Source organism: Fluviicola sp. (assembly GCF_029266855.1).
Taxonomy (GTDB): domain Bacteria; phylum Bacteroidota; class Bacteroidia; order Flavobacteriales_D; family Crocinitomicaceae; genus Fluviicola.
On sequence record NZ_JAQSWB010000008.1, the window covers coordinates 173,014 to 230,684 of the forward strand.

A 57,671-nucleotide genomic window follows, 5' to 3' on the forward strand; every position below is an offset into this window, starting at 1 on the left:
ATCTCTTTACTCAGGTAAGTCGATCCTGCATTCAGTTCGGATGCATAATAGCTGTACTCTATGCGAATCGTTGTGGGTTCGGTGACCAGGATTTCCCAGGAAGAAAGATCCTTTTTCTGAAAAGCGACCGTTTTCCCTTCCAGGTTAAAGACTTTGAATCCCCTTACATTCTTCGCAAAATTGCCCAATTCGTATCTTCCGGGTCTCCATTTCGGTAAATGGATGATCGTATTCGGCTCCACGTTTTCAAAGATTACTTTGAACTGAATGTATTGCTGATTTGCTTGTTCGATCGCTAAATGATACTGGGCCATTGTAAGAGTTTTGTTCAAAATTAGAAATTCCCTAAAGAATACCGTGTATTTAACAGAATAAAGAAATCTCCCGCTGATCTCGCAGATAACGCTGATTTTAATATGTTGCTCTTGAAAAATCAGCACTTTCCTCCCTTTTGCTTGCGCTGAAGCTTTAGCAAAGGCGCAGAGGGAGGATCAAGGTCTGACGAGTATCAGACTCCGTCAGAGAGGGTGGGCTAATGGAACCGTTTGCCACCTCCCTTAATCCCTCCTCCAGGAGGGAGACTTAAGAAATTTTGAATTCAAGTTCATATTCGTTCACAATTCCTGAGAATTGATTAATTTCGTGCCATTACCATTTTATTGAAAAGAGAAATGAATTACGATATCATAGTTATTGGGAGTGGTCCCGGCGGATATGTTGCCGCTATTCGCGCATCACAATTGGGTTTGAAAACAGCAGTTGTAGAGCGTGATTCATTGGGTGGAATCTGTTTAAACTGGGGATGTATTCCAACAAAGGCATTGTTGAAAAGTGCTAACGTGTTCGAATACATTCAACATGCATCTGATTACGGGATTACCGTAAAGGATTCAAAAGCAGATTTCGGTGGAATGGTAGAACGTTCCAGAGGTGTTGCAAACGGAATGAGCCAGGGAATCCAGTTCCTGATGAAGAAAAACAAAATTGATGTCATCAAAGGCACCGGGGTTTTAAAAGCAGGTAAAAAGGTTGCTGTTACAGGAGAAGACGGTAAAGTGACTGAATACACTGCAGATAAAGGACTTATTATTGCAACAGGAGCTCGCTCCCGCCAGTTGCCTAACTTACCGCAGGACGGAACAAAGATCATCGGATACCGTGAAGCAATGAACATGAAAGCACAACCTAAGAAAATGGTTGTTGTCGGTTCAGGTGCAATCGGTGTGGAATTTGCTTATTTCTATAATGCTATCGGAACAGAGGTTACGATTGTGGAATACTTACCGAACGTCGTTCCAATCGAAGACGAAGAGGTATCCAAACAATTGGAAAAATCCTTCAAGAAAGCCGGAATCAATATCATGACAAACGCATCTGTTGAAGCGGTTGATACTTCAGGAAAAGGATGTGTTGTAACAGTTAAAACGGCAAAAGGAGAAGAAAAGATCGAATGTGATGTGGTTCTTTCTGCTGTCGGAATCCAGGCAAACATTGAAAATATCGGATTGGAAGAATTGGGAATCGTTGTTGACAAAGGAAGAATCCTTGTGAATGATTTCTACCAGACAAATATCCCGGGTTACTTTGCAATCGGAGACGTAATTCCTACGGCTGCACTGGCACACGTTGCTTCTGCGGAAGGAATTATCTGTGTTGAGAAAATTGCAGGTCACCACCCGGAACCATTGGATTACGGAAACATCCCTGGATGTACTTACTGTTCTCCTGAAGTTGCATCAGTTGGTATGACTGAAAAAGCAGCAAAGGAAGCTGGTATGGAGATCAAGATCGGGAAATTCCCGTTCTCTGCATCAGGTAAGGCATCTGCTGCCGGAGCGAAAGATGGTTTCGTGAAACTGATCTTCGATGCGAAGTACGGCGAGTTATTGGGTGCTCACATGATTGGGGCAAACGTAACCGAAATGATCGCTGAGATCGTTGCGATCCGTAAACTGGAAGTAACCGGTGAAGAATTGATCAAAACGGTTCACCCGCATCCAACCATGTCTGAAGCAGTAATGGAAGCTGCTGCTGCTGCGTACGGAGAAGTGATTCATTTGTAAATAGATATCAGGACTTTAGGATTTTAAGACATTAGGACTTAAATCCCGTCAGATTGAGAGCCTTCGGAAGAAATTCCGGAGGTTTTTTGTTTTGTGCTTCCCTCTTTGGTATAGACATCAGGACTTTAAGACATCAGGATATTAAGACTTGATATCTCTTATATTAAAACCTTCGGAAGAAATTCCGGAGTTTTTTTTGTTTCGTGCTTCCCTCTTTATGCTTGCGCTGAAGCTCTTAACCTTCGCGTAACCGCTATGGTGGAGCAAGGTCAGCATAGGTGCTGGAGGCGGTAGAGTTCGCAATAGTCCGCCACGGCGGAAAGACTGAGACCCGTCTTTGAAGGCCTTGGTCGATGGTAAAAGAGAGGAAGAATTGGTTGTGTTTTGTTCCATTTGCAAGGCATCACGTTGACACTTGCCGGACTATTTATTCATACTTGGCGGGTTTCTTCGTGCCGCTTACAAGGTTGTACACAGCTAATTGTGAACCTGACTCCTTTCACTTGTATGCTTGTATGTATGCACTTGTGTGGTTATCTCATGTCACTTGCGGACTTGCTCATTAATCCTTAGGGGCTTACTTCTGTTAGTTGTGAGGTCGCTTTCTTTCCTTGTATGATTGTACGGAAGCACTTGTGGGGCATTTCATTGGCACTTGCAGGGATTACATTCGTTTTTTTCACAAACTCACCGGTAATTGCACTCCGCACCAGGGACAATAGTTGATTCTAATATAAGAACTTCCCCCATCGTGAATTGGAATTCCGAATTCCTTTCTTCCATGAGTATGCCTCATTATTGAATCATAATTTATTTCAGAGTTGTTTTTGGAAACTTTGTCTTCGATTAAATAGTATGCCATAGCAATACAGCAATAATTTTTGTAGTTGATTCCCGCTGCTTTAATCCTTCTTTTCAGTTCCCAATCCCTACACTCCTGATTGTTATGAAAAGCATCCACATACTCGTCATATTCTTGTGAAAACAAAACTTCAGCAAATACCGGTTTAACGGTATACTGTTTCGTCAATTGCTTAAATCTTTTTAACTCCATTTGAACCATAATTTTCACCAACCCTTTTCAACTTATAGTCACCGTTGTATTCAAAGTTATTCCACTCATCGACGATGGTATCCTGATCAATATAATGAGGTACAATCAATCTAATCTTTAAAGAATCTTTTTGGAAGCGAACATATCCTCTTAAGTTTGATTGACAAGATGGATAATGGACTTTATATCTCTCATGAGTTAAAATAATACCAGTGTAATTAACCCTGCCTTCTTTTGTATTCAGGTAAAGCCAGTCGGAATCTTCAAAACTGTATTTCGACAAATCCAGCTGATGCATATTCCCCCTTCCTTCATGATGAACCGGTAGCTCAATTTCATAGTTATAAACGGATGATTTCCGGATTATCAATTCCGGGGAAACCTTTTCCTTATGATAACATGCTGTTAGCAACAAAAGAAAAAAAACAGATATTCCTACCAAACAACTATAAATTAAATTCTTCATCTCTTTTTTCACAACACCATTGAATAAATTCTATTGCTAATCGTAATGTATACTCTCTTTTATTCTCAAAAAATAAATCCTGTTGGATTCTACCTGGAACAGGAACTGACATTTTCTTTAGGATTTTAGTATAAAAATCGCCTAAATCCTCAGAGTCAACATTATAATCATTTAATAAGTCATCATCAAGTTTAAATGGAAAATTGGAGTTAACCGGAAGGTATGATTTTAAGAAGTCCAGAACTTTTAATGTTATTTCATAATCTAAATCTTCTTCAGATGCAATCACCCCTATTTCTTCTTTTGACATAGGAGTTCTGTTTTCCACCAGTAGATCAAGTTTACTCTTCCATTTATCCTTATTTAGGAAAATTTCCATCTTTCAGTTCTTATTTCAGTGTGAAGTTCTCTTATTTGCTTTTCGTTTTATTTACTTCCCTCGATAAGATATATATCCTGTCTTTATTTATTGCCCTTAACTCAAGCTCTTCTATATTCTCTTCTATGATTTGAATTTGATATGAAAACTCGGTTTCATCAAAAAAAATTTTCTCATCAAAGACTATCTTAACGTTTCCATTAGTTAATATAGAATAATCAAACCCTATATCCTTTGCTTGAGAGTTAATCATTTTTCCTCTTCCATCTTCATTAAACTCCACTTCCGGGCATTCATTACAAAGAACACCATCAAGGTATTCTAATCTCCAGCGTCCACCTATAAACGCATTCGTCCTTGGCTGGGCTTCACCGCTAATTGTAATCAGAGCGATTATGCCTAAAATTATTGCTTTCATCTTGTTACACCCCAATTAATAATTTGACCTTATGTAAAGTACTCCTGATTCGTCATCGTTCAAACAAGGAATTTCCCATTGAAACAGTTGATCAATAATCGCTGCTTCATCATCATAATTCATATTGCTCTTTAAAACTCCTCGATCATCAAAGTAGGTTTGAATAAAATGTTCTTTTCCTTTCTTGATGTTATCTACTAATTCTTTTGACTGGATAACTTCTCTGAAATCATCACCTACCTGGTTTAATTTTAATGGCTTATTCCGATATAATTTTTTGCGTATAAACGAAAGGTAGTCTTCCATACTATCTAATTTTAATTGTTTTATCAGGTGTCCAAATAAATTATCATTTTGTACAATATATTTTTTCGGGACTTTATCCCTGGGAAGTTTAATCATTATAGAAATATAATAACTCTTATGACCAAAACTTTGAGTTACTTCATTTATAAATGGTTTGGATAAATGAAGTATCACCAGCGAAATAATAAATACAGTTTTCATTTTTAATATTAATCTTTTAGAAGTTCCTCAGGAATTTGATACCCTCTCCGTTATATCTATCTCCATTTTCAATATAAAGAATACCATCACAGTGCCGAACTCAAACTCGCGTAAGATTTTCCCGTAAGAATAATCCATCGCGTTCACAATCTGCGGTATATTGCTGCCATCCACTTTAAAGGCCATGCGGGTATTCCCCAAATGATCGTATAAAAAGAAGGTCGCTTCGTCCGTTTGGATTCTTTCCAAGGGAGTAGTTGAACCGGCAGTCACTCGCGCCACACGGTCTGTTCCGTGCACGAAGTATTCTTGATATCCCAAGAACTAATATCTACCACATAATCCCCCAGTAAGCAACTATTTTTTTCTTTTTGCTAATTGCAATACCCTTAGAATAACCATTATCCCATGGTTCTGGCATTTGTATATTCTTTTTTGAAATAAATTCCGGATACAAATTCCCCTTTTTTGAATCTAAAACATAAATTTCAAATGTTTCGTCGATTTGCAAATCAGGGTTATCCGAAAAAAAACAATCCCTAAAATTCGGTATGGGATAATTTTTTGAATACTTAACTGAATCAAAGAAAACGGGAACCGCAAGTTTTAAAGAATCAATATTATTTACATTAATATTTTTAAATCGATTGACAACAAAAGAATTATCAAATGAGTACTTCCCGTGATATTGAAAATTATTACCGAAAGATTTTTCAATTTTTTTAATTCGTTCAAAATCAGCATCAGATTCAATTAAAACAAATCCGACATTGTTGTCGGATGAATCCTTATTATTAATCAGTCCAAATATAGGATTGTAAACGGTATCCGGAAAATGGCTTGTAAAGACTTTTGGAAATTGATTTTTAAATTCATTATAATACCGTTGATCTGGTAATTTAGCTTTCTCTTCCTGTGATATTGAGCATGAACATACCACTATTATTAGCAAAAACAAGCTTAATCTATTCATAGTTTATTTATTTACCTGATTCTTAATTCAAACAATCAAACCCTTCTCTTTTTATTTGCTTTAAATACTTTCCTTTTAATCTCAGGCCTTTTTTGGAGTAAACAACCTTAATATTATCTGTGGGTTTATCTGCTTCATTTTCATATGAACCGATACATTTCCAATTATTCTTTTCTAACTCGAATATTATATAAAACATATTTTGATTTGTACCCACAATAAAACTATCTGCAAAGCACAAAATACAATATACAGCATCTCCTTTAGTTACTTTTCTGCATTCTATTATCTCATATGCTCCTGTATAATCACATTGTTGAAGCCCTTGCAATTTATCTATGGTTCTTTTTGAATCCCCAAATAAGACATAATCTCTTTTCAAAGTATCAGACAAAACAAAATATTCATTTATTCTGCCGTATGTTATAACAGAGACTTGAGGCTTTGGCAAACCATCAAACGAATGAATTCTTGTGCTATCGTTATCAATATAAGTAATTCGAATTTTAGGTTGTTGTTCTAACAAGTTCTGGCTGTGTAAATCGAAATGCAGCACAACCACGCAAACTAAACTAAACAAGACATTATTAACTTTTTTCATAGAGTGAACCTTTTGATACCTACTTGATTATCAAAATGACAACTTTAAGTAATGCCTCTGTCCGTTTATTTTTTTTGTTTCAATTGCTAAAGATTTATTTCCTATCCAGTAAAACTCATTTATGCACCATTCTTTTTCGCGAATTTCATGTAGTAGTTTCAGAGAATTGTTTTCTTTCAATTCCCATATCTGAAATCCGTTTGGCATAAATTCATCATATCCTAATGCGCATGAACCGACAAATAAATACTTATTGTTAGATGATAATTTTGGATACCCCCAAATAAAGGTTTCTTCCCCTGTTTCATTATTTACTAAAAGATACTCTCCAGTTTCATAATATTGAACTGATATTACAGTAATTTTCTGTCCTTTGAACTCTCCAATTATTTTGTACAATTTTTGATCAGTATCATCAGTATCAACCAAACTGTCTCGATACTCTCTTACAACAGTTCCCAAATGATTAATAATTCTAATACAGCCATCTATTTTGGTAGCTTTTGTCTGGCTATCTAAAAAATTTCTTGATTTTTTAGATAGCCCTTTGAACTCAACTTTACTAATAGAATCAAACCTTACTGAACTATCATTAAGTTCATGAAGCGTATCAGGCCTGTTCTGACTTGTTTCGTTTTCCTTTTGTTGTTGAACTACTCCAAAATCTTTCTCTTTAGATTCTGTTTTACCAGAACAACCAAATACTAATAACAACATGATATAACTGACTCTTTTCATATTATTTTCTAAGAAATGAATGATATCCGTTTGTGGATTCAAAACTAAATTAAAACATGTGCCGCTTGTACTTTTACCAAGCTTTCTTCAAAACATCAACTACGGTATCTATTTTTACACGATTATTATGGTCTACATCGCTCAAAAATAATCTCAATGAATCTTTTCCAATGAAATATGCACTATCAATTTGGTTATAGTTTTCAAAGTTCTCGATGACTTCTTCTTTATTATTCCATATTCGTTTGATTTGTATAAAAGATGAATTAGTGGCATTAGGTGGAACTAAATAGATTTTAATTGTCAAATCCTTATCCGACATATTAAATTCCTTTAACAGTTTCAACTTAGGATCACCCATAATTGCACAACTGAACACGGAACTTAAAAATAAAATTCCATAGAAGAACATATAACAACTAGTTAAACTTTTCATATTTATCCCCATTTTTTCTTATAATATTGAAAACCTGCTTTTATAAACCTTTGATCTCTCGGGTCATCTCCATAAGGAGGTTTATCAGGGTCTTTTTGCCATGCTGGTTTCGACGTTCCTGATTTAACTTGATACTCACCTGCTTGCTTTAATATGAATTTTTCACTAGGAAAAAGTCCGAACGCCAAAGCAACTATCCCAAAATGGTGATTGCCCACATCTTGTGATTCCATTAACGTGCCTTTGAAAGAAAAGGTAGTTTTGCCATCATTTGCTACTCCAAAAATAGTTTTCATATTACTTTTCAAATCCCAGTCACCTCCTGTTCTTACTAATTTTTTAAACTCAAACGGATTATATAATTCTTTGGCCGTGCTCACATGTGTCTCGATAATATTAGGGTATATTTTATCGATATTAATTGTACCTCCAATTTCACCAATTTTTTTTCCTCCTGCACTCGTATTATCTGACTTATAATTTTTCTTTACATCTGCATCCGTATATGCATTTTCATGAAGATAAACACCATTATCCCCATCATCAACGCTATGTAAAACTCTACCGTTTTTATCAATATGGGTAGACTCTACACCCTTACCGGTTGGATCTATTAATCTGATCGGGTTCCCCATCACATAATTGTAAGTACTCCATCCTGGGTATTTATCCGCCCAAGGGTCAGTGCTTAAAAATCTAGCGATGTCTGAATCGTAATATCTAGCCCCCCGGTAATCCAAACCGGTTTCTTTATCACGCTCATGGTTAGTAGTCAGATACCTGTCGCCCGCACCATTATCGTATTCTCTCAGGATCTTCCCGTAAGAATAATAATCCAGTGCATTGATAATCGTTGGAACAGCTTGCTGATTTACCATAAAGGCCACGCGCGTGTTCCCTAAATGATCGCAGAGGAAGAAGCTTGCTTCGTCCGGCCGGATCTTGTAATCTCCCGGGAGCTCATTGGTTACACGTGCCACACGGTCTGTGCCATATACGAAGTATTCGGTGCTTTTCACCGTGTTGTGGGTGGTGTTGTCGGTAACAAACTTTACAATCGCCAAATCCCGGCCCAGTGCGTCTTTGATATACATCTCCTGCGTGGTTTGAGCTAAAGATATCACTTTTTTGGCAATGCGCTGGTCTGTGCCATCGTAGAGATAATAAGCATGATCATTACTACCAATTGCCACATGCTGAGCATAGGAAGCGCGCACGTAATCTGTTCCGCCCATGTTCCGGGAGTCATCGGTGAGCAGGTTTCCATTGACATCGTAGGTGTAATTGCGCACTGCTGCTGTTCCCTGGTCTTCCACTTTGGTCAAGCGGTTGGTCCCGTTGGCATAGGTATAAATGAAATCGTCTACCAACGTGCCGGTATTCGGTTGTGCATCCGGCTTGGTGCGGTATTGATAGCGGATGTTTCCAATTTTATCGTAAACCCAGGATTCGTCTCCAATGGCATAAGCCATTGACGGATTTGTACTATTTGCTTGTGCATCGACAAAATATCCGACGATTGCATCTGCGTTGGTCAAACGGTTTATATTGTCGTAACCATAGCCATAAATTGTAGGCTTATTGAAGATCGCTCCGGCCGTTAAATTGTTGATTGCAGCGGTGAAATTGTAGCTCATTTGAACTCCTTTAATGTTCCCGTTAAAGGTATTCTCCTGCGCAACAGACGCATTATTGTAACTAGGCAGTACGTTGGCATCGTAGTATAAATTCTCAGTAAACAATGTACTTGAAATTTTAGTCAGGCGGTCGCGATGATCGTATTCATTGGATACGGTCTGAATTTGAGTTCCGGTTCCCGCAACGAAGAAATCCTTTTTAAAAACCGTTCCCCGCGCATCATCATATGTATAGGCACTGATTTTGGTTGCGTCTGTAATTGACTGGTCGCCTTGCGAAGCGAGTACTTCGTTTAAACGGTTCAATTCATCGTACTGATAGAAATACTTCATTTCAATGCTTCCATTGTTATCCAGGTCTACTTTTTGTTCGAGCAGTGAGCCGCGGAAATTATAGCTGGTATACTCTATTTTCGCTCTTACCGCGAATTGATCACTGACAGCGATATCTAACGGATGTTGTCTGATTGTTTGTGAAGCCAGCAGATCTTCCGTATTGTAGGCATACTGGATTTCCTGGATAGGAGCACCATTGGAGTTGCCAAGCGTTGAGTAGGATAGCGATTTTACGAGTTTACCCAAAGCAAGCGGAGAGGCCTGAGATACTCCATATTCCATTTGTTTTTCCAGTACGACAAATGAATAAGGAGGTGTAATCGGCATCCTCTCTACCAGAACCGGTCCACTTCCGAAAGGATCATGGGAGTTATAGCGGATTAACCAATCCTGGGTCATCCGGTCAGAAAACACGTAATCAAAATAATCCGTGCTTCCGGGACTTCCTTGCATTTTAGTTATAAAACAGAACGGATCATGATGGATTGAATTTGCCACCAATTGCTGCCGGACCAGGTTCCCATAGATATCGTACAAAAATTCACGGTATCGCGGCGCGGGGTCATTGCTTGAATTTAGATTAGCTCGATCCAATTGGTCCTGAACTGCCCGGATTTTTCCATTCCTGTTATAGATATAGCGTTTTTCACCGCCATCTACATTTTTTTCGCGGATCAACTGTCCGAGCATATTGTACTGATAGTCGGTATGCTGACGCTGCGGATTGATTGTTTTGGTCAGATTTCCATAGGAATCATAGATAAAGAGTGTCAGGACCCGGTCATTAAGACAGGGCCAGATCACATAGGATAAAGTAGCTACCGTTTGTCCCATAGCATTGGTATATGTAATGCTTTCTTTTCCATCCTGGTCTGTGATGGAAACACGCGTAAATCGGAAATTGCCGGTACCACCTGAATTCATTACCAATTTAAGTTCCGCGTTACTTAATCCGAGTTCACAGGACATAAAGATGTGGTTGGCAATACAGGTATTCTTGCGGATTAATGGATTTTGAGTATTAGCAATAGCTATTCCAAAATCGGAATGGAGGATATCAATCGATTTCGGATTGTTTTCGTACCTGGTGCCATTGCTTAAAATACCTGTTACCGGATCCGGATTGCCCGGGTCAAAGAGAAGATTGCTGTTGGTTATGGTTCCCATGACATCTTTACGCCATGGCTTGTATTCATTTGTGGGTCTTCCCCAATTGTCGTAAACAACTTTACCGCTGTGTACCTGGACATTTCCACCGCCTTTGTACGCCTGAATAGTTCCGTGTTTTCTTCCCAAAGGATCTACAAAGGCTTTTTGAAATTCCCGGGCCATGGTTGTGTCCATGCTTTGATATAAAACGGAGTAAACCGCGTTTTGCTCAGCCCTCGCGTTAAAGCCCAGGCCAAAATCATGTTTCCACAGAGCATATTCATTTTTGGAAAGTAATCGCGTTCCGTTTTCCTTCACGCTGGTCATGCGGTTCAATCCATCAAAAGTATATTCCAAGGTATGTCCGGATGGAGTAATCATTTTCTTCACCTGGCCATCATTGGTATATTCAAAGTTGGTACCAAGCGAGTCTGCTCGTCCGTAACCAACAGTTACACGAACCGGAAGCCCAATGTTCGGAGTTACAACAGAAGAATAGTTGTACAGGAAACTGTAATTCGGATTGGTACAATTCGGGTTAGTGGTCCATTTATTGATGGTTGAACTGTAATAGAATTTCGTTTTCAGCCCCACACTATTCGCGATGAGTGCCGGTTGCGTATGCTGATTCCGTTTTAACACCGTCATGGTGGTTAAAGTATCGTAAGGGAAGACCATTTGAAAACGTCTGAAAAAGCCATTTCCATCCGTACCGTCGAATGTGATATAAAAATCAGCTATTTCGGTATTCGACCTATCAATACGGCGATCTGTAAAATCAGGACTCACGGCTCCCATGACATTATCCACCTGGACAATCGTTGAACGCAACTCCAGGATACGTTTCAAGGCATCGGTTAAAATGATCATATTGGTTGAACCACCCGGTTCATCATCTTCGGGAATGGCCGGATTGCAATCAATCAATTCAACGCCATTAAAGCACAGTGCATAATTAACCGATGAAGGACAGGCAAAATATCCGATTACCGGATCTTTCCAAAGGCAGTAGTTGAAAGGCAGCTGTTCCAAAAATTGTTCTTCCGTACCATATTTGAGTCGAATGCATGATGCACAGCCAACGGGGTCTGCAGGCGGAGTTCCGACCGGAGGACAACTTGGTCCTGAACTATCAGCAAAAGTTTGATTGAATGAGAAAGCATCTGTTCCCCAGCGCGCATCATAGAAATAATACTCACTTTTGCGTTTTTCCGACGCGTCACGTTGATTTTTAGTAATACTCATCTGCTGGAACGGAGTAGAACGCATCCCATACTGGCGGCTTTTCACCATTCCGTCGTATTTCGGTATAACCGGAGCACCGGCATTATATGCATCGAAGAATTCAGTTCCCCATCGGGCATCGTACATCACGGTATCCAAATCATCAGCCAATACTATCGGGGTGAACGAAGTCCCAACACCATTTACGTCATTGATATCGTAGTTATACCAATAGCGGTCGTAACGGTTCTTCAAATCAAAGAGGTAGAAATACTGTTTTTCATCTTTCGCAGTTGGTAAATGAGGTGATGTGGTAGTTATGCTGAATACCTGCCAGGAAGGTTCGTGTTTGAGTCGTAAGGAAGTAACAGTCTTATTTCCTCCTGTCCCGAAATGATCACTGATTGAAACTGTTCTTGCGGGAATATCTTCCAATCCCATCAGAACCTTGTAAGCTCTTCCTTTGGCAGTTCCATTGTAATCTGCTTCGTAATATTCATACGAAGTTTTGGTTTCAATATAGTCCCATCCGCTTTGAACCCCGCTATTGCAATAGGCATTTAATGGATTTCCGGTGAAATTGAAATTCGTGAAAGCATTCAATGCCCCGTATTTTGTTATTAAAGTATTTAAAACACCTGTTTCCAATTGGCGATCTGCAACCGCCACGATGCGTTCCATTTCCTGAGCAGTAAATGCCGGGGATCGATTAATCAACTTACCGAACACAGGTTCAGACGGATACTTCCCTCCGGTCTCAATAATTTCTACAATGGTTCCGTTTTGTACATTAGCATTTGCAATAATACCTGAAAAATTAGCGTCTGTAATCTGTTGATTATTTAATATTACAGCTAATGATGCATGCGCAAGACTGCGTGATGCCACGATTTTGTCAATAGCTGTTTCGGTAAATTGTGGCTGCTTTGAGAGCACTTTCGTGAAAGAGGAACTGTTGAAATAGGCAGAACTTGCCATTGCCTGAGTTACCTGATCCGACAGGTAAGTATTTTTCATCAATAACGCTTCTGCAAAATCCCACCGCGAACGCCTGTTTAGCTGGGGCAATAAAGTCAGTAAAACATCATCTGAAATATAGGACTGCTGATTGATTACTGAAAGTGGGGAAGATTTTAAACTGGTAATTCCTGCATTGGCATAATAAGTTGTAAATTGCTTTAAAATCAAGTTACTGAGATTCCCCTGAAGCATTAACAATTGAATTTTCTCATCATAACCAATTGCTGTTGACTTCATCATGTGATATAATGTAGAATCAGGTAAAGGAGACTGCACGATTAAGGTATCCATTATTTTTTTGGTGTCCCCGGTTTGGATCAACGCAATTTGTCTTGGAGTTGATTCTCCATGATAAGCTATGGGATTTGTAAACCCGATTCCAAATGGATTCGGATCCAAATTCAAAACAGCTGGCAACGTAGTTCCGCCTATAACAGCTTGCTTGTACTTATAATCATCGTATGTTCGGTTTATTTCTTCTGTCTTTTTGATGAAATACGAATGAAATAAAAATTCCGGGTTGTGTGTGCTATCTGCGTATAATTCAGGATAAAATTCAAATTCCATGAATTTGGGTAATTCGAAGGTTTCAACAGGGCCATTGAATGCCGGAATATCCAGCCAGGGGTATGCTGCGGGACCTACATAAGTTTGATTGGTAGGTATCGTCATTGTAATTGAAAGAGGTAAATTTAAATAGTAATCACGGTATTCATATTGCCCACCCGGATTGTCGTATTCCTGATCCCAGAAAATGTGTTCTTTATAGGGGTTGGGGCGAGTATACCCATTTTTATAGGCTAGTGTATAATCGTAGGAGATGAGTTTTTCAGTATGAACTTTATTTGTTACATCGTATTCTTTCACGGATTTCAACTTTCCGTGGAAAAGATAATCCTGGTATTCCTGGTTTGTGGGAGCAACGGGATATAATTGAGTGTTGTTACCAAAATGCTCATAAACCGTTTTGTTTACAAAGTTTGTCGAACCTTCGACTAAAGCCGGGCCGTAAACCGTAACTTTTCGGAATCCGGCATCCGAAGATGATAACTGCGTTTCGAAAAACCTCGGAATATCTACAAAGTACTGAGTTCTTCTTGAAACTTTTGAACCCGGATCAAAGTCATACGTCCATTTTTTATGTCCGTTATCCGTAATAGTAATATTATTTTTCACCAAATCATCCTCATCATTTTTCAGAATCGTTTGAACAATTGGAGATACCGTAACAGCAGATTGATTTCCGTATTGTGGAGCAACGGAGGTACCTGAACAATTGTTTTTAAAGGTCACATTGGAATTGTACCTTGTTCTGTTATCACTTGCGCTTACGGGGTAATATTCAATTTTGGTAATTCCTCCAAGTTGATCAACAATTTTTGAAAGAACCATACCTGTATACCCATTAAGAGGAGACGCAATGTTGTATTTTACAAAGGGGCTTTTAAATGGTTCATAAGATAAGAACGTAGTGGGCAGTAAAGTAGTATCTGTAATGCCATTTACAGGAATGTCCCGTACTTTATCCAGTAATACAATTACTTGCATGAAAGATTTATAACGTATGCTATCATTGTCAACGTAATGATAGTTTTCCGGGATCACTGCGCTTACGCTTTTGTATTCCAGTTTTTTCTTAGAGATCAAATGAAGCCCGGATTCCACCGGTCCTCCGACCTCTCCATTAACCTGATAAAATTCTACATGCGTCAACATGTACGGATTTTTCGTGTATCGGAGCAGTTCTAATTCACTCAGCTTAACCGATTCATCCATTTTTGTAGGGACATTATCATGGGTGTATCCCTGAAGCGGAACAAGAGCATTCCACCATAATTTCATGATTGAATTCGTTGCATCGGAAGTGTTTGCAAATGCGTTCAGATAAGTAACCATACGCTTGTAAATAGGAAGCATTTGTGCCCATGGCAAGCCAATTCCAAAATTAGAACCGATGTCAGCAGCTGAGCGCACGCCGCTTGAAGTGCAAAAATTATACGTTTGATTTGCAAAAGGCCCATTGTTTATATCTTGATAAGCAAGAGATGGCTGCGTATTATAGTTAATGTCTGAATTCCCCGGCCCCACTTGAATATTCAAACCGTGAAAAGTCGTCGGGAAATTTGGCATGGAGAAGAAATTGGAGGTTTGCTTTAAGCCTTCGGAATAGGATAAGGTCCATTTCAGGGCCATATTAAAGGTTGAAAACAAGTTGATCTCTCTTGATTTTTTATAGTAGTCCTCATTATAAAAAGTAGGTCCCTGATCATTAAAGGAATTATAAGCATTGTTTACTCCTACAACATTATTTCCCAGTGTTCCCGTAACTACAGCAATATCTACAGTGGCATTCCCATTTATTAACGAAGATGCATTGGATCGAATAATGTTTGTTTTTACTTCATAGATATCTCCGGGAATCAGTTTCTCTGCTGTTGCAACATCTTCAAACAGTCTTGGTGATTCCAGGAAACTGTGATTAAACGGTATCGGCCCATTAGAGGAAATACCGCTTCGCACATATCCCTGAGGAGATAAGTATGGATTGGATGATACGGGATATTGATTTGTAGCATGGTTTATTTTAATATGCTCGTACCTTTTCCAGCCGGTACTCGAACCGAAGTCATCTTTAAATACACTGCGATAGGTGTATAAACTATCTAATCTGCCGTTTTTGGGGTCATTGAATTTAAGTAATTCATCGTGTGAATTGATTATTTGTTGATTCGTTTGATACTTCATTTCCAAACGATTTACCAATCCATCGATGGAATAGGATTCCATTTTTGTCAATAAAAGGTCTGTATAACACGAGAAATCATACTCTTTTGGAAATGTTGAGTTTAGCAAAAGAGATGGCGCAGCATTTCGGAACGCTTCTTGCTGAAATTCTTTGAAGTAATTGAATTTTCCAAATCCTTTATAAAAGAAAACGACACTTTGAAACGGTTTGTTTTTATGTCTGATTGCGTCGCAGTACCATAGATTGTAGCGTTGTTTGGGAGTGATTGAATTTTCAACAATACCTTGAACGTTACTTGAAGAATAGTTGTTATTTCCCGCTACATTATTTGCAATATTATCGGGAGTAGATGCACCATTAAGCGGATAGTATAGAACGCGTTTATTTGCCGGAGCATTAAATGATTGAATTACAGTTTTAAACTCATAGATCGTTCCGTCTGAGGTGATAATAGTCCATTTATTTGCATCGTAGCGAATTTCAACGTGGTTTTCAAAAGTGTTCAGTTCGAATACCACTGTTTTATTGTCATCCACATCCACATATTTAAATATTGCTCGTCCACTGGCTACACCAGGTATGTTGATGTATGGGGAGTACCAATACAAATCACCTTCATTGATGGCTTTCTCCACACTGGAATAATTCAAAACCGTTCCGGTTCCTGAGTTTTCATTGCAATAATCCGTGAATGCAAAAGCATTAAATATTTGCGATTCAATTGAAATTGTCGGAATGTTTAAATTCCATCCGTCACCATAAGGAATACCTTTGCTAATTGGTGCCGTGGCTCCTATAGAAAAGGAACTGCTGTAGTTTAATTCCAGACCAAATGCTATTCCACCCGGAGTGGCTACCTTTCCTAAAGGTATTGTGGAACTATATCCGCCAGAGAATAAATTTACATCACCAGTATAACCCCCGGCATTTAACTCAGCCGGTTTGGAAACTGTCGGTGTCATCTCGGAATTGTTTCTCCCGCCGATTACCTGGGAAAAAGAATAACAACTGCAAAGCAATAAAAGGGTGACAAGAGATTTAGGCATGAACAATGGAATTTAGGAGTTTAAGTTAAAAGTTGTTTCAGTTCTTGGGTTAAAATTAATTCTTTTCGTCAATCTTAACATACAATGCGGCTTTTTATTTCCGTTACATAGCGCTCTTCCGGCTTGGGAGTTGAAAAAGATTCCTTTGCCAATTTATAGTTTATTGACCCTAGGTTTAATTTTACGCATTTCTGTGAATAGCAGCAGTACATTTGCGAATGGTTTTAACTTTAAATTCTTTTATTGATTAGATTTTCTTATCCAAATCATTATGCAATAATACACAAATGTGAGAAATAACAATCAATTTCTGGAAAAATATTCTTTTTCACCAACTACTGAATTCGTTCAGTAATCTCATTTGCCTGAATACACAACAAATACCGGATAACTAACGAAATCAGTTGTAAAAAAAAATCAAACAATTTGCTGATTTTTTATTGAATTTGTAAAACAAAAATTCTAACTTGGGTTCTCTAAATTTCAGAACTGACTCTCTCTTCCTCTCCTATTAGGTCTAACTCGTTATGACTTTTTGATTTTGATTTTGTAAATAACGAACACAACTAGTACTTATGGCTTCACTCAATCCGATTTCGGGTACTCTAGGCTCGCAAAGAGCTGCGCATTTGCTGCGTCGTGCTACTTTAGGCCCCAGACTGCAGGATATTACCAATTTCGCAGGAATGACCGCACAAGCTGCAATTACGGCATTGACCCAAACTCAGCCTGTGCCCCCGCTTCCGATCGATCCCGCAAGCGGCACCGACTGGGTATATCCGAATACAATCAGTCCCAACAGTACAAATTTGTCTGATTATACCCGCAGCTGGTGGATGGAAAACATGCGTGCTTCGGGAGCAAATCTGACAGAACGGATGATCTGGTTCTACCACACGCATTTCCCGATGATCATGAGTAGAATTGAAGGTGAAGCCCAGTTTGCAATTGATTACCTGCGCCTGCTGCGTTACTATGCTTTGGGAAATTATAAGGACCTGGCAAAGGCAATTTGTATTGACAATGCTATGCTGATACATTTGGATGGAAACCTGAATATCAAAGGTGTTCCGCAGGAAAATTTCGCACGTGAATTCCTGGAATTGTATACGGTCGGAAAAGGCGAGGAAGTAAGTTTAGGGGATTATACCAATTTCACGGAACAGGATGTACAGGCACTTACCAAAGCCCTGACCGGCTGGGGAATCGATCCGACTTTCCAAACGATAGATCCGGTAACCGGTTTCCCGACAGGGAAAGTAAAAGGCAGTGCCACCACTTCCTCCCAGCACGATGTTAGTTCAAAACAATTCTCAGGAGCTTTCAATAATACAGTGATCCAAACCGGAAGCGTGGTGGGAAGCAATGCTGCGGTAACTGCGGTTTACACCGAATTGGACGACGTAATCAATATGGTATTTGCTTCACCGCACACTGCAAGACATATTTGCAGAAGGATCTACCGGGAATTCGTATATTACGATATAACCCCCGAAATTGAAACGGATATCATCGAACCCTTAGCAACAACACTGTCAAGCAACAATTACGATATTATTTCCGTACTGGAAGTCTTGTTCCAAAGCGAACACTTCTATGACCTCGACACCCCGATCACAGAAGACAACAACATTGGTGCGATCATTAAATCACCGATGGATCTCGTTATCGGAACGATGCGTTTATTTAATCTCACTGTTCCTGATAAAACAACGCAGTTGGCGGCTCATTATGAAATGTACGGTCAGTTGATCGGTCAACTTGATCTGCAGGGACTTCAGTTTTTCGAACCTTACGATGTAGCAGGATACGAACCCTATTACCAGTTTCCGGGTTACCACCGTTTTTGGATCTCTTCCAATTACCTTGCGAACCGTTATAAGTTTTCGGAACTGCTGATCTCCGGGTTTACCGGGATGAGTGGGAATCTCTTAAAGTTGGATGTCGTGGATTTCGTGGAAACCAACTGTTCCAATCCCGGTGATGCGACAATCCTGGTACAGGAATTAGTAAGCTGGCTCTTCCCGGTTACGATTGATGCGGTTCGTTTTAATTACTTCAGGGACGATGTTTTGCTCGACCAGCTTTCGGCAGCGAACTGGACCACCGAATGGAATAATTATGTCAATACAAGCAGTGATGTCAATGTGCGTTTACAGCTCGAGTCGCTCTTCAATGCAATGATGCAGACACCGGAATACCAATTATTTTAAAAACTACACCCTATGGACAGAAGAGACTTTGTACGCATTTCATCCTTGGTGGGAACCGGAATGCTTTTGAAATTCAATGGGATTGCATTAAACCTGGTAGAACCCGACGGGCTTTTGGGAGCCATGGCCAAATCGAGTCTGAACGATAAGATCCTGGTGCTGATCCAGCTTCACGGTGGAAACGACGGACTAAACATGGTTATCCCAATCAATCAATACGGGAATTACTACAACCTGCGGCCAAATATTGCTATTCCCCAAAGCGGTACACGCCAATACATAACGCTTGATCCGAATTTACCGGCAAACAGACAGGTCGGACTTCACCCCGATATGGTGGGTTCAAAAGCCATGTATGATGACGGAAATATGGCCATCATTCAAAACGTTTCTTACGAGAACATGAACGGATCGCATTTCCGCAGCCGGGACGTCTGGTACATGGGCGGAAACTACAATGATTATTTCAATTCTGGATGGATGGGCCGTTATTTCGAGCATTACTACCCGGATTATCCGATAGGTTATCCAAGTACTGCCGTTCCGGATCCGCTGGCACTCGAAATAGGAACCGGGGTTTCACTTGCATTTCACCGCAACCAGGGAATTCCTGCCGGACTTTCGATCCAAAACCCGGATGCTTTTTACAACCTGATAAACAGTGTGGGTGCCGAGGAGCCTACGAACTTCCCTCCTACACATGCAGGAGATGAAATTGAGTACATCATGCAGATTGAAAGGCAGTCGAATAATTATGCCGAACGCCTGAGAGATGTTTACGATGCCGGGGCGAACTCAGGTGTGGTTTACCCGGATCTGTATCCTTACATCGCACCAAGCGGTTCATTGAACAATCCCCTGGCACCACAGCTGAAGATTATTTCGCGATTGATCAGCGGAGGAATCGGAACAAAGATCTTCCTTTGCCGGATCGGTGGATTTGATACACATGCCAACCAGGTCGTTAATAACAATACTACCATGGGTTCACATGCGGCCTTGTTGTACCATATTTCATCCGCGGTTAAAGCTTTTTACGATGATTTGACCAACCTGGGACTGGCAGACCGTGTATTGACGATGACCTTCTCCGAATTCGGTCGCCGGGTGGCGTCCAATGCAAGTTATGGAACGGATCATGGAAATGCTGCTCCGATGCTGGTTTACGGTACCTGTTTAAATCCGGGAGTTTATGGAGATAACCCGGATCTGCAAAACCTGCAAAACGGGAACATTCCTTTACAACACGATTACCGCCAGGTGTTCACTTCTGTTGTGAAAGACTGGTTTGCAGCACCCGATGCAGCTATCGAACACGTGAAATTTGAAAACTTCGTCACTAATCGCGTAGATTATATCCGGTGCAAGGAATTAAGTACAAGTGAATTATTCAAGGAGAATTTATGGCTGAAATGTTATCCGAATCCAACCAGTTCAGGTATCAGTATTTCCTATTTGCTGCAAAAAGAAACCAAAGTACATATTGAGATCAAGGATATTTCCGGGCGGACAATCGGGAATATTACCGACGCTCCGACAGTTCCGGGAGAACATGTACTGGATTTCAATTTATCGCGCTATGCAAACGGAACGTATTTCGTCACGCTTATTGCAAATGACAGTGTAGTACTTACCGAAAAAGTAATCCTTTCCAAATAATGAAGCTGAACAGAATTTTACTTCTAATACTGGCCTTTCCATTTTATTTTAACGGATCGGCCCAAACAAAATATACCGTACACCGGAAAAACAGGATGTATCTCGGAATATCGGGTGGCATGAATTTCAGTGCTGCTCACGTCGTGAAAGATTATTCCATGCTGGTTCCTACACCGCAATCAGCCGCGTATGGTGATGATTCGGAAAAGGAAAAAGATTACCAGGGCTTGTTTAAGAACAAAGGCTCCCAATTCGGTTTGTATTTCTCGTATTCTTTTAAGAAAAACCTTTCAATTGTTTTTCAGCCTGCATATCAAACAAGCAGTTTCAATTATCTGACTGCCTATGCATGGTCGGATACCGTAAACGCTTCGGACTTTTCGATGGAAATGATGCACCAGCAAAAGTTGTCAGGAGTGAATCTTCCCATATCAGTTCGCTGGGATTTCACGGTTTCCCAATTCTCCCCTTACATACAGGGAGGAATTTATGCCAATTTCAGGCATCAGGCAAGGAAAACCATCTTTTACGATTATACGATCGATGGTGATGTGGACAAAAAAACCGCAGATCAAACCGGGGAAACTGAGCTTACCGAACACATTAACAAAGCGAACTTCGGACTATCAGCCGGCTTGGGACTGACCTATTTCTCCAATTACTTCGCTATCAGCCTGGAAAGTAATTTCCGTTACGGATTCCGTTCAATTGTCAACGACGAAAACCGCTATGCAGATTATACCGGTTTGAGTGTTCAGTACCTCGATGTCATGGATCAGTTAAAACTCATGAACCTGGATATTCAATTAACAATTATGTTCCCTATTGACAATTCCATTTCATTGGAAATTCTTAGAAAAAGCAGACACTAATCAGAACTAATATTGATATTATGAAGCTATTTATTTATGGTGTGATCTTTTTGGGGCTGGGACTAAGCTTTTCGGCCTGTAAGAAGAAATCCAAACCGGAAGACTCCTTTATCAAGGTCTATGATGACCAAAACGGGAACAAACATTTTCACCCTTTGAGCATTACAACAGCGGCAAATAACGACGGATACATCGTTATGAGTGCGTATGACGGCTGGAGAATACACTTGATGAAGATTGACAATGCAGGAGAATTTATTTGGAATTACGAACTGCCGGCCAATTATGTCAATGCAGTTCCCAACCTGATCAAGAGCAACGGACAAAATTATTTGGTTTGTATGGATGCTGTTGGCTTGTTTACTTATGTACTGAAAATTGACGAAAACAACCAGGGTACAAGCGAGGTTTCCGGTTTCACCGACATCCTTTATCCTACTTACGCCTACAACTCGGGATCAGCTGTTTACATTCAGAATTACAACCGGACAAGTATGCAGACCGGTATTCACAAACTGACTCCCGACATGGTTTCCGTTACACAGGAAGCGAACCTGGATATTTTTACGGATGTGGAAGAACAGATTGTGGATCACATTACTTTCGATGGAAAACGCATGCCTTTCTTTGTCAGCTCTACACCCGAGCAGAATTACATTGTAATGAATGGATTCTACAATTACAGTTTTTCATTGATTTTTCTCGATCAGAACCTGAATTTTACCGGAGTTTATAACGGTGCCGGATTTAACGGCGGATTAGCTGCTATTTCTCCTTCCGGAGGTTCCCAGTTCTCATTGGCACGCTTTTCTTACGACAACCTGTATTACAACGCCAGTGCCACGCTTACTCCAACCACGATCGATATTACGGAATCAATTTCTGCCCAGGGACAATCGGAACTGAATGCTGAAAAACCGGTTTTGATCAAAGATCTTACGATAGGCGGAACACATTACAAAGCGTTCTTATCTTCCACAAGAAGCAATCAGCTTTTATTGACTATTTATAATGCGGGTGGTAGTTTGGCCGGAAAAAAATACATCGGGAAAAACATCCCGCTTACTGCCTGCGACTTCATTAAAACCGAAGATGAAGGATTGAACATCCTTGTTCAGGCAAAGATCATGGGAAGCTTTGACCGCATTGGTTTGATTAAATTATCCAAAGAACAACTCGAGTTGATCGTTGAATAAAAAAGTAGGGGCGCTATTAATAGCGCCCCTACTTTTTTATTATTTATTAAATGATATTTTCATCCAGTAATTGATTGGTTGAAGCAATGGTAAACCTACCTGAATCCATACATAATTCGATATCGATCCGGCCCAGTTTCAACCCACCGTAACCTACCTGGTTTACAAAAACAGATTTACCTTTTTGATTCTTAAACTCCTGGAGGTCTTCCAGGAAAGTATGCGTGTGTCCGCCGATAATAACATCAATTCCTGAAGTCGAAGCAGCCAATACTTTATCCGAAACCTGGTCGGTTTTGTATTCATAGCCCAAATGAGACAAACAAATGACCACGTCACACCCTTCTTTTTTCAAAGCATCCGCCTGTTGTTGTGCTGTCTGAACCGGGTCCCGGTAAGTCAGTCCTTTCCAGTTTTCCGCAGGAACCAAACCTTGTAAATTAACTCCCAAACCAAAAACCCCGATCTTGAATCCGGCCTTTTTGATAATGGTATATGGTTTTACAACTTCAGAGAGCGGTGTTGAACTGAGTTCGTAATTTGCGTTTACAACCTGGAACGATGCATGCGACAAAGCATTTTTATAAGCTTCCATCCCGATATCGAAATCGTGATTACCAAGGGTGACAATATCGTACTTCATTTCAGCCATGGTCTTCATTTCCAAAACTCCCTTAAACTTATTAAAGTAAGGCGTTCCCTGGAAGATATCCCCGGCGTCAAGCAACAATACATTTTCTTCCTGGTTACGGATCGACTGAATCAAACCGGCTCTCCTGGAAACTCCGCCCATATTCGGGAACTTCGGATGGTTTACCGGGAAGGGATCAATATTGGAATGGGTATCGTTGGTGTGCAGGATCACTAATTTATTTTGCTTTTTCCCGGCACTCATCAAAGATGGCGCTACGATAGCAGCTCCTGCAATTACACCGGTTTGCTGTAAAAATAATCTTCGTTCCATTTTACCAATTTATTCTTTCTTCAGGAATGTACGTTATTTTTTTCTCTTTTTTAACAGCCTCGATAATGAAGTCCCTAAAGAGTATGTTGGTATCCAATCGCTCCAAAGGATTGTTAAAGAAGGACATGTTATCTCCTCCATTAGCCAGAAAATCAGACGTAACTACCCAAAAATATTTTTTGCTTTGTGCCAGGCTATTCGGGAACTCCAGTTTTCCTTTCATTAAACGAAATCCGCCAATCGGTTCGCCTCCTTTTTCTTTCAGGTAGGCCTCCATTTCGGGAATCTTATCAATGGATAATTTCAGGTACACTATCCGGTTGTCAAAAGGCATTACTTTATAAATATCTCCAACGGTGATCATTCCCATGGGCAAATCTGCTCTGAGTCCTCCGTTATTGATAAAGGCAACCAAAGGTTCATTTCTGAAAATCACACTGTCTTTTGCTTTCCTTATCAACTGGTCACACAACCAGAAACCCAGCGCGGAATTGGGTCGACCGGTTACCAGGTCTCTACTCGTTTCACCGATTACCTGGCCGAATTCTTTGAGCATCTCTCTTCTGTAAGGAGCAATCAATGAATCCATTTCCACAGATGATTTGGCAGAACCGTCCACATTTTGTTTCGATCCTTTTATCTGTAAATGATAAGAGCAGGCCGTAAAGCCTGCTCCTATTAGAAAAAAAAGAAAAACTATTCTTCTCATGCTTAGTTTTTAACTATTGTTTTTTGAGCTTGTCCGTATGGAGTCTTTACATTCACAATATACGAACCTGCTTTCAAATCCTGAATATTTAATTCAACTAAAACCTGATTGATCGCATCAGCAGATTTAACTACTTTACCATCCATTGTCGTAATCTGGTAACCAGTAATTGTTGTTGCATCTACGTTCATCAACAATACATTCGTTACCGGGTTTGGATATAAAATAAATCCGTTCAATAACGCTTCTTCCACATCTGCAGTACAACCGAATTGTTCATAGTTCATATTTGTAAAGTTTACGAAACAAGCGTAGTTCGGATTATCAACAAATGGGTTTCTGTTTTCCTGAAGTGAATCCAAAAAGTCGTTTCTTGAAATTTCCCATGCATCCGGCATATCCTGTACGTTCCATTGTTTTAAGATCGCCTGATCCTGTCCGTATTGAATTGAACCACTGATCGGATTGGGGAACGCCCAGCTGTTTCCGCTTACAGTTGTGTAACAGATAGCTTCGTACATCATCGCTCTTGCCGCATCACCTTTGTGAGCATCTCTTGGTTCGAATACCTGGTTACCGTTTGCATCCGTTCCGAATTTACATCCCAGGTAAGTGGAACTTACATTCACCACTTTACCCAAAGGATAATTGCTTCTCAATGCATTTGCATTATTTTGGTTTGTAGGGAACAAATGGTGGTAATCATTGTACTCCGGTAAATCCTGTGCAGGGTTTGTCGGCATCCAGCTGTGCGGATAAGTATGCTCACGGCTGAATCCTGTTGCAGTAAAATCAAATGGTTCTGTATAGATCTTGTTTTCACCACTATAAACACAAGTTACCACACGACGATTCAAAGTCGTGTCACGTGCTGTAAACAAATTCACCATATAAATACCGTAATTACTATAGAATTGTTCCTGGTGCGGGTTCGTCAAGTTGTGAAGATCAGCAACAAATGTTGGGCTGCTTGTATTAATTCCTGAATAATAACCGGCAGGGACCATTGAACCTGAAGAGGTCACATTTGCTGCTAAAGGAGCCGTTGCCAAATAATTTCTATATGTTCCAGGTCCGTTGTATGCATATACTGTAAAATAATAATCGGTACTTGCAACGATGTTGTTCGGTGTGAAAGCAGTAGCTGCTCCGGAATAAACAACTTGGGCATCTCCAACAATGTCTCCGCGCTGATATACAGTACCATCTGTCGGAACTCCTGTTATTACAGAACCTTTTTTACGTAAAACTAGGTATCCTTCTGCGCTTGTCGGTGTAAAGGATCCTGTAAGTCTGTATGATTTCACATTCGAAAAAACAAGGTTTGTTGCTTGGTTCGCAGGTTCTGTTGCCAGGTTACCGCCAATACCGTATAAGTTAATCACATAAGCTGCTTCATCCGCATCATCACTGTTAATCGTAAGAACAGCATTTCTGTTACCAGCAGTTGACGGTGTAAAGTTAACGGTCAATGACTGGTTGGAAGCCGACGCAACTGTTGACGGGAAAGATGCAACTGTAAAGTCTGCAGCAGCCGGCCCTGAAATAACAGCACTCGAAACATTCAGAGTATTTGACGTACCAAGGTTTTCAACCGTAAATGTAAATGGGGTCATGGTTGCAACCGGTGAACTAACGATTTGAGTTCCTCCAGAAACAATCGTATTCGTATTGTACATTACATTGATTTCCTGGGCAGGTGTAGCAGCTCCAACTGCAATATTCACGTCGTCCAAACCGATATTTCCGCTTACTTTATTTGTATAAATGAAACGGATGAATCGCGTCAATGAATTCGGATTATCCGTAAACATCTGGTAAACTCCTGCAGGAGGAGCAGTATGCGTGTGCAATGCCGTGTAAGAAACTCCGTTTGCAGATTCTTCTACTGTGAATGTTCCACCGCTGAAAGAATTTCCTGCCAGGTAATAAGTTAATGCACCCGGAGCACTTGCGAAATTGATAATCAGGTAATCTCCAGTTCCGTCAAACTTCATTGCCGGAGGTGTATTACCGGAAGCAGTGTAAAACGCTGTTCCTGATTCTGTCCATCCAACAGGCAGGGACGTTGTGGTAAAACTCCACGTTGTTGGTAACACCGCTTGTGCTACAGATACGCTATAAGCAAAAGCTGATAACAGTAGTAAAAAAATCGACTTTCTCATTTTTGTCATTTGTTTTCTAATTCCTATTTTTTAATCTAGTCCGGATTTTTTTCAGCTCCAACGATCAGTTCGCTGTACCTTCAATAAAATCGGTCTTTATCTCTGAATCAAGTGATGCCACTCATCCAAAAAGTTCATCTATTGTTGTTCTTTTCTGTTTTTTAGAAATTAATCCCCAATGTCAGGTTAAATCTCAACCCTTGTCCAAACACCACAGAAGCTGACTGTGCATCCGCATTAAATGGAGCATAATAACTATCAGTGGCATCAGCCATGAATTTTGTATTCAATACATTTGAAACCATTGCATTGAAGAAAAGATTTACTTTTTTGATATTCATGGAGTATCCTGCAAAAGCATTCAACAAACCATAGGAAGGTAATTTCCAGGCTTCTCTTCGGGCATCGGCGCCTTGGAGATAGAATGGATTAAATGCTGCATAGTATCTGTCGAACCACTGGTATTGCACTTTGAAATACAATTTTTTTATCGGTTCGTATCTCAGACTGAAATTCAGCATTGTTTGAGCAGCATCCCCAACATGAACCCCTTTTGCATCGAACGTGAAGCTGTAATCCAATTCCGGCACATAAAACGTTTCTGATGAATTCCATGTCCAATCGCCTAAAGAAAGCATTGCTTCAGCCTGAAGATTTTTAAAAATGTTATACGCAACATCTATCTCACCTCCGTAATGAATTGCATCCATTCCATTAATATTCAAATAAATGGTTGCAGTAGGATCATTTGGATCCGGAATTGCTACTCCAAATGGAAACGGTTTATTCTTCCAATTGGTAAAATATCCGTTGACATTTACACCAAAATATTTGTTGGAGAAACTATATCCCAATTCCACTGCCTGAATAACCTCATTCTTAATTTCCCTAAAGAAACTGTTCGTATTGTTATCAATAACATTACTAAATTGCGGTGTACGCGATAAATATCCTAAGTTTGCGTATAATTTTGAATTTTCATTCAAAATATAGCTTACTCCGGCTTTCACTGTTCCTCCGGGAATACTTTTCCAATCAGTTGCAAAATATTCCAATCCCGGAGAAGATGCCGTATAGGTATTTCCATTGTATTCAATAGTATCATTAGCACCGATACGTAAAGTTGTATCTCCCAAATCCAATACCTTTTTCTGGAAATAGTCAACTCCTTTATAAGCGTTAATAACTCCCGAAAGATTTAAAAAGGCTGTCCATCTGTTACCGGAGTATTCAACAGAACCAAAAACTCCTCCCCACTGTACGAAACCATCACGGTCATTATTGTATGTATTCAAAGCAATTTTATCTCCCTTTCGTTTCATCGGATTAGGATCATTGAAGTTACTTGTATTGATATAGTAATCTCCACCGAGCAAATCGGTAATTTCCTGGTAGTGACTTCCTTTGTAGTAACGGTAATCAATACCTCCTGAAACAGTCCACTTCGGGTTTAATTCATATTGAAACTGTCCTAAATATCCTACCCAAAAGTGATTATTTACAGAAGAAATCAATACCTGAGTAGATTTCAATTCCGTCGGGGAATACGCCAAATCAATATTGGGACCTCCGAATAATTGATCCACCTGATTTGCTTTTACAATTGCATCCCAATCAATGTGCCCCTCTTCGGTGTACAACGTTCCGGCTGAGTTTGCCAAGCGCGTACCTCCACCTTTACCGATAGACATATATCCAATATTGGAGATCGATAATTTTTTATTGACCTGCCAAAAATCTTTTAAAGTGATCTGAGGCTTATGATAATAATTTAAACGCTCGTTTTTAATTTCCTGCTTCCCATCCTCATTGGTGATATATCCCCAATGCTGGTTGAAACGAATTCCCCTGTCTTTAATTGCACTTTCATCGATAGTTACCCCCAAATCCTTTGCTACTTGGGAATCCCAGTATTGGATTGGCTGATAAAATGATCGTTGTCCGTGTTTTTGAGGTGCACCGAAAGCAGACAAACTAATCAAATGTTTTTTAATTACTTTTTGAATTTTCCCGTAGTAAAAACCTCCTTGTGTATTGGTTCCTTCTACCCAGCCATCTCCCTGTTTATAAGAACCTGAAAAATTAAAACCCCATCCTTTCTTTGTCCGTCCGGAATTGTAAGAAAGCGATGATCTTAGGAAATTTCCTGTCCCGTACTCTTGTTTGAACGAAAAACCTTTTCGATTGTGCATTCCATTGGTTACAATATTCAGTGAGCCCCCAACAGATGGCATGGAAAGTTTCGTAGCACCTAAACCACGCTGGATCTGTATTTGATTGGTAATTGCATCCAACCCGAACCAGTTTGACCAATACACAGCACCATTTTCCATGTCGTTTACCGGAACTCCGTCAATCAACACACCTACATTTCGCTGATCAAAACCACGAACAGTAATTCGTGCATCTCCGTCCCCTCCTCCGGTTTGCGTAGCATATACTCCTGGAGTTGCATTTAACAACATAGGCAAATCACGTGATCCCAACTCTTCGGCAATTTTTTCCGCTGATATTTTGGTGATCGCGATCGGTGTTTTGCGATCCAAAGAAATATTACCAATAATCCTGATTTCCTCAATTTCGGTACTTCCCCCCAATTCCGGATCAATAATTGTTTCTTTACTTTTTACCGTAAAGTTTATTTTTAGGGTATCATAATCAAAAGATACGACTTCCAATGTGTATTGTCCATAAGGAACGTCCTTAAATTCATAATTCCCATTATCATCCGAAATCGCCTTGAAGCTCCCCCCCATACTGATTAAAGCTCCCGGGATAAATTCTTCCGATACCTTATCTTTTACCGTTCCCCGGACAATGGAAGTCTGAGCAAAGCTTAAAATTGGAAATAACAACGCCAATGTTGTAATAAATCGCAACATATTTATTCAAATAAAGAAGGTCGGAATAAATCCGACCTTATTAAACTTATTTAAGAACTACTCTTTTTGTTAAAACTGCCCCGTTATTATGGGTGATCTGAAGCAAATAAACTCCTCTGTTTGAACCCAACCTAACAGACATAACAGGTGAAGCATTGTTGGAGAAACGGCCTACATGCTTACCAAGTGCATCTATCACTGTGATTTCATTGACACCCTGTGTGTTTTTCACATAAACAATTCCATCATTTGTAGGATTCGGATACAACGAAATCTCCTCGATATTGTTCTCATCAACAGCCAATGGAGTACAATCACAATCATGTGATCCTAATGAAAACCAGTTACCGAACAAAATAGGACCATTAGCCCCTTCAATCGTATCCCCGTTTTGATCCATCACATAGGTAACTGCAGGAATGGAATCCCACTCACCAAGCGGATTAAAGTACGTCGGATTTGCAGTAACCCCTTTTTTAATTGATGACTTACGGATCAAAGAATGATCAAGTGTTAACAAGACCCCAAGACCTGTGTTATGAGGAGCAGTAGAAGACCATGCTCCACCACAACTGGAACAAACCTGTCCTTGCTCATTTGCCGGGTTTTCACCAATTTTTCCGAATACATCAATAATCTGAAAACCGGTTGCAGTAGTAATTGAATTGGTTGAAGCACCTGTTAAAGTTCCTTTCGCTAACAATACGGCGTCGTTTCCATTCCAATAAAACGCATTACTTGTGTTATAAACAGGGCTAAAAAAACCATCTCCCCGTACTTCCAAAGAATCCCAGATCGGGGCTTCCTGATCAGTTCCGTTCGGATCTCTTTTGTCCAAAACAGCTACAAAAACTCCGTGTGCAGGAATAGTTCCGCTTAATTGAACAGCATTCGCATTCGTAGCCGTAGATGAACCATTGGAATAACGAGCAACAAAATACTCACCCAAATTTACTGCCTGACCGGTTGGATTATAAATTTCCAACGCTTTGTTGTTTGACCAACCCTCAACATACTCTGAGATGAAGATTTTTGAACAATCCTGTGCATACGCAACAGAAGATAACATACCTAAGAATAGTAATGCTTTTTTCATAACTTACTGATTATTTGAATTGTAGATAAAGTACTAAGTAAAGGTATAACAAATCCACTCAGCTTGTTTGCTGAAAAATAGCTCCAAATACTTCGGGAGAAGTCTTTGCTATTATGGATGCGTTTCATTTCTATTTCATTATACCAAATGTTTTATTTCTAAATGGTTTCAGTCTGCATCAAACACAGCATCAAGGAGAACATCCAGAAATTTACGAGGCAAAGTTACGCCAAATAATCTATTCTAACATTACATAATTGTTAACAATCAACTAAGGTTATACACGTTACTTTTCATTCAATCAAACTCATATTATACAAGCTGTTAACTATTTTACACCACTCATCAATATTTCACTCGCCCGGAACAGTTTTTGGTTATTTTTGCCCAAAACAACTATGTATGAGAATTAAATTATTCATTTCCTTTATTTGCATCATTTCATTCGGATATGCTCAAAACCTAAGCGTTGAAAGCATTTGGAAGTCGGGTGAGTTTTATCCTAACCGTATTGAAGGCTTTACTGCTCTGAGTGACGGACAATCTTTCACTAAAATTGTCGAAGAAGGCAACAAGTATTTTTTAAAGAAATACCAGTTCAAAGACTACAAAGGTGCAGGAACTGTTCTTGTCAATTTATCAGAAATTAAATTTAACGGTAAAACACTCGAATTTGATGATGTAAAACTGAGTAAAAGCGGAAAATGGTTGTTGGTTCAGACGAATACGAATTCCATTTACAGACACAGCTATTCCACCACTTATTATGCATACAATATCCAGAGTAAAGAAACCCATAAGGTCCATAATTCGGATATCGCGCAAACGCTCGGAACATTTTCCCCGGATGAGACCAAACTGGGATACGTTTCCGGGAATAACTTATTTGTATACGATTTGGTAAATCACTCGAGCAAACAGATCACTTCGGACGGAAAACAGAATAGTATCATCAACGGGACAACTGATTGGGTTTACGAAGAAGAATTTGCGATCACACAAGGGTTTGAATGGTCCCCGGATTCAAAATACGTGGCTTTCATGCGTTTTGATGAAACAGATGTGAAACAATTTCAAATGGCAATGTATGGGAAACTTTATCCTGATGAGTATACTTTCAAGTATCCGAAAGCAGGTGAAGCGAATTCAAAAGTAACATTCCATATTGCAAACGTTGAAACTACAGGAGTTAAGAATGTAAACCTTGGGGAATATGAATACTTGCCGCGCTTTCAATGGTCACCGATCAAAAACGAAGTATTTGTTTCTACATTGAATCGCCACCAAAGCCAGGTTAAATACCACTTGGTTACCAACCCGGAAGCTCCGACAGATCGTATTTTTTACGAAGAGCAAACAGACACTTACCTGGACGCAGACAATGTAATCTTGCTGAAAGACGGGAACGCAATGCTTCGCACTTCTGAAAAGGACGGATACAACCACATTTACCACTTGACTTTTACAGGTAAATTAAGTCAGGTTACTTCAGGCAACTGGGATGTGATCGATTTATACGGTATCGACGAAAAAAAAGGAACGGTATTTTATTCTTCTTCTGAAAACGGCGCTATCAATAAGTCTCTTTATTCCATCAACTGGAAAGGAACGGATAAGAAATTAATTTCGAAAGCTGCCGGATATAACGACGCTGAATTTGCTCCGGGATTCAATTATTTCATCCGCACAAGCTCAACTGCAAACACACTTCCCGTTTACACCCTTTGCGACCGCACAGGAAAAGAATTGCAGGTATTGGAAGCAAATGCGGAGCTTCAGAAAAAACTGGACGGAATGAACTTTAGCAAGAAGGAATTCATGCAGGTTGACGGTGCTGCCGGTAAATTGAATGCATGGATGATCAAACCGGCAAACTTTGACCCGAATAAGAAATACCCTGTTTACTTCAACGTTTATTGCGGACCGGGAAGCAACATGGTTACAAATGATTATGACGGGCCAAACTACCTTTATCATCAGTTGCTTGCACAAAAAGGATACATTGTTTTTTGTGTGGACACAAGAGGAACTCAATTCCAGGGAGCGAAATTTAAAAAATCGACATACCTGCAATTAGGTAAACTGGAAACCGAAGATCTGATCGCAGTTGCTAAAAATCTTCAGAAGGAAACATTCGTTGATCCGAACAGAATCGGTATCATGGGATGGAGTTACGGGGGATTCATGACTTCTTTAGCCCTGACAAAAGGAGCTGATATATTCAAAATGGGGATTGCCGTGGCTCCTGTTACCAATTGGAGAAATTACGACAACATCTATACGGAACGCTTCATGAGAACACCTCAGGAAAATGCAAGCGGTTATGACGACAATTCTCCGGTGAATCATGCCGACAAGCTGAAAGGGAAATTCTTATTGATCCACGGTTCGGCGGATGATAATGTACATTATCAAAACACAATGGAGTTCATTACAGCTTTGGTAAAAGCAAACAAGCAGTTTGATCTCTTTGTTTACCCGAACAAGAACCATGGTATTTACGGTGGGAATACAAGAAACCACCTTTATACAATGATGCTGGAATATACACTGAAAAACCTGTAGTATAACCGCTTCAATTTTACAAACAAAATTCAAGGCCTGCAGATTCTTTTCCGCAGGCCTTTTTAGCTATACCTTTTTACTGAAAAAAAGATTCGCACTTGCACATTATTGTATTCAATTCTTTATTAATTTAGTGCGGCTAATAAAATTGTTAGATAATACTCTTATAGATCATCATGAGCAAAATTGCGAAAATCGAATTGGATGGGAAGGTTTACGAATTCCCGGTTGTACAAGGCACTGAAAATGAATTGGCTATTGACATTTCAAAGCTTCGTCAGGAAACAGGATATGTAACTTTAGACACAGGTTATAAGAACACAGGTGCTACAACAAGTGCCATTACTTTTTTGGATGGTGAAGAAGGAATTCTTCGTTACCGCGGTTATCCTATCGAGCAACTTGCTGAAAAAGCAACTTTTATTGAAGTCGCTTATTTATTAATCTATGGTGAATTGCCAACACAAACTCAACTGGATGATTTCATTTCAAGTATCACGAAACACACCCTGGTACATGAAGACATGAAACAATTCTTTGAAGCATACCCTGCTCAGGCTCACCCCATGGGAGTATTATCATCCATGGTTTGTTCCCTTTCCACATTCTACCCGGAATCATTGGATCCGAACAGAAGCGCGGAGAAAAAGAACAGAACGATCCTGCGCCTCTTAGCGAAATTGCCGACACTTGCTGCCTGGTCTTACAAAAACTCCATGCGTCACCCATTCATGTATCCAAAGAACGAATACGATTACGTAAAGAACTTCTTATACATGATGTTTGCAATGCCAACCGAAGATTACAAAGTGGATCCGGTGGTTGTTGACGCTTTGAATAAATTATTGATCCTTCATGCTGACCACGAACAAAACTGTTCCACATCTACAGTTCGAATCGTTGGGTCATCCCAGGCAAACTTATACGCATCTATCTCAGCAGGTATTTCTGCGCTTTGGGGACCGCTTCACGGTGGTGCCAACCAGGCAGTAATTGAAATGCTCGAAAAAATCCACAACGATGGCGGAGATGTAGACAAATGGGTATTGAAAGCCAAAGACAAAGACGATCCGTTCCGTTTGATGGGATTCGGTCACCGCGTTTACAAAAACTTCGACCCGCGTGCAACGATCATTAAAAAAGCTGCCGATGATGTATTGGAAAAATTGAAGATCAGTGATCCTTTACTGGACATTGCTAAGAAATTGGAGAAATATGCTTTGGAAGATGAGTACTTCAAATCAAGAAGCTTGTATCCGAACGTAGATTTCTATTCCGGAATCATCTACAAAGCATTGGGAATTCCATCTGAAATGTTTACCGTAATGTTTGCATTAGGCCGTTTACCGGGATGGATCGCACAATGGAAAGAAATGTCCGAAGGCGGAGAACCGATCGGTCGTCCGAGACAAATCTACACAGGTGAAAAAACAAGACAATACGTAGAGATTACAAAAAGAGGATAATATCTACTTAAAAATAAATAAGGAGGGGACGCGAAGCATCGCGTCCCCTTTCTTTTTCATAATTCCCATCTGTCACTATAAAATAGTGATCCTGTTTTAGAACCAGGATACCCAAGCTTTATTCCAATATTAAAGTATAAATAAAGCATAGTTAAAGCATAGATGAAGCATAGATATAGCGACGTTTGTATAGTTATTTAACATAGTGAATGTGTATTTAACCACTAATAACCAATCAAGAATCACTAATCTGATTGAATTAAACAAAATCAATTTAGTACACACTCAAACTTATCCGAACCATAATTTACTCGTAAACAAATAGATAGAATTGAAAAGTAGCTTTGTTTCACTATAACGGAATCATAAACTATGCTTACTATAATGAGACGGATTACTTTCATTCTTCAACAATTCAGCGTGATCACACTTCTATGTGTCGCCTTCACTCAAACATCATCTGCCCAGTGTCCTTCCGGAACCCTTGGGGTTACGGGAGCCGGATGTGGCTGTTTATCAGGTTGTAATTTAACGAGCCTGGGCGGACCGAACTGCTCCCCTTCAGTTGGTGGAGACTGTACCGGCGGACAGCGAAGCATGTCGGAAGATATTGTGGTTCCTGCCGGCTGTACCTATACTGTCACGGCAACCATGAGACCAAGAGCCGGCGGGTGCACCTCTTCAGGAGGAGATGCCGGAGACCAGGTAAAAGTGGATATTTCCGGAGGTGGTAAAGGATTTCAAACCGGAAGCTCCAATGCAATCTTGAATGATAGTTATACTTTGGCCGGACCGGGTACCATCCGTGTTTCGGGAACAGCAAATCGCGCAGATGAGATCATTACTTATACCACTACATTCAGTGGAGCTGCCTGTGTAAACTGCATGAGTGTTCTTCCCGTGGAATTAACTTCCTTCCAGGTTTCATTGGAAAACAAAGCCGTTGCATGTGACTGGTGGACAGAAACCGAATTGAATAACGATTTTTTCACCGTAGAACGAAGCCTCGACGGAATTCATTTCGAAGCCATTGCTTATTTAAAAGGAGCCGGAACAAGCCTGGATCCTTTGCATTACAAGATCTATGATTACGATCCTTACCTGGATGTAATAAGTTATTACCGTTTGTCTCAAACCGATTTAAACGGGATTACGCGGCTACATGATACCCGTTCGATCAAACCTGAAAGAACGAATGAATTGACTATCTCCCCGAATCCGTCAAACGGAACCATTAAAATCACGGGGGATTACACTACCCTACTTGGCTCGAAACTGTTTGATACATCCGGAAGAGAAATTGCGCTGAATCATTCTTCCACCGAAATCAACGAGATTACCGTTTCTTCATTACCAATCGGAGTTTACACACTCGTATATTTTGATAATGAAGAAACGATCTCTGAACGTATTATCGTAATTCCTTAATCTTCTGATTTTTCAACTCCCTTTTTCGATCCTTCGTAGATTGAATACTTTCTGAATGAGCATTCCAGGTCGCCGTTGAAAAGTTTGTATTTCTTATCCGGCTTCAATGCAAGGTATTTGAAACCTGCTTCACTGGATGAAATGACAAAGCAGGTATAGCCTAATAGGCGGTGTTTCATAATACTACCCAGTGTTCCATACAATTCCTCAACATCCGTTTCCAGGCGTTCACCATACGGAGGATTGGTTATAAGAACTGCCGGACCTTCCGGAAAAGGAAATTCATCTACTGCGGCATTGTGTACCTCAACAAACCTTCCGAATGAAAATCCGCGGAGATTTCTTTTGGTTTTCATCACCATTTGAGAATCAATATCACCACCGATCAATGTGCACGGAAGTTCTTTGACTACTTTATTGGCTTTTGAATGGATCTCTTCCCATAGATCCGAATCGAAATTAGCCATATTCTTGAACGCATAATGTGTTCTTTCGATGTTTGACGGAATTCCGGCAGCTAACAGTGCAGCTTCAATTAAAATTGTTCCCGAACCGCAAAACGGATCGATCAGGGTTGTTTTCTTATCCCATTCGCTCATACGTAAAAGAGCTGCAGCAACCACTTCATTTAATGGTGCATCACCGGTGGATTGACGATATCCTCTTTGAAACAAAGGCAAACCGCTTGTATTGATTGAAAGTATCCCCTCATTCTCGCGAACATACAAATCAATTACCACTTGTGGCGTTTTCACATTGATATCCGGTCTTTCTCCTTTTACATCCCTGAAATGATCCACGATCGCATCTTTGATCAATAAGAACGGAAACTGGGAATGATTAAAGATGGTCGAATTCACAGCACCTTTAACAGCAAAGGTTTTCCGTACATCAAACAGTGAAGACCAATTGATTTTCGATGCTTCGGTATACAGGTCATTCTCTGTCTTGACAGCGAACTTACGTAACTCAACCAAAACAGAGATCGCACAGCGAACGTGCAGGTTCAGAAAATACACATCTTTCCAGTCGCCTTCAATCTGAACAGCTCTATTCAGTTTTGTACTATCGGGAAATCCAAGTTCATTTAGTTCATCAGCGAGTACATCCTCCAAACCATAAAATGTCTTAAGTACTATTTTCATAAAGCGAATTCAATTATAAGTTGACAAAAGTAGATAAAAGGTAAGAGCTTTTCTTAATAGCAGAGAAATAAAGCAAAACAAGATGCGTTTAGGTAAAAAAAAATTACTTTTGATTTTAATGCAATTAGCAAAGCGACTAACTATAATCTTATTTATAAGCGCCATCCCTTTATTCGTTCAATCTCAAGGGGTTGGAGTCGTATTGAGTGGTGGCGGCGCTTCCGGTTTTGCTCACATTGGAGTCCTCAAGGCATTAGAAGAAAATAATATCCCGATAAATTACATTACCGGAACTTCATCCGGTGCCCTGGTTGGCGCAATGTATGCCAGTGGTTATTCTCCCAAGGAAATTGAAGATTATGTACTAAGCACGAAGTTTCAGCTGATGTCTCAGGGAGCAATTGAACAGCGTTATGAGTTTCTGCTGCGAGAAGACAACGAGAATGCCTCGGGCATCAGTTTCCCTTTTTCGCTGGATAGTCTTTTCAATAAATCATTGCCCACTAATTTTATCCGGCCGGAATTACTTGATTTTGAAATGCTGCGTTTGTTTGGTGCTGGAGGTGCTTCCCACCAATATAATTTTGACAGTCTTTTTGTACCATTCCGCTGTGTTGCGAGTGATATTGTAGCAAAGAAAGGGGTTGTATTTTCCGGTGGACAGCTGAATGAGGCCGTCAGAGCATCCATGACTTTCCCCTTTTATGTAAATCCTATCCGCATTAACGGGGTTCTTTATTTCGACGGCGGGCTATACAACAACTTCCCTTCCGATGTCATGTACAATAGCTTTCCTGTTGATTTTATCATCGGAAGCAATGTTTCATACAATGCCTCTCCACCGACAGAAGATGATTTGATCAGTCAGCTGACAAATATGCTCGTGTCCCACACTTCGTTTAAGATTCCTTGTGAATCCGGAATTATTATCGAACCGAAATCAAAGATCAGCACCTTTGATTTTGAAGGAGTGGATGAAGCAATTGACGCCGGTTATCGATCTACCATCGCTATGATGGACAGCATTAAGAAAATGCTTGATTCCAGGGTCTCAACTGCGGAACTGGATAAGCGCAGGTCAGCATTCAAGGCCAGCGTTCACCCGCTTGTTATCTCAGAAGTAAATACTACCAACAAATTCGGGCTGGATGAGAGTTATGTCCGGAAATCCATTCTAAAGAATAAAAAAGGAGAGTTGATCTCCGGAACCCGATTCAAAAGACGTTATTTCAGAACATATGCCACGCCCCAAATTAAATACCTGTTCCCTACACTGGAAGCAAAAGCAGATTCGACTTACAGTTTGAATATCAAGGTAACCGAATCAAAACCCTTTCGGATTGATCTTGGAGGAATTGTCAGTACGCGGGCAATCAACACCGGTTTTGTTCAGCTCAATTACATGCGGCTGGACCGTTTTGCCAGTACTATCCAGGTCGGTGGTTATTTTGGTAAGTTCTACAACTCGGGAAGAGCAAACATAGATTTGCATTTCCCTTCGTATTACCCTATTTCCGCAAGTATTTACGGAGTTATTAATCGCTGGGATTATTTTAAGAGTTTCACTACTTTTTTCGATGATGAAAAACCATCGTTCCTTGTTCAGAATGAAGCCTATGTAGGTGGCGGAATCAAATTACCGCTTTTCAATAATTCCAAGTTTGTTCTGGATTACAGGCATTTTGAAACCCAGGACCGTTACTATCAGAGTTCGGAATTCACCAATAAGGATACTACAGACAAAACCATTCTGTTTGGGAACACCCTCATCCTGACCCTGGAACACAATTCACTGAACAGGAAACAATGGGCCTCCGCCGGGACACTTGCTCAATTCAAAGCTATTTACAGCGGAGCACAGGAACACAGTGTTGCCGGATCAACTTCGATAGAACATTACGATTACAGAAATGGCCATCATTGGGTTAATATTCGCGGGGAAATTCAAAACTTCCCCCTTAGCACAAAGTATTTTTCCTTTGGGATACACGGATTGGCCAGCATAACAAATCTTTCCCCCTTGAAGAATTACACGGCAACACTTTTAAACATGAATGCATTCCAACCGCTGCCGGATTTACAAACTTATTTTTTCTCTGAATACCGCTCCCCGCAATATATCGGAGGTGGTCTCAATATTATTTTTTCACTCAGAAAGAATATCGACATCCGCTTTGACGGATATTGGTACCAGCCATTCATTTCGATTGCCAAAAACGATGACGGTACATTTGGATATACAAAACCATTCAAAGGAGAATCACAGGTTGCATCCTTATCTGCCATTTATCATTCGCCCTTGGGCCCGATAAGAGCTTCATTGAATTATTTCCCCAAGCAAAAAAGTCCATTGGCCTTCCAGTTCACTTATGGTTTTATCATTTTCCACGAACGGGCATTCCGTTAGAAGAAGCTCAGAAGTTCCAAGAGTTTAACAGTTCAAACTGTTATCCGCTAACTTTGAACTTTTTGAACTATCGATCCTTTTAACTTTCGAGATTACTAGTATCTTCGTATCAAATTTGAAGAAATGACAAAAATCATCTGTGGTATTCAGCAAATGGGAATCGGTGTTCCTGATGTTCAATCAATTTGGAAATGGTACAGGGAACACTTCGGTGTGGATGTTCGCATTTTTGAAGAAGCTGCCGAGGCGCCTTTGATGACACGTTATACCGGTGGAATTATCCACTCCAGAACTGCAACACTTGCACTTTCAATGGAAAGCGGCGGTGGATTTGAGATCTGGCAGTTTACTTCACGCCCGACTGAAAAAAGTACCGAACAGATCATCTTGGGTGATTTTGGATTATATGCCTGCCGGATCAAATCGAGAGACGTAAAAGCTACTTATGATTTCCTGGTAAAAAAGGGTGCCCGGGTTTTATCCGAACCGAAGCAGTTACCAAACGGAAGTTTTCACTTTTTGGTTGAGGATCCGAATGGAAATCTTTTTGATATTGTGGAGGGTTCAGGCTGGTTCATGGACACAAAATTTGAAGGAAAAACAGGTGGTGTTGCCGGTTCAATGATCGGAGTGAGTTCCATAGAAAAAGCACTTCCATTGTATCAGACAATTTTGGGATACGATCAGATTGTCTATGACGTAACAGATACTTTTGATGCTTTTGACAATATTCCCAATGGAAATCATAAAGTTAGAAGAGTATTATTGCAGCATTCACAAGACCGGAAAGGACCATTTGCAAAATTGCTCGGGCCTTCTCAAATTGAATTAATCCAGGCTGTGGAAAGAACAGATGCAAAATCTATCTTTAAAAATCGGTTTTGGGGAGATTGGGGCTTCATTCATTTGTGCTTTGATGTCCAGGGAATGGATGATCTGCAAAAGGAATGCGAACAATTGGGTTTCCCCTTTACTGTTGACTCGGGGAAAACCTTTGATATGGGAGAAGCCGGCGGAAGATTCAGTTACATCGAAGATCCTGACGGTACCTGGATCGAGTTTGTTGAAACTCATAAGGTTCCTGTTATGAAAAAATTAGGCTGGTATATTCATTTGAAGAATAAAAAACCCGGAGCCTTTTTACCTAATTGGATGCTGAGAGCTATGAGATTCAATCGGGTAAAGAATTGATTTAACAGTAGCTTTTGTTGATTTTAATCCTACCTTCTTATGAATTAAAATTGTAATTTTGAGTCAAATTGTATGCTTATGAGATTTCTCCAATTTTCACTTTGTTTCATTATCCTGGCTTCCGCACTTCTAATCTCTTCCTGTGAAGATGATATCGATTTTGCAGGAGACCATGTGGAAACACCCGTTTTATTTGGATTATTGGATAAAAATGATTCCCTGCATTATGTGAAGCTTACCCGGACATTCGGTGGTTCGAATAATGCATTGGAGGTTGCTCAGATCGCGGATTCAAGTTATTTCCAGGACGCGGATATCAAAGTAGAGGAATGGGCTTCATTGCCTCCGAATAATGTAAATACCAAAATCAGAACATGGGTTTTAAAGGATACTATCCTAACGACCAAAGTTCCGGGTGCTTTCTATAGCCCGAATCAAAAAGTATACTATTTCAAAACCGAACCTTTCAACATTTCAAATCAACCGGCTCTTGGAGATCCAAACTTGAATGTGGCTTTGAAAGATGAAGCAACTTACAAGTTAATTGCAACCATCAACGGCGGAGAAATTGTGGTGACAGGTGAGACAGAACTGGTAGCAGGAATGGCAATCACTCAGCCTTCAGCTGCAGGAAGCTATGCTTTTGTTAAAACGGTAAATGGCGTCAAACAATATAATGCACTGAGCCTAAAAGCAAATAACGGGAATGCTGAAGTGGTAGATGCCCGTATCCAGGTCTTTTTCGATGAATATTTCAACGGGGTTCCGGTACAGAAATCATTTACCTGGAAAGTTGGAGAGTTAAACGGAGACCAAATTGTCGGTACGACATCTAATCTTCCTGCCAATGGTGAAACGTTCTACACATTGATTAAAAACAATTGTACGAATGATCCTACAATCACCAAACGTAAATTGACATCGGTTCGATTGCTCATGACGGGTGGAGCAGATGATTTGAGCAAGTACATTTTAGTGAATCAACCAAGCTCTTCCCTGGCACAAAACAAGCCCTCATTTACAAACTTATCACGAGCTGATGGCGGACCAGTAATCGGTATATTCAGCTCAAGAATGACCAACAAACAAGAGAAATTCAATACAAACAGTACTGCCACTCTTGATTATTTATCCCGAAAAGAATTGTCTACAGGTCCAATCACCGGATTATTAATGTTCTGCAGCGACTACCAGCCTGATATTAACAGCGGAGAATTCTGGATTTGTCAATAATATAATTAATTGAAACTTAAAGAATCCCATTTGCAGTAGCAGATGGGATTTCTTTTTTAAGCGAAAACCTTATTAACCTGGCTGATTTATCCTTTTGTCGGATAAGAGTATACTTATCCTTCCTTTCCCCTGGTAATTAATTATTCTGTTTTAAGTTGATCTTATGACCGGGCAAAAGTTCTTTTTTCTTTTTAGTTCATTAAATTTGTTTCATGAGCGAGCGTATTACTCTTTTCGTTGATGTTATCTTACCCATTCCATTAAGCCAGGAATTTACCTACCGGGTTCCTTTTGAAATGAACGACCAAATCCAGGAATACCTTCGGGTCATTGTTCCCTTTGGAAAAGGAAAGCTTTACACGGGAATCATCACGAAAATCCACCAGGAAGCTCCAAAGCTTTACCAGGCAAAATACCTGGAGCACATTCTCGACGAAACACCCATTATCACGAAAAAACAATTTTCTTTCTGGAAATGGATATCACAATACTATATGGCTCCCATCGGGGATGTCATGAACGCAGCACTTCCGGCTAATTTTAAACTGGCAAGTGAAACGAAAATTGTGATTCACCCGGATTTCGATTCGGATAATACTCCCCTAACCGACAGGGAATACCTGGTGGTCGAGGCCCTGGAGATCAAAGAAACCCTGGACTTAAAAGAAATTTCCGAAATAATCGGGATCAAAACGATCCAACCGCTTATTAAAACTCTGCTGGAAAAGAATATTGTACTGACTCTCGAAGAGGTTTCAAATAAGTTTACTCCCAAAACCGGGCTATTCGTTGTTATCCATGAAAATTACCGCTCTGACAGTGTTCTCAATGAACTGTTTGAACAGCTTGCACAAAAAAAGACCACACAGAAACAGGAACAGGTTCTGTTGAAAATATTACAACTTGGAGGCTTTCATTCCGGAGAGGTTACCCCTATTCTTCGCAAATCGCTGGAAGACCAGGGATGCTCTTTATCTGCAATAAACACATTGGAAAAGCAAGGTGTTTTACGTATTGAGCGCTTAGAAATCTCCAGGATCAATTCTTTGGATCAAAGTAAGTTCTCATTCCCGGTACTGAGCACAGCTCAATCCCTTGCTCTTAATGAAATTGAAACCGGCTTCCAGGAAAAAGACACCATCTTACTCCAGGGAATTACAGGTTCAGGGAAAACAGAGATTTACATTGAATTGATTCGAAAAGTTCTGGACCAGGGGAAACAGGTTTTATTTCTCGTTCCGGAGATTGCTCTGACCACCCAGTTGATCCAGCGTTTATCTGCCTATTTCGGAGAAAAGATCGGAGTGTATCATTCCAGATTCAATTCCAACGAGCGGGTAGAGATCTGGAACAAAGTACTTCAAAACGATCCAAAACAGTTCAGGTTGGTTGTGGGTGCGCGTTCTTCGATATTCCTGCCGTTCCAGGACCTCGGGCTGATTATCGTAGATGAAGAACATGAAACTTCCTATAAACAACACGACCCTTCTCCCAGGTACAACGCACGGGATATGGCGATCGTTTTAGCTCATTTCTTCAAAACAAAGACACTTCTAGGTTCAGCAACACCTTCCATAGAAACCTTTCAAAACACACGGGATCAGAAGTACGGACACGTCTTGCTTACCGAGCGCTTTTCACAGGTTCAGCTTCCGGAAATATTGTGTGCGGATATGAAGGAAGAGCGCAGACAAAAAAGCTTAAACGGTCATTTTTCCAAGTTCCTATTGGAAAACATCGTTGAGACTTTAAAAAAACAGGAACAAGTTATTCTTTTCCAGAACAGAAGAGGCTACACTCCTATCTGGACTTGTGAGATCTGCGGTTTCAGTCCGAACTGCATTAATTGCGACACGACATTAAACTACCACAAGCATTCCAATATATTGAAATGCCATCATTGCAGTTACCAAACGAATCCAATAGGAACTTGTCCGGCCTGCGGAAGCAACCGATTGAAAATGCTTGGATTCGGAACAGAGAAAATTGAAGACGACCTATCCCTGATCCTTCCGGACATACGCATTGGAAGAATGGATTTGGATACTACCCGGAATAAGAATAGTCATTTGGAATTGATCCAGGCATTTGAAAACCGGGAAATCGATGTTTTGATAGGCACACAAATGGTAGCAAAAGGTCTTGACTTTGATCACGTAGGTCTTGTCGGGATCCTGGATGCCGATTTAATGCTAAATAAAACGGATTTCAGAGCATTTGAACGTGCTTTCCAGTTAATGACACAGGTTGCAGGAAGATCCGGCAGGAGAAACAAGCGCGGGAAAGTGATCATTCAAACCGGGAATCCGGATCACTGGGTGATTCAAAAAGTGATGGAACATGATTACGATTCTTTCGCAATCAATGAAATCGTGGAGCGGAGAAATTATCATTACCCTCCTTTCTATAAGCTCATTCGTTTTACTTTCAAGCACAGGGACCGCGATTTGGTGGAAGCAGGTGCACTTCATTTCAGTAAATTATTGAAGGAACAATTCCACGAACGGGTATTAGGACCTGAATCCCCGGTTATCGCGAGGATTCAGAACCTATATCTCAAAGAAATTATTTTAAAGATAGAGCACGATGCTCCACAAAAGAAAGTAAAGGAACGCTTACATGAGCTGACGGATCAATTTTTCAGCGTTCCCCATTTCAAACCTATTCGACTAATTGCTGACGTAGATCCCGCTTAACCAAGGTATGATTTAAGCATCCGGCTTCGGGATGTGTGCTTCAAGCGTCGAATTGCTTTTTCTTTTATTTGTCTTACTCTCTCTCTTGTCAGATCGAATAAATCTCCGATCTCTTCCAATGTGAGAGGGTGCTTTCCATTCAGTCCGTAATAGAGTCGAACAACGTCTCCTTCTCTTCCTGACAATGAGGAAAGCGAGCGTTCAATCTCTTTTCGCAAGGACTCTTTCGTTAATTCATTTTCAGGGCTTGGAAGTGAATCATTCGGCAATACATCGTACATGCTTGATGAGCTTTCATCACCGTCTACCAATGGAGCATCCATCGATAAATGCCTTGCTGTATTTGCCAGTGACTGACGAACATCTTCTACTGAGCATTCCAGGTATTCTGCCAATTCATCGGCTGAAGGCGGACGTTCATATTGCTGTTCCAACTCACTATATGCTCTGTTAATTTTATTAATTGTTCCAATTTTATTCAAAGGAAGCCGTACTATTCGGGCTTGTTCAGCCAACGCCTGCAGGATTGACTGACGAATCCACCAAACTGCGTACGAAATAAATTTAAATCCTCTTGTTTCATCAAATCTTTCTGCTGCTTTGATCAAACCTAAATTCCCCTCATTAATGAGATCGGGAAGTGATAAGCCTTGATTTTGGTACTGTTTAGAAACAGATACCACAAATCTTAAATTAGCTTTTGTTAAACGTTCCAACGCCCTCTTGTCCCCCGCCTTAATTCGTTTAGCTAATTCTACTTCTTCATCAGCAGTAATTAATTCAACGCGACCAATTTCCTGAAGGTATTTATCGAGAGATGCTGTTTCCCGATTTGTAACTTGCTTTACAATCTTTAACTGTCTCATGGTCTTTACAATTGATTTACATGAATATAACGATTATAAGATACACATAGTTGTGTTAGTTGGAATCAAAAAATGTTAAATGAATAAAGAGATTGTTTAAACTAACAAATTGTGTGAATCAATGAAGATTTCGGATAATCAAGTTAAAAAAGTAACTTTGCACCCAAATAAACAGGATCTATGCGGGTTTTAATGGTTTGTCTCGGAAATATATGTCGTTCGCCTATGGCTGACGGCTGGCTTAGACATAAGGTGAAATTACTTGATTTATCAATCGAGGTTGATTCGGCGGGAACGGCAAATTATCATGTAGGGAAGGAACCGGATCACCGTATGCGAAGAATTTCGTTGGAATATGGTGTTTCAATTGATGAATTGAGAGCCCGTCAGTTTTCCGTTGCGGATTTTGACAATTATGACGTTATCTTTGCAATGGATAAAAGCAATGAGCAAGATATTCTGCGTTTAGCACGAAATGAAAATGATAAGCAGAAGGTAAAGCTTTTTTTAAACGAATTATATCCGGACCAGGATTTAGAAGTTCCCGATCCCTATTACGGAACCGATGCTAATTTCAAAGAAGTGATTGAATTACTGGATCAGGCAACGAATGCATTTTTAATAAACAACCAATTAATACAAAACTAATGAGTGCCGGTAATTTATACCTTATTCCCAATACGCTTGGAGGCGAATCCACTGAGGATATTATTCCTCAAAAAGTAGCTGAAATTGCCAGTGAACTTCGTGTTTTTGCAGTGGAAGACATTAAATCCGCACGCAGGTTGCTTCGTAAAATAGACCGGACTTTTCCAATCGACGAATCAGAGTTTTTTGTACTTAACAAAGCTACAGCAGCAAGCGAAGTCTATCACCTGATCAAGGCCATGAAAGCGGGAAAAAGTGTTGGAATCATCAGTGAAGCAGGTTGTGCCGGAATTGCAGATCCGGGGGCTATTTTGGTTTCCCTTGCTCATGAAAATGAGATCCGCGTTTGCCCGACCGTAGGACCAAGTTCTATCCTGCTGACTTTAATCGGAAGCGGTTTTAACGGACAGCAATTTTCATTTCACGGATATTTACCCAAAGAACAAAAGGAACGGATCAGAAAATTGAAGGACCTGGAACAACGGGTAAAAAGAAACGGCGAAACTCAGTTGTTTATGGATACTCCTTTCAGATCCATGCACGTTTTTGAAGATCTACTCAATGTACTGGCAGATGACACCCTGCTTTGCGTAGCTTCCAACCTGACATTGTTCACCGAACGTATTCAAACGAAAACGATCAAAGACTGGAGAGAAAATGCTTACGACGTGAGCAAGCAGCCAACGATGTTCGCATTGGGGAAATTATGAGGATGTTAGGACTTTAGGACATTAGGATATTAGGACGTTAGGATATTAGGATGTTAGGATTTTAGGACTTTAGGACGAAAGACTGGAGACTGGAGACTTAAGACTAGAGACCAGAGACTGAGTCTTAATTCTCTTGTGAAAAATTTAATCCATACCTATTTCAGTCTGCGAGTTTCGTAGTTTGAAAATAAAACACTGCTTCCTCTGACGCTTTGGTCAGGGCTTTCAGCACTAAAGTTTCGCAGTGTGAAACTACTTCGCTCTTTCGAGCTTCGTAGTTTGAAAATGAAACACTGCTTCACTAAAGTTTCGCAGTGTGAAAGGAGACAGTAGCAGACCTTACAGTCGCTACGTCTCAAGGTGGGGTACCTCAGGTTATAACTTCTGTTGAAGTTACCTTCGTCTTCAAGTGCTATCGCACTTTCTTCTATGCTTAATCCATACTTAAAAGGTGGAGTACGGCGGACTAGCGCTGTGTCCTTCGGCTATTCTGTCTTGTGAGGCAGAGCCTCAGTCTTCGTCCGCCGCGGCGGACTCTTATCCATACTTTAAGTATGCTTTATCATCTCACCATGGTCACATGTCCGTTAACGGTATACTTTTTATCCGTATTGGGATCTTTAAAAGTGATTGTCCAGGTATAAATTCCTTCCTGTACCAAAGCTCCGTTAAAGGATCCGTCCCAGCCAACTTTTGCATCTCTTGATTCGAATAACGTTTCACCCCATCTGTTAAAGATTAATAATCTGAAACTATAGGGATCAAATCCGGAAGTAAATACCGGCTGGAATGTGTTATTCAATTCATCCCCATCCGGAGTGAAGGAGTTCGGAACATAATAAATCAACTCATCGAGAACCCGTACAACAAGCCTGCTTGTATCCGAACATCCAAAGGTATTTGTAGCTACCAATTGAACGGTATAATTACTCGCAACCTCATCGTAGGTATGAGTCGGTGAAAAAACAGTTGAATTTCCGCCATCTCCGAAGCTCCAGCTATAGCTTGTAGCATTTGACGAAGTATTGATAAAATGAATTTCAGGATGTGTAATTGTTGCGTCATATGGAGATGGTGTAAACGAAGCATCCGCCTCCGGATTCACGCAGATAAAATTAACTTTTGTAGAAGTCGCCGAACATCCGTTGAGATCTGTTACCGTTAAGGACACTGTGAAGCAGCCTGCAGAGGTATAGTTTGCCGAACCGCTTGCCAGAGAAACGGCTGTTTGCCCGTTGCCGAAATTCCACTGTGAGCTTACAGCCGAAGGGGTTTGATTCGTAAAATTGACCAGTAGAGGTACACAGCCTGATAAAGTATCCGCAATGAAATTGGTGGAAGGTACCGGATTCACCACAATCGTTGTTGTAGAAGCTCCCGAACAAGAACCCGGAATATCATAGGTAATAACGAATGAACCAGCCCCTGAAACACTTGGATCGAACAATCCGGTTGCAGCATTTACAATTCCTGTTCCCGACCAGGTTCCGCCGGGACTTGCGGCAGTAAGTGAAACAGCAGTACCATTCGCACAAAAAGGTCCGGTGGGAGTAATTGCCGTGGATGTACCAGAATTCAAGGCTACAGTAGTAGACGTAGTTGCCGTACATGCATTCAAGGTTATGGTTACCGTATAAACGCCAAATTCATTCCCCGAAATAGAAGCAATACCCGGATTCTGAGAAGTTGAACTAAATGCATTAGGACCAGTCCATGAATAAGTTCCGCCCGGAGTTCCGACTGCAGTCAGGCTTAATGACTGATTTACACAAAGCGGTCCGTTATTCGAAGCTGAAACAGTTGGTAGCGGATTTACGGTAACTGTTACGGGAGCCGATACAGAAGAGCAGCCCAAATTTGAAACCGTAACAGTATATGTACCGGATGTTGACACGGTAAGTGACTGCGTATTTACTCCCGCGTACCAAGTATTTCCAGTTGCAGAGGAAGAAGTTAAAGTCACAGAACCACCCGCACAAAAGGTTGTTGGTCCACTGGCAGTAATGGTCGGAACCGGTGGAAGCGGATTCATCGTAACAGTTGTTGCAAGAGATGTCGATGAACACGGTCCATTCGAAACGGTAACCGTATAGGAACCACTTGCAGAAACAGTGATCGATTGAGTTGTTGCACCATTCGACCAGGTATTCCCAGATGCTGATGAAGAAGTTAAGGTCACCGATCCACCCGAACAGAAAGTTACCGGTCCATTTGCTGTAATTGTTGGCACTGCAGGGAGCGGATTTACCGTAACGCTTGTTGCGGCAGATGCCGAATTACAAGCATTCGCTGAAACTACCAATGAATAAGTTCCACTAGTTGAAACTGTAATAGATTGAGTTGTGGCACCATTCGACCAGGTATTTCCCGTTGCAGATGAAGAAGTTAAGGTAACTGATCCACCTGTACAAAATGAAATTGGTCCGCTTGCCGTAATTGTTGGAGTTGCAGGAAGCGGATTTACTGTAATTGTTGTCGCGGCAGATGTGGATGAACACGAGCCGTTAGAAACCGTAACCGTATAAGAACCACTAGCAGTTACTGTAATGGATTGAGTTGTTGCACCATTCGACCAGGTATTTCCCGTTGCACACCCGCACAGAAAATTACCGGTCCATTTGCTGTAATTGTCGGTACTGCCGGAAGCGGATTCACTGTAACGCTTGTTGCGGCAGATATCGAAGAACACGGTCCGTTTGATACAGTTACCGTATAAGAACCACTAGCTGTAACCGTAATTGTTTGCGTTGTTGCTCCATTCGACCAGGTATTTCCAGTTGCCGAAGATGAAGTCAGTGTTACCGAACCGCCTGTACAAAAGCTTGTTGGTCCGCCAGCTGTAATGGTTGGTACTGCCGGGAGCGGATTTACTGTAACACTTGTCGCTGTGGAGGTCGAAGAACACGAGCCGTTAGAAACCGTAACCGTATAAGAACCACTAGCAGTTACTGTAATGGATTGAGTTGTTGCACCATTCGACCAGGTATTTCCCGTTGCACAGGTATTTCCCGTTGCAGATGAAGAAGTTAAAGTTACCGAACCACCCGCACAAAAGGTCGTTGGCCCACCGGCTGTAATTGTAGGTACTGCCGGAAGCGGATTCACTGTAACGCTTGTTGCGGCAGATGAAGAAGAACATGATCCGTTTGATACAGTTACCGTATAAGAACCACTAGCTGTAACCGTAATTGTTTGCGTTGTTGCTCCATTCGACCAGGTATTTCCCGTTGCCGAAGATGAAGTCAGAGTTACCGAACCGCCTGTACAAAAGCTTGTCGGTCCGCCAGCTGTAATGGTTGGTACTGCCGGGAGCGGATTCACCGTAACACTTGTCGCTGTGGAGGTCGAAGAACACGAGCCGTTGGAAACCGTAACCGTATAAGAACCGCTTGTTGTGACTGTAATGGATTGAGTTGTTGCTCCATTCGACCAGGTATTTCCCGTTGCAGATGAAGAAGTTAAAGTTACCGAACCACCCGCACAAAAGGTCGTTGGTCCGCCGGCTGTAATTGTCGGTACTGCCGGAAGTGGATTCACCGTAACAGTTGTTGCTGCAGATGCAGAAGTACAGCCACTCGCTGAAACTGTCAATGAATAAGTCCCGCTAGTTGAAACTGTAATTGATTGAGTTGTGGCACCTGTAGACCAGGTGTTTCCAGTTACAGATGAAGAAGTTAAGATAACTGATCCACCTGTACAAAATGAAATTGGCCCGCTTGCTGTAATTGTCGGAGTAGCCGGGAGCGGATTTACTGTGACAGTTGTTGCAGCTGATGTCGCTGAGCAAGATCCGCTTAAAACCGTAACCGTATAGGATCCGCTTGTTGTGACTGTAATGGATTGAGTTGTTGCACCATTTGACCAGGTGTTCCCCGTTGCAGAAGATGAAGTCAGGGTTACCGAACCACCCGCACAAAAGGTAGTCGGGCCGCCAGCGGTAAGCGTAGGCGGAGTTCCCGGCGTTACTGTTATTGTCCGGTTGCTAGTGATCTGGTTTCCGCAAAGATCTGTAACAATAGAATAAAGAGTTATCGTCCCTGAAGTCGGGAATGTAATGCTTGCGCTTGTCCCCGTCCCGACACTTGGAGTACCCGTTGGACTGAAGCTCCAATTATAGTTATAAGCCGGAACTCCATATACAGCAGAAGTGGAGGCAGTAAGCGCACCTCCCTGGCATACAGTAGTTCCCGAAAGCGTAATCGGATTAGCCGGATTCGTATATTCAAGTGTTCTTCCGGTAACATTCATTACCCATGGAGAACCTGACCCAATACAAGTGTTTGAACAGCCTGAAGCTCCCCAACACGAGCGATAAAATTTCAAAGTAAATGTCACATTTTGTGTGGCACAACTGGCAGCTGAAGGTGCCGGCATACAAGCTGCAAGATCTGCAAATACGGTCTGATTCGTTGCTGCACAGGTTCCACCACCGATTGCATTGCAAAACCAATAGAATCCTGCAGCTGAAGGACTCGTACACGCCCCGCTTGCAATGCGCATTGCTCCATCCTGAAGCCAACAGGTACTTCCGTTTGCTGTATATGTAAAAGAGAATGTCAAATCTGTAATAGTAGCTCCTGCAGGACAGGGCACCGCCAAATTATAATCACATGAATTGGTGAAATTACAAGAAGCATTATACCTGGAACCGGTAATGGATGCCTGAGCCAGCGTTGCTGTCCCGGTTACAAGCGGATCAACCACCAAATGGTATGAAGCAATATTGTCATTGATCCAATCATAATTTACGATCAGATCTATCTTATTTGCATGAAGCTGATATTCTCCTGAACGTGCAAGATCTTTAGGCCCGTCTTTCGCATATAGTTTAGCCTCGTCCATTACAGCCAATTCTGTTGAACCCGACATTAATTTAAGACTTCCGATTCCCAATGTGTGGGAACCGTCGGCAAATTGTGCATGAAGAGAAGATGCTCCCTGAAGTTCTTCGCGAAATACCAATTTATCAAAAACTCCGAATTCATTGGACCTGATAATGAAACTTGTCTTGACAGCTCCTCTGAGAACAATCATTTCGGCATCTATTCCCGGGAATATATTGTGAATCAGTGTTCCGTCAGAACCAACGGTATAATCAGACCAATCGGCAGTCAATTGATTTATCTCCAGACCATTTTGCACTACAATTAGTTTCCAGTTATTGAATTGAAGTGTGCCGTTAGCTGTGTTTAATTCAGTTCTGGCAGCAGAAAAATCAATTACCGGTTGGTCCAGTAAATAACCGGATTCATACCTCGTTCCGGAAACAGGGTGCAATTCATGTTTAATCGTCAGCCACTTTCCGTTCAGAAACTGGTGTAAATCTCCCAATGCTTTCTGAGTAAAGAACTTACTCTTGTCAGAAATACTTACAAAGTAACGTTCATCAACTGTGCGTTTTTCCAGCACTTCGACGCAATTATCGCAAGGAGCATTTTCAGGAAGTATTCCAAATTCCGGATGATCGTAATTTTCAGGAAGGTTGTACTTTTTCCATTCATTGAGATCCTTTATTTCAGAACCCGGGAAAGAAGTCAGATTATTGATCTTTGCAATCAGTCCGGTTTGGGCCTGTTTTTCCTGACCAAATAAATGGGAAGTTCCTAAAAGGAAAATTAGGAAAACGAATGCAAGGTTTCCAGAGTAGTTTGTAGTCGGCATGAACCTAATATTATTTAACGCTATGATAAATAGACGTAAATAATTCTACATGGTGGCGTTTATTTTTATTTTTTTAAAGCCGAATTAATAAATGGGCAGTTTCAATAATACTACAACGTTATAGCTGTAATCATTTGATTTAAAGCCCTCTTGCTTTTTTGATATTGTCATACGCCTCCTGAATCCGCTGGAATTTCTCTTTCGCTCCTTTCTGATATTCTTCACCAAGCGATGCGACTTTATCGGGGTGATAACGCACGGCCATCTGGCGGTAAGCCTTTTTCACATCCTCATCCGAAGCAGACTCTTCAATTCCCAGGATCTCATAATCAGCATTCAAATTTTGCCTGAACATTCCCTGTACAGATCTGAAATCCATAGGAGGAACCTGTAACAGGTTTGCAATTTGCTGCAGTGTTTTTATTTCCTGATCGGAAACCTGGCCATCCGACTGAGCGATTCCAAACAAATAATGAAGCAATTGAATCCGGATCTCAACCTGGGCACGCATACGGATATCCGAGCAGATCTGATCTATCGGAATGGTGGGAACATCCAGGAAATGTTTGAGCGTTTGTAAATGCGAGGTATTGAACTGATTACCGAATTGCTGGGCAAGAAAGGCTTTTACGAAATTCAATTCGGATTTCACCACCTTCCCATCGCTTCTCATCATATATGCCGAGAGAGCCAAAAGCTGGGTAGGGAAATCATATTGCTGGGTTTGCTGCCTGTAATATTCAAAAACATCCTGGAACGACTGGCGGGAACCACCCGATCCCGGATCCGAATTTCGACTTCTCCTGACCCGGGCTGCCTGGTCTATAAATCCACCTATAAAAAACGCAATAACCGCAGGCAGAAACCTTCCTCCCGAAACAGCAAATGCAACAATTGCAAAAATGATACTATACACGCTAAAAAAATAAAATTCCTGCAAATCCACTAGTTATTCCCGGGATTTGCAGGAACCTGAATTATACAAATGAGATGCTTCTCTCAATAAATTTATTCAACTCCTCGCCTTTCAACATACCTTGAGCCAATAAAGCCAAATCCGTTAACTGTTTAATTTTAGCGGATTTTTCATCATCATTCGTCAAGCTCAATAAAGCTTCTACTTTCTGGTGATTTGCATTGACAACCATACTGTATGTTTCAGGGAAAGCTCCGAAGAAACCTCCGCCACCGTATTTTTGCTGCTCCATCATTCGACGGACAAATTCCGGCTGAGTTACAATAATCGGAGAATCCGTTTCGCTCATCGATTTAAATTCCACTTTGAATTTCCGGTTATCAACTGCCGATTCGAATAAGGGTTTCAAGGTTGTTTGTTGTTCTTCCGTCAATTTTGCCGGCAATTCACCTTCTTTTTTAATCAATTGATCCAAAGCATCCGCATCCACCCTTACAAAAGTGAAGTTCTCAAATGTTTGCTCCATCAAAGAAATCCAATGTACTGCCAGTGGTCCATCAATAATTGCTACTTGGTATCCGCGGTCTTTCGCTTGTTTCACAAAAGAGAAATGCTCTTCCAAACTATGTGTATAAAGTGCAACCACTTTTCCATCCTTATCTGTCTGAAGTGGTGAAATCTGCTCTTTAAACTCTTCGATCGTCAAATATTTTCCATCCGAATTTTTCACCAATGCAAAGCTTTTCGCTTTTTCGGCAAACTTATCGTCAGAAAGCATTCCGTACTCTACAAAAATCTTCAGATCATCCCATTTCGCTTCGAAATCTGCACGATCTTTTTTGAACATTTCCGCCAATTTATCAGCAACTTTTTTAGTGATATGCGCCGAAATCTTCTTCACATTTCCATCGCTTTGCAAATACGAACGGGATACATTCAACGGAATATCCGGGGAATCAATTACACCATGAAGCAGTGTCAAAAATTCAGGAACAATCTCTGCAACCGAATCCGTAATAAACACCTGATTCGAATACAAGTTAATTTTATTGCGCTGAACCTCTACATTTTCCTTGATCTTCGGGAAGTATAAGATTCCTGTCAAATTGAAAGGATAATCCACATTCAGGTGAATATGGAACAAAGGATCTTCAAAAGACATTGGGTACAACTCTCTGTAGAAGGAATTGTAATCTTCATCCTTCAAATCAACCGGAGCAATTGTCCAGGCCGGTTTCGGGTTATTTACCTGGTTCGGAACATCGATCGAAGTGCGTTTAACCTTTCCATCTTCATCCTTTTCGCCGTCCGGAGAATTGATGTATTCAACCTTCGTTCCGAAGAAAACCGGGATTGGAAGGAACTTACAGTACTTATCCAAAATTCCCTGGATGCGCGGTTTCTCCAAAAACTCAATTGATTCTTCATTGATATACAAAACGATATCCGTTCCGCGGGTATCTTTTTCAATTTCAGTCAATGTATATTCCGGAGAGCCGTTACTTTCCCACTGAACTGCCTGTGCACCCTCATGACGTGACAAAGTACGGATCTGAACCTTTTCGGCAACCATAAATGCAGAATAGAAGCCCAATCCGAAATGACCGATAATACTTTCCGCACCATCTTTACCTTCGTATTGTTTTACGAACTCTTCTGCTCCCGAAAAAGCAATCTGGTTGATATATTTATCGATTTCCTCAGCTGTCATCCCGATTCCGTTATCTCGGATAGTTAAGGTTTTCGCTTCTTTGTCCAAAAGCACTTCCACTTTCAATTCACCCAGTTCGCCTTTATACTCTCCTGTTGAAGAAAGCACTTTTAACTTCTGGCTTGCATCTACTGCATTCGACACCAACTCACGCAAGAATATCTCATGGTCGGAATACAAAAATTTCTTAATAATCGGAAAAATATTTTCCGTTGATACATGTATTTGTCCTGTTTTCATACTTATTTGAAATTTGGTTTTGTATTGTCAAGGTTTGTGCCAAGTGAGATTTTATGACAAAGTGGCAGATTAAGACTTGTAAAAAGAAATGTATGTTATTTAAAACAACAGATCACATTTTTCTCAAAGGAATGCAAACCACATTATCGTGCTGTGGTAAATCGGCATCATTTTCTATCAGAACCAAATCTGACCTGCGCTCCTTGGTTCCCTTTTGCTTATACAATTCATAATTTCCGAGTGAACGGACGAAACCGGCAATTTCCTTCGGAGTTGTTCCCATTGTATTTTCACGCTGTTCCGAAACTTCAATGATGAGAACCGGCCGTTGTTTTTTCAGTAATTCAATGCCGCCTTTCAATACTTCCAGTTCAAAACCTTCCACATCAATTTTGATCAGATCAATGTGATCGTTTTGAAACAGGAAATCAATCGTATCGACCGGAACCTCCACTCCTTTTTCACCATCCTGGGAAAGCAAAGATGCACCGCCACGGTTTACATTCCAATTTTCAAAGAGTGTTGCTTTTCCTTGTTTCTCACCCAATGCAAGCGGAAAGATCTCCACATTTTCACAGCGATTCAATGCCAGGTTATGCTGTAAAATTTCCTGTGTTTTCGGATTTGCTTCAACAGCCAATACCTTCCCCTTTTCACCAACCTGTTTGCTGGCAATACTTGACATCAGGCCAATGTTAGCACCGATATCCAGGAATACACTTCCCGGTTTCAGAAATTGATGAAGTAACTGGATAGTCCCTTTTTCATAAGTTCCGGTTTCAAACAGGGATAATTCAACACCGCGGTCAACGGAAGGATCAATGAGCAATTCAACACCATGAATGGTTTTCAGGACATGTTTTCCCACTTTCCCGGGAGAAGGAAGCAGGAGTTTTGGCAGAAGTACCGATAAACGCCGAATTCCGCGAATATCAAGATCGCGCAGGCCTGAGATCAGCTTGTGACGCAAGAGGAATGAACGGTTTGGAACTGACATAATTTGATTTGAGTTCGAATTTACGTTTTATATGGTTTACTTAACCACATAGATCACATCAGTCCACATAGTTTTAACGTAAAAAAGCCCCGATCCAAACGAACCGAGGCTTTAACTATTTTAAAAAACGCTTAAGCGTACATTTCTTCCTGTAAGCTTGCAATTTTTGCATCTGCAAGGTAATCGTCGTAAGGCATCATTTTGTCAATGAATCCATTCGGAGTAAGCTCAATGATTCGGTTTGCAACTGTAGACACCAATTCGTGGTCATGAGATGTAAACATCATTGTTCCCTCGAAAGATGACATTCCGTTATTCAATGCCGTAATTGACTCCAGGTCCAAGTGATTGGTCGGTTCGTCCATCATCAGGACATTTGCTTTCGCCAACATCATTCGCGATAACATACAACGCACTTTTTCACCCCCGGAAAGAACAGTAGCGCTCTTCAAAGCCTCTTCACCGGAGAATAGCATTCTTCCTAGGAATCCGCGAATATTTACCTCTTCTCTTTCCTCATCTGTTTGCGCATACTGACGCAGCCAGTCAATCAGAGATAATTTATCCTTGAAAAACGAAGAGTTATCATTTGGCAAATATGCCGTAGTGATCGTTGTCCCGTAAGTAAAATCGCCTTTATCCGCTTCCAGGTGTCCATTCAGAATTTCGAAGAATTGTGTAATTGCAATTGAATTTTTAGAAACGATCGCAACCTTATCTCCTTTATTCAAAGTGAAAGACAAGTCCTTGAACATGTATTCTCCTTCGTGCATTTTCGTCAATCCGCTCACAGTCAAAATCTGATTTCCGGCATCGCGCTCCTGGTGAAAAGTAATTCCAGGATAACGGCGTGAAGAAGGCTGAATTTCTTCCAGATCCAACTTATCGATCAATTTACGACGGCTTGTTGCCTGTTTTGATTTCGAAGCATTTGCCGAGAAACGGGAAATAAAGTCCTGTAATTCTTTCTTTTTATCTTCTGCTTTCTTGTTTTTATCTGCACGTTGACGAGCTGCCAACTGAGATGACTGATACCAGAAAGTATAGTTTCCTGTAAATACATTGATCTTGCTGAAATCGATATCACAAATATGCGTACACACCGTATCCAGGAAGTGACGGTCATGCGATACAACGATCACTGTATTTCTGAAATCAAGCAGAAAATCTTCCAGCCACCCGATCGTTTTCAGATCCAGGTCATTGGTAGGCTCATCGAGTACCAGGACATCCGGGTTTCCG

39 protein-coding genes (2 of these 39 only partly in view) are annotated in these 57,671 nt (G+C 40.7%); 14 read left to right on the forward strand and 25 right to left on the reverse strand.

Features of this window, described 5'->3' with window-relative positions; all coding sequences use genetic code 11:
- On the reverse strand, positions 1-332 hold the 5' end (the start) of the coding sequence (locus tag K0S23_RS15785; protein WP_300359418.1) for a PDZ domain-containing protein. It extends 1,396 nt beyond the left edge of the window; only the first 332 of its 1,728 coding nucleotides appear in the window; its start codon is at positions 330-332; its stop codon lies beyond the left edge, outside the window.
- Positions 333-671: 339 nt separating this feature from the next.
- Here K0S23_RS15785 and lpdA point away from each other — a divergent pair, with 339 nt between their 5' ends.
- On the forward strand, positions 672-2,063 hold the full coding sequence (lpdA, locus tag K0S23_RS15790; RefSeq protein WP_300359421.1) for a dihydrolipoyl dehydrogenase: 1,392 nt from the start codon (positions 672-674) through the stop codon (positions 2,061-2,063).
- Positions 2,064-2,742: 679 nt separating this feature from the next.
- Here lpdA and K0S23_RS15795 read toward each other — a convergent pair.
- From K0S23_RS15795 to K0S23_RS15845, 11 genes are all read right to left on the reverse strand, one after another.
- A complete protein-coding gene (locus K0S23_RS15795) occupies positions 2,743-3,117 on the reverse strand; it encodes a hypothetical protein (protein ID WP_300359424.1) in 375 nt (124 codons plus the stop codon).
- Positions 3,098-3,583: a hypothetical protein gene (locus tag K0S23_RS15800; protein ID WP_300359427.1), complete on the reverse strand. Its 486-nt coding sequence runs from the start codon at positions 3,581-3,583 to the stop codon at positions 3,098-3,100. Before K0S23_RS15800 ends, K0S23_RS15795 begins: the two co-directional genes overlap by 20 nt.
- Positions 3,564-3,962: a hypothetical protein gene (locus K0S23_RS15805; RefSeq protein WP_300359429.1), complete on the reverse strand. Its 399-nt coding sequence runs from the start codon at positions 3,960-3,962 to the stop codon at positions 3,564-3,566. The genes K0S23_RS15800 and K0S23_RS15805 overlap by 20 nt, the downstream gene beginning before the upstream one ends.
- 31 nt (positions 3,963-3,993) lie before the next feature.
- Positions 3,994-4,380, reverse strand: coding sequence for a hypothetical protein (locus K0S23_RS15810; RefSeq protein WP_300359431.1), 387 nt, complete (start codon positions 4,378-4,380; stop codon positions 3,994-3,996).
- 15 nt (positions 4,381-4,395) lie between these two features.
- Positions 4,396-4,887: a hypothetical protein gene (locus K0S23_RS15815; protein WP_300359433.1), complete on the reverse strand. Its 492-nt coding sequence runs from the start codon at positions 4,885-4,887 to the stop codon at positions 4,396-4,398.
- A 27-nt stretch (positions 4,888-4,914) separates the two neighbouring features.
- Positions 4,915-5,208, reverse strand: a complete 294-nt coding sequence (locus K0S23_RS15820) for a hypothetical protein (RefSeq protein ID WP_300359436.1) — start codon at positions 5,206-5,208, stop codon at positions 4,915-4,917.
- A 10-nt stretch (positions 5,209-5,218) separates the two neighbouring features.
- On the reverse strand, positions 5,219-5,860 hold the full coding sequence (locus K0S23_RS15825) for a hypothetical protein (RefSeq protein WP_300359438.1): 642 nt from the start codon (positions 5,858-5,860) through the stop codon (positions 5,219-5,221).
- A 22-nt stretch (positions 5,861-5,882) separates the two neighbouring features.
- Positions 5,883-6,461 (reverse strand): hypothetical protein, encoded by a 579-nt coding sequence (locus K0S23_RS15830; RefSeq protein WP_300359440.1) that lies wholly within the window; start codon positions 6,459-6,461, stop codon positions 5,883-5,885.
- A gap of 30 nt (positions 6,462-6,491) precedes the next feature.
- Entirely contained in the window at positions 6,492-7,199 is a 708-nt protein-coding gene (locus K0S23_RS15835) for a hypothetical protein (protein WP_300359442.1), read from the reverse strand.
- 73 nt (positions 7,200-7,272) lie between these two features.
- Positions 7,273-7,635 carry a hypothetical protein gene (locus K0S23_RS15840; protein ID WP_300359444.1) on the reverse strand — a complete coding sequence of 121 codons (363 nt, stop codon included), beginning with the start codon at positions 7,633-7,635 and terminating at the stop codon, positions 7,273-7,275.
- Positions 7,636-7,637: 2 nt separating this feature from the next.
- Positions 7,638-16,793 carry an RHS repeat-associated core domain-containing protein gene (locus K0S23_RS15845; RefSeq protein WP_300359446.1) on the reverse strand — a complete coding sequence of 3,052 codons (9,156 nt, stop codon included), beginning with the start codon at positions 16,791-16,793 and terminating at the stop codon, positions 7,638-7,640.
- A gap of 575 nt (positions 16,794-17,368) precedes the next feature.
- Here K0S23_RS15845 and K0S23_RS15850 point away from each other — a divergent pair.
- The 4 genes from K0S23_RS15850 to K0S23_RS15865 are packed head-to-tail and all read left to right on the forward strand — an operon-like array spanning position 17,369 to position 22,733.
- A complete protein-coding gene (locus tag K0S23_RS15850) occupies positions 17,369-19,006 on the forward strand; it encodes a DUF1800 family protein (protein ID WP_300359448.1) in 1,638 nt (545 codons plus the stop codon).
- 12 nt (positions 19,007-19,018) lie between these two features.
- On the forward strand, positions 19,019-20,665 hold the full coding sequence (locus K0S23_RS15855) for a DUF1501 domain-containing protein (protein ID WP_300359450.1): 1,647 nt from the start codon (positions 19,019-19,021) through the stop codon (positions 20,663-20,665).
- Positions 20,665-21,537, forward strand: coding sequence for a hypothetical protein (locus K0S23_RS15860; RefSeq protein WP_300359452.1), 873 nt, complete (start codon positions 20,665-20,667; stop codon positions 21,535-21,537). The genes K0S23_RS15855 and K0S23_RS15860 overlap by 1 nt, the downstream gene beginning before the upstream one ends.
- A 20-nt stretch (positions 21,538-21,557) precedes the next feature.
- Positions 21,558-22,733, forward strand: a complete 1,176-nt coding sequence (locus K0S23_RS15865) for a hypothetical protein (RefSeq protein ID WP_300359454.1) — start codon at positions 21,558-21,560, stop codon at positions 22,731-22,733.
- A 46-nt stretch (positions 22,734-22,779) separates the two neighbouring features.
- On the opposite strand, the gene K0S23_RS15870 is transcribed toward K0S23_RS15865, so the two are convergent.
- The 5 genes from K0S23_RS15870 to K0S23_RS15890 form a co-directional block, all read right to left on the reverse strand.
- Positions 22,780-23,697 (reverse strand): bifunctional UDP-sugar hydrolase/5'-nucleotidase, encoded by a 918-nt coding sequence (locus tag K0S23_RS15870; protein WP_300359457.1) that lies wholly within the window; start codon positions 23,695-23,697, stop codon positions 22,780-22,782.
- A gap of 1 nt (position 23,698) precedes the next feature.
- A complete protein-coding gene (locus K0S23_RS15875; protein WP_300359460.1) occupies positions 23,699-24,406 on the reverse strand; it encodes a 5'-nucleotidase C-terminal domain-containing protein in 708 nt (235 codons plus the stop codon).
- A 2-nt stretch (positions 24,407-24,408) separates the two neighbouring features.
- Complete coding sequence (locus K0S23_RS15880) at positions 24,409-26,571, reverse strand: endonuclease (protein WP_300359462.1); 2,163 nt, start codon at positions 26,569-26,571, stop codon at positions 24,409-24,411.
- Between the two features lie 161 nt (positions 26,572-26,732).
- A complete protein-coding gene (locus K0S23_RS15885) occupies positions 26,733-29,453 on the reverse strand; it encodes a TonB-dependent receptor plug domain-containing protein (protein WP_300359464.1) in 2,721 nt (906 codons plus the stop codon).
- A gap of 46 nt (positions 29,454-29,499) precedes the next feature.
- A complete protein-coding gene (locus tag K0S23_RS15890; RefSeq protein ID WP_300359467.1) occupies positions 29,500-30,549 on the reverse strand; it encodes a T9SS type A sorting domain-containing protein in 1,050 nt (349 codons plus the stop codon).
- Between the two features lie 402 nt (positions 30,550-30,951).
- Between K0S23_RS15890 and K0S23_RS15895 the strand changes: the two genes are divergently transcribed.
- The 3 genes from K0S23_RS15895 (at position 30,952) to K0S23_RS15905 (ending at position 36,008) form a co-directional block, all read left to right on the forward strand.
- Complete coding sequence (locus K0S23_RS15895; RefSeq protein WP_300359470.1) at positions 30,952-33,114, forward strand: S9 family peptidase; 2,163 nt, start codon at positions 30,952-30,954, stop codon at positions 33,112-33,114.
- A 176-nt stretch (positions 33,115-33,290) separates the two neighbouring features.
- A complete protein-coding gene (locus K0S23_RS15900) occupies positions 33,291-34,580 on the forward strand; it encodes a citrate synthase (RefSeq protein WP_300359473.1) in 1,290 nt (429 codons plus the stop codon).
- A 384-nt stretch (positions 34,581-34,964) separates the two neighbouring features.
- Positions 34,965-36,008 (forward strand): T9SS type A sorting domain-containing protein, encoded by a 1,044-nt coding sequence (locus tag K0S23_RS15905; protein WP_300359475.1) that lies wholly within the window; start codon positions 34,965-34,967, stop codon positions 36,006-36,008.
- Here K0S23_RS15905 and K0S23_RS15910 read toward each other — a convergent pair.
- A complete protein-coding gene (locus tag K0S23_RS15910; RefSeq protein WP_300359477.1) occupies positions 36,005-37,153 on the reverse strand; it encodes a THUMP domain-containing protein in 1,149 nt (382 codons plus the stop codon). The genes K0S23_RS15905 and K0S23_RS15910 overlap by 4 nt on opposite strands.
- Positions 37,154-37,271: 118 nt before the next feature.
- Here K0S23_RS15910 and K0S23_RS15915 point away from each other — a divergent pair, with 118 nt between their 5' ends.
- The 4 genes from K0S23_RS15915 (at position 37,272) to priA (ending at position 44,680) form a co-directional block, all read left to right on the forward strand.
- On the forward strand, positions 37,272-39,560 hold the full coding sequence (locus K0S23_RS15915) for a patatin-like phospholipase family protein (protein WP_300359479.1): 2,289 nt from the start codon (positions 37,272-37,274) through the stop codon (positions 39,558-39,560).
- 123 nt (positions 39,561-39,683) lie between these two features.
- The gene (locus K0S23_RS15920) at positions 39,684-40,751 is read left to right on the forward strand and encodes a VOC family protein (RefSeq protein WP_300359481.1); all 1,068 of its coding nucleotides are present in this window, start codon (positions 39,684-39,686) and stop codon (positions 40,749-40,751) included.
- A 78-nt stretch (positions 40,752-40,829) separates the two neighbouring features.
- Positions 40,830-41,984: a hypothetical protein gene (locus K0S23_RS15925; RefSeq protein WP_300359484.1), complete on the forward strand. Its 1,155-nt coding sequence runs from the start codon at positions 40,830-40,832 to the stop codon at positions 41,982-41,984.
- A 212-nt stretch (positions 41,985-42,196) separates the two neighbouring features.
- Complete coding sequence (priA, locus tag K0S23_RS15930) at positions 42,197-44,680, forward strand: primosomal protein N' (protein ID WP_300359487.1); 2,484 nt, start codon at positions 42,197-42,199, stop codon at positions 44,678-44,680.
- On the opposite strand, the gene K0S23_RS15935 is transcribed toward priA, so the two are convergent.
- On the reverse strand, positions 44,677-45,546 hold the full coding sequence (locus K0S23_RS15935) for a sigma-70 family RNA polymerase sigma factor (RefSeq protein ID WP_300359489.1): 870 nt from the start codon (positions 45,544-45,546) through the stop codon (positions 44,677-44,679). The two genes, priA and K0S23_RS15935, sit on opposite strands and share 4 nt — an antisense overlap.
- 180 nt (positions 45,547-45,726) lie before the next feature.
- Here K0S23_RS15935 and K0S23_RS15940 point away from each other — a divergent pair, with 180 nt between their 5' ends.
- The gene (locus tag K0S23_RS15940; RefSeq protein WP_300359491.1) at positions 45,727-46,194 is read left to right on the forward strand and encodes a low molecular weight protein-tyrosine-phosphatase; all 468 of its coding nucleotides are present in this window, start codon (positions 45,727-45,729) and stop codon (positions 46,192-46,194) included.
- Entirely contained in the window at positions 46,194-46,904 is a 711-nt protein-coding gene (locus K0S23_RS15945) for an SAM-dependent methyltransferase (RefSeq protein ID WP_300359493.1), read from the forward strand. The genes K0S23_RS15940 and K0S23_RS15945 overlap by 1 nt, the downstream gene beginning before the upstream one ends.
- A gap of 562 nt (positions 46,905-47,466) precedes the next feature.
- Here K0S23_RS15945 and K0S23_RS15950 read toward each other — a convergent pair.
- From K0S23_RS15950 to K0S23_RS15975, 6 genes are all read right to left on the reverse strand, one after another.
- Positions 47,467-48,936 (reverse strand): PKD domain-containing protein, encoded by a 1,470-nt coding sequence (locus K0S23_RS15950; RefSeq protein ID WP_300359577.1) that lies wholly within the window; start codon positions 48,934-48,936, stop codon positions 47,467-47,469.
- Between the two features lie 506 nt (positions 48,937-49,442).
- Positions 49,443-52,565 (reverse strand): hypothetical protein, encoded by a 3,123-nt coding sequence (locus K0S23_RS15955; RefSeq protein WP_300359496.1) that lies wholly within the window; start codon positions 52,563-52,565, stop codon positions 49,443-49,445.
- Between the two features lie 139 nt (positions 52,566-52,704).
- Positions 52,705-53,481, reverse strand: a complete 777-nt coding sequence (locus K0S23_RS15960; RefSeq protein ID WP_300359499.1) for a TerB family tellurite resistance protein — start codon at positions 53,479-53,481, stop codon at positions 52,705-52,707.
- 61 nt (positions 53,482-53,542) lie between these two features.
- Entirely contained in the window at positions 53,543-55,432 is a 1,890-nt protein-coding gene (htpG, locus tag K0S23_RS15965; protein WP_300359502.1) for a molecular chaperone HtpG, read from the reverse strand.
- A 112-nt stretch (positions 55,433-55,544) separates the two neighbouring features.
- Positions 55,545-56,429: an FkbM family methyltransferase gene (locus K0S23_RS15970; RefSeq protein WP_300359505.1), complete on the reverse strand. Its 885-nt coding sequence runs from the start codon at positions 56,427-56,429 to the stop codon at positions 55,545-55,547.
- Between the two features lie 131 nt (positions 56,430-56,560).
- On the reverse strand, positions 56,561-57,671 hold the 3' portion of the coding sequence (locus K0S23_RS15975) for an ATP-binding cassette domain-containing protein (RefSeq protein WP_300359509.1). The gene runs 512 nt beyond the window's last position; 1,111 of the gene's 1,623 nt are visible here — the last part of the coding sequence; its start codon lies off the right edge, out of view; it ends in the stop codon at positions 56,561-56,563.

Coding starts and splice junctions, on each gene's coding strand:
- K0S23_RS15910 (WP_300359477.1), bottom strand. CDS start 37,153: ATGAAAATAGTACTTAAGACATTTTATGGTTTGGAGGATGTACTCGCT.
- K0S23_RS15945 (WP_300359493.1), top strand. CDS start 46,194: ATGAGTGCCGGTAATTTATACCTTATTCCCAATACGCTTGGAGGCGAA.
- K0S23_RS15955 (WP_300359496.1), bottom strand. CDS start 52,565: ATGCCGACTACAAACTACTCTGGAAACCTTGCATTCGTTTTCCTAATT.
- K0S23_RS15835 (WP_300359442.1), bottom strand. CDS start 7,199: ATGAAAAGAGTCAGTTATATCATGTTGTTATTAGTATTTGGTTGTTCT.
- K0S23_RS15950 (WP_300359577.1), bottom strand. CDS start 48,936: ATGAATCCGCTTCCACCGGTTCCGACCATTACTGCCAGTGGACCAACA.
- K0S23_RS15905 (WP_300359475.1), top strand. CDS start 34,965: ATGAGACGGATTACTTTCATTCTTCAACAATTCAGCGTGATCACACTT.
- K0S23_RS15880 (WP_300359462.1), bottom strand. CDS start 26,571: ATGAGAAAGTCGATTTTTTTACTACTGTTATCAGCTTTTGCTTATAGC.
- priA (WP_300359487.1), top strand. CDS start 42,197: ATGAGCGAGCGTATTACTCTTTTCGTTGATGTTATCTTACCCATTCCA.
- K0S23_RS15800 (WP_300359427.1), bottom strand. CDS start 3,583: ATGAAGAATTTAATTTATAGTTGTTTGGTAGGAATATCTGTTTTTTTT.
- K0S23_RS15865 (WP_300359454.1), top strand. CDS start 21,558: ATGAAGCTATTTATTTATGGTGTGATCTTTTTGGGGCTGGGACTAAGC.
- K0S23_RS15830 (WP_300359440.1), bottom strand. CDS start 6,461: ATGAAAAAAGTTAATAATGTCTTGTTTAGTTTAGTTTGCGTGGTTGTG.
- K0S23_RS15840 (WP_300359444.1), bottom strand. CDS start 7,635: ATGAAAAGTTTAACTAGTTGTTATATGTTCTTCTATGGAATTTTATTT.
- lpdA (WP_300359421.1), top strand. CDS start 672: ATGAATTACGATATCATAGTTATTGGGAGTGGTCCCGGCGGATATGTT.
- K0S23_RS15885 (WP_300359464.1), bottom strand. CDS start 29,453: ATGTTGCGATTTATTACAACATTGGCGTTGTTATTTCCAATTTTAAGC.
- K0S23_RS15895 (WP_300359470.1), top strand. CDS start 30,952: ATGAGAATTAAATTATTCATTTCCTTTATTTGCATCATTTCATTCGGA.
- K0S23_RS15815 (WP_300359433.1), bottom strand. CDS start 4,887: ATGAAAACTGTATTTATTATTTCGCTGGTGATACTTCATTTATCCAAA.
- K0S23_RS15915 (WP_300359479.1), top strand. CDS start 37,272: ATGCAATTAGCAAAGCGACTAACTATAATCTTATTTATAAGCGCCATC.
- K0S23_RS15850 (WP_300359448.1), top strand. CDS start 17,369: ATGGCTTCACTCAATCCGATTTCGGGTACTCTAGGCTCGCAAAGAGCT.
- K0S23_RS15825 (WP_300359438.1), bottom strand. CDS start 5,860: ATGAATAGATTAAGCTTGTTTTTGCTAATAATAGTGGTATGTTCATGC.
- htpG (WP_300359502.1), bottom strand. CDS start 55,432: ATGAAAACAGGACAAATACATGTATCAACGGAAAATATTTTTCCGATT.
- K0S23_RS15970 (WP_300359505.1), bottom strand. CDS start 56,429: ATGTCAGTTCCAAACCGTTCATTCCTCTTGCGTCACAAGCTGATCTCA.
- K0S23_RS15875 (WP_300359460.1), bottom strand. CDS start 24,406: ATGAGAAGAATAGTTTTTCTTTTTTTTCTAATAGGAGCAGGCTTTACG.
- K0S23_RS15925 (WP_300359484.1), top strand. CDS start 40,830: ATGAGATTTCTCCAATTTTCACTTTGTTTCATTATCCTGGCTTCCGCA.
- K0S23_RS15855 (WP_300359450.1), top strand. CDS start 19,019: ATGGACAGAAGAGACTTTGTACGCATTTCATCCTTGGTGGGAACCGGA.
- K0S23_RS15900 (WP_300359473.1), top strand. CDS start 33,291: ATGAGCAAAATTGCGAAAATCGAATTGGATGGGAAGGTTTACGAATTC.
- K0S23_RS15860 (WP_300359452.1), top strand. CDS start 20,665: ATGAAGCTGAACAGAATTTTACTTCTAATACTGGCCTTTCCATTTTAT.
- K0S23_RS15795 (WP_300359424.1), bottom strand. CDS start 3,117: ATGGAGTTAAAAAGATTTAAGCAATTGACGAAACAGTATACCGTTAAA.
- K0S23_RS15940 (WP_300359491.1), top strand. CDS start 45,727: ATGCGGGTTTTAATGGTTTGTCTCGGAAATATATGTCGTTCGCCTATG.
- K0S23_RS15890 (WP_300359467.1), bottom strand. CDS start 30,549: ATGAAAAAAGCATTACTATTCTTAGGTATGTTATCTTCTGTTGCGTAT.
- K0S23_RS15920 (WP_300359481.1), top strand. CDS start 39,684: ATGACAAAAATCATCTGTGGTATTCAGCAAATGGGAATCGGTGTTCCT.
- K0S23_RS15935 (WP_300359489.1), bottom strand. CDS start 45,546: ATGAGACAGTTAAAGATTGTAAAGCAAGTTACAAATCGGGAAACAGCA.
- K0S23_RS15805 (WP_300359429.1), bottom strand. CDS start 3,962: ATGGAAATTTTCCTAAATAAGGATAAATGGAAGAGTAAACTTGATCTA.
- K0S23_RS15870 (WP_300359457.1), bottom strand. CDS start 23,697: ATGGAACGAAGATTATTTTTACAGCAAACCGGTGTAATTGCAGGAGCT.
- K0S23_RS15845 (WP_300359446.1), bottom strand. CDS start 16,793: ATGCCTAAATCTCTTGTCACCCTTTTATTGCTTTGCAGTTGTTATTCT.
- K0S23_RS15810 (WP_300359431.1), bottom strand. CDS start 4,380: ATGAAAGCAATAATTTTAGGCATAATCGCTCTGATTACAATTAGCGGT.